This window comes from Streptosporangium sp. NPDC002607 (assembly GCF_053592655.1).
On sequence record NZ_JBSFWD010000001.1, the window covers coordinates 1 to 46165 of the forward strand.

The 46165-nt window shown below is 68.1% G+C and carries 43 protein-coding genes, 1 pseudogene and 1 riboswitch; of the genes and pseudogenes, 21 read left to right on the top strand and 23 right to left on the bottom strand.

The features are described from left to right. Positions 1–123: 123 nt before the first annotated feature. The 10 genes and pseudogenes from ACWD3H_RS00005 to ACWD3H_RS00050 all read right to left on the bottom strand — a co-directional run bounded on the left by ACWD3H_RS00005 (position 124) and on the right by ACWD3H_RS00050 (position 13240). Entirely contained in the window at positions 124–1080 is a 957-nt protein-coding gene (locus ACWD3H_RS00005) for an SAM-dependent methyltransferase (protein ID WP_451953450.1), read from the bottom strand. Continuing rightward, a complete protein-coding gene (locus ACWD3H_RS00010; protein WP_355567118.1) occupies positions 1077–2615 on the bottom strand; it encodes an aromatic amino acid ammonia-lyase in 1539 nt (512 codons plus the stop codon). Before ACWD3H_RS00010 ends, ACWD3H_RS00005 begins: the two co-directional genes overlap by 4 nt. Beyond that, a complete protein-coding gene (locus ACWD3H_RS00015; protein WP_451953451.1) occupies positions 2612–3811 on the bottom strand; it encodes an AMP-binding protein in 1200 nt (399 codons plus the stop codon). The genes ACWD3H_RS00010 and ACWD3H_RS00015 overlap by 4 nt, the downstream gene beginning before the upstream one ends. 79 nt (positions 3812–3890) lie before the next feature. Beyond that, the gene (gene rfbA, locus ACWD3H_RS00020; RefSeq protein ID WP_355567112.1) at positions 3891–4763 is read right to left on the bottom strand and encodes a glucose-1-phosphate thymidylyltransferase RfbA; all 873 of its coding nucleotides are present in this window, start codon (positions 4761–4763) and stop codon (positions 3891–3893) included. 355 nt (positions 4764–5118) lie between these two features. Then, positions 5119–5661: pseudogene (locus ACWD3H_RS00025) on the bottom strand (helix-turn-helix domain-containing protein); the annotation flags it as partial. Between the two features lie 367 nt (positions 5662–6028). Then, the gene (locus ACWD3H_RS00030) at positions 6029–6607 is read right to left on the bottom strand and encodes a hypothetical protein (protein ID WP_451953452.1); all 579 of its coding nucleotides are present in this window, start codon (positions 6605–6607) and stop codon (positions 6029–6031) included. 13 nt (positions 6608–6620) lie between these two features. Further along, positions 6621–9803 (bottom strand): DNRLRE domain-containing protein, encoded by a 3183-nt coding sequence (locus ACWD3H_RS00035; protein ID WP_451953453.1) that lies wholly within the window; start codon positions 9801–9803, stop codon positions 6621–6623. Positions 9804–10690: 887 nt separating this feature from the next. Continuing rightward, positions 10691–11194, bottom strand: coding sequence for a transposase (locus ACWD3H_RS00040; RefSeq protein WP_451953454.1), 504 nt, complete (start codon positions 11192–11194; stop codon positions 10691–10693). Between the two features lie 219 nt (positions 11195–11413). Then, positions 11414–11701: a hypothetical protein gene (locus tag ACWD3H_RS00045; RefSeq protein ID WP_451953455.1), complete on the bottom strand. Its 288-nt coding sequence runs from the start codon at positions 11699–11701 to the stop codon at positions 11414–11416. Positions 11702–12553: 852 nt separating this feature from the next. Continuing rightward, positions 12554–13240 (bottom strand): SDR family oxidoreductase, encoded by a 687-nt coding sequence (locus tag ACWD3H_RS00050; RefSeq protein ID WP_451953456.1) that lies wholly within the window; start codon positions 13238–13240, stop codon positions 12554–12556. A gap of 85 nt (positions 13241–13325) precedes the next feature. On the opposite strand from ACWD3H_RS00050, the gene ACWD3H_RS00055 reads away from it, so the two are divergent. From ACWD3H_RS00055 to ACWD3H_RS00065, 3 genes are all read left to right on the top strand, one after another. Next, positions 13326–13892 carry a TetR/AcrR family transcriptional regulator gene (locus tag ACWD3H_RS00055; RefSeq protein ID WP_451953457.1) on the top strand — a complete coding sequence of 189 codons (567 nt, stop codon included), beginning with the start codon at positions 13326–13328 and terminating at the stop codon, positions 13890–13892. 82 nt (positions 13893–13974) lie between these two features. Continuing rightward, complete coding sequence (locus ACWD3H_RS00060) at positions 13975–14247, top strand: CGNR zinc finger domain-containing protein (RefSeq protein ID WP_364157631.1); 273 nt, start codon at positions 13975–13977, stop codon at positions 14245–14247. Further along, entirely contained in the window at positions 14217–15971 is a 1755-nt protein-coding gene (locus ACWD3H_RS00065) for a hypothetical protein (protein WP_451953458.1), read from the top strand. The genes ACWD3H_RS00060 and ACWD3H_RS00065 overlap by 31 nt, the downstream gene beginning before the upstream one ends. Positions 15972–16236: 265 nt before the next feature. Here the strand turns inward: ACWD3H_RS00065 and ACWD3H_RS00070 are convergent, their stop codons facing one another. Then, positions 16237–16557 carry a hypothetical protein gene (locus ACWD3H_RS00070; RefSeq protein ID WP_451953459.1) on the bottom strand — a complete coding sequence of 107 codons (321 nt, stop codon included), beginning with the start codon at positions 16555–16557 and terminating at the stop codon, positions 16237–16239. Continuing rightward, on the bottom strand, positions 16554–16940 hold the full coding sequence (locus ACWD3H_RS00075; protein WP_451953460.1) for a hypothetical protein: 387 nt from the start codon (positions 16938–16940) through the stop codon (positions 16554–16556). The genes ACWD3H_RS00070 and ACWD3H_RS00075 overlap by 4 nt, the downstream gene beginning before the upstream one ends. 841 nt (positions 16941–17781) lie before the next feature. Between ACWD3H_RS00075 and ACWD3H_RS00080 the strand changes: the two genes are divergently transcribed. The 3 genes from ACWD3H_RS00080 (at position 17782) to ACWD3H_RS00090 (ending at position 19277) form a co-directional block, all read left to right on the top strand. Beyond that, positions 17782–18036 (top strand): winged helix-turn-helix domain-containing protein, encoded by a 255-nt coding sequence (locus ACWD3H_RS00080; RefSeq protein WP_355567099.1) that lies wholly within the window; start codon positions 17782–17784, stop codon positions 18034–18036. Positions 18037–18222: 186 nt separating this feature from the next. Then, complete coding sequence (locus ACWD3H_RS00085; protein WP_451953461.1) at positions 18223–19065, top strand: helix-turn-helix domain-containing protein; 843 nt, start codon at positions 18223–18225, stop codon at positions 19063–19065. An 11-nt stretch (positions 19066–19076) separates the two neighbouring features. After that, on the top strand, positions 19077–19277 hold the full coding sequence (locus tag ACWD3H_RS00090; RefSeq protein ID WP_451953462.1) for a DUF397 domain-containing protein: 201 nt from the start codon (positions 19077–19079) through the stop codon (positions 19275–19277). A 160-nt stretch (positions 19278–19437) separates the two neighbouring features. On the opposite strand, the gene ACWD3H_RS00095 is transcribed toward ACWD3H_RS00090, so the two are convergent. Continuing rightward, entirely contained in the window at positions 19438–19980 is a 543-nt protein-coding gene (locus tag ACWD3H_RS00095; RefSeq protein ID WP_451953463.1) for a hypothetical protein, read from the bottom strand. 7 nt (positions 19981–19987) lie between these two features. On the opposite strand from ACWD3H_RS00095, the gene ACWD3H_RS00100 reads away from it, so the two are divergent. After that, complete coding sequence (locus ACWD3H_RS00100; protein ID WP_451953758.1) at positions 19988–20557, top strand: AAA family ATPase; 570 nt, start codon at positions 19988–19990, stop codon at positions 20555–20557. Then, positions 20517–21149, top strand: coding sequence for an RloB family protein (locus tag ACWD3H_RS00105; RefSeq protein WP_451953464.1), 633 nt, complete (start codon positions 20517–20519; stop codon positions 21147–21149). Before ACWD3H_RS00100 ends, ACWD3H_RS00105 begins: the two co-directional genes overlap by 41 nt. Positions 21150–21258: 109 nt before the next feature. Here the strand turns inward: ACWD3H_RS00105 and ACWD3H_RS00110 are convergent, their stop codons facing one another. Next, positions 21259–25047: an nSTAND1 domain-containing NTPase gene (locus ACWD3H_RS00110; RefSeq protein WP_451953465.1), complete on the bottom strand. Its 3789-nt coding sequence runs from the start codon at positions 25045–25047 to the stop codon at positions 21259–21261. Between the two features lie 423 nt (positions 25048–25470). On the opposite strand from ACWD3H_RS00110, the gene ACWD3H_RS00115 reads away from it, so the two are divergent. Both ACWD3H_RS00115 and ACWD3H_RS00120 read left to right on the top strand, forming a co-directional pair. Next, a complete protein-coding gene (locus ACWD3H_RS00115; protein ID WP_451953466.1) occupies positions 25471–25878 on the top strand; it encodes a hypothetical protein in 408 nt (135 codons plus the stop codon). 161 nt (positions 25879–26039) lie between these two features. Then, on the top strand, positions 26040–26384 hold the full coding sequence (locus ACWD3H_RS00120; protein WP_350929202.1) for a hypothetical protein: 345 nt from the start codon (positions 26040–26042) through the stop codon (positions 26382–26384). A gap of 164 nt (positions 26385–26548) precedes the next feature. Here ACWD3H_RS00120 and ACWD3H_RS00125 read toward each other — a convergent pair whose 3' ends face one another. Then, positions 26549–26710 (bottom strand): hypothetical protein, encoded by a 162-nt coding sequence (locus ACWD3H_RS00125; RefSeq protein ID WP_451953467.1) that lies wholly within the window; start codon positions 26708–26710, stop codon positions 26549–26551. A 223-nt stretch (positions 26711–26933) separates the two neighbouring features. Here ACWD3H_RS00125 and ACWD3H_RS00130 point away from each other — a divergent pair, with 223 nt between their 5' ends. Then, complete coding sequence (locus ACWD3H_RS00130; RefSeq protein ID WP_451953468.1) at positions 26934–27947, top strand: trypsin-like serine peptidase; 1014 nt, start codon at positions 26934–26936, stop codon at positions 27945–27947. A 204-nt stretch (positions 27948–28151) separates the two neighbouring features. Here the strand turns inward: ACWD3H_RS00130 and ACWD3H_RS00135 are convergent, their stop codons facing one another. The 4 genes from ACWD3H_RS00135 to ACWD3H_RS00150 form a co-directional block, all read right to left on the bottom strand. Next, positions 28152–28622, bottom strand: a complete 471-nt coding sequence (locus tag ACWD3H_RS00135) for a GNAT family N-acetyltransferase (RefSeq protein ID WP_451953469.1) — start codon at positions 28620–28622, stop codon at positions 28152–28154. Between the two features lie 153 nt (positions 28623–28775). Further along, positions 28776–30239, bottom strand: a complete 1464-nt coding sequence (locus ACWD3H_RS00140) for an MFS transporter (RefSeq protein ID WP_451953470.1) — start codon at positions 30237–30239, stop codon at positions 28776–28778. Between the two features lie 223 nt (positions 30240–30462). Continuing rightward, positions 30463–30930, bottom strand: coding sequence for a Zn-ribbon domain-containing OB-fold protein (locus tag ACWD3H_RS00145; RefSeq protein ID WP_451953471.1), 468 nt, complete (start codon positions 30928–30930; stop codon positions 30463–30465). Beyond that, the gene (locus ACWD3H_RS00150) at positions 30927–32087 is read right to left on the bottom strand and encodes a thiolase family protein (RefSeq protein WP_451953472.1); all 1161 of its coding nucleotides are present in this window, start codon (positions 32085–32087) and stop codon (positions 30927–30929) included. Before ACWD3H_RS00150 ends, ACWD3H_RS00145 begins: the two co-directional genes overlap by 4 nt. A 330-nt stretch (positions 32088–32417) precedes the next feature. Between ACWD3H_RS00150 and ACWD3H_RS00155 the strand changes: the two genes are divergently transcribed. The 7 genes from ACWD3H_RS00155 to ACWD3H_RS00185 all read left to right on the top strand — a co-directional run bounded on the left by ACWD3H_RS00155 (position 32418) and on the right by ACWD3H_RS00185 (position 39912). Beyond that, on the top strand, positions 32418–33917 hold the full coding sequence (locus ACWD3H_RS00155; RefSeq protein ID WP_451953473.1) for an AMP-binding protein: 1500 nt from the start codon (positions 32418–32420) through the stop codon (positions 33915–33917). 31 nt (positions 33918–33948) lie between these two features. Then, on the top strand, positions 33949–34275 hold the full coding sequence (locus ACWD3H_RS00160; RefSeq protein ID WP_350929215.1) for a hypothetical protein: 327 nt from the start codon (positions 33949–33951) through the stop codon (positions 34273–34275). Then, positions 34275–34781, top strand: a complete 507-nt coding sequence (locus ACWD3H_RS00165) for a DoxX family protein (RefSeq protein WP_451953474.1) — start codon at positions 34275–34277, stop codon at positions 34779–34781. The genes ACWD3H_RS00160 and ACWD3H_RS00165 overlap by 1 nt, the downstream gene beginning before the upstream one ends. A gap of 105 nt (positions 34782–34886) precedes the next feature. Beyond that, positions 34887–36185 (top strand): amidohydrolase family protein, encoded by a 1299-nt coding sequence (locus ACWD3H_RS00170; protein ID WP_350929219.1) that lies wholly within the window; start codon positions 34887–34889, stop codon positions 36183–36185. Positions 36186–36260: 75 nt separating this feature from the next. Continuing rightward, on the top strand, positions 36261–38636 hold the full coding sequence (locus ACWD3H_RS00175) for a CoA transferase (RefSeq protein WP_451953475.1): 2376 nt from the start codon (positions 36261–36263) through the stop codon (positions 38634–38636). A gap of 26 nt (positions 38637–38662) precedes the next feature. Continuing rightward, positions 38663–39586, top strand: coding sequence for an alpha/beta fold hydrolase (locus tag ACWD3H_RS00180; protein WP_451953476.1), 924 nt, complete (start codon positions 38663–38665; stop codon positions 39584–39586). Continuing rightward, the gene (locus tag ACWD3H_RS00185; protein WP_451953477.1) at positions 39586–39912 is read left to right on the top strand and encodes a hypothetical protein; all 327 of its coding nucleotides are present in this window, start codon (positions 39586–39588) and stop codon (positions 39910–39912) included. Before ACWD3H_RS00180 ends, ACWD3H_RS00185 begins: the two co-directional genes overlap by 1 nt. Positions 39913–40001: 89 nt before the next feature. Here ACWD3H_RS00185 and ACWD3H_RS00190 read toward each other — a convergent pair whose 3' ends face one another. Then, complete coding sequence (locus ACWD3H_RS00190; protein ID WP_355550312.1) at positions 40002–40691, bottom strand: hypothetical protein; 690 nt, start codon at positions 40689–40691, stop codon at positions 40002–40004. A gap of 339 nt (positions 40692–41030) precedes the next feature. Here ACWD3H_RS00190 and ACWD3H_RS00195 point away from each other — a divergent pair, with 339 nt between their 5' ends. Next, complete coding sequence (locus ACWD3H_RS00195) at positions 41031–41567, top strand: NUDIX hydrolase family protein (RefSeq protein WP_355550304.1); 537 nt, start codon at positions 41031–41033, stop codon at positions 41565–41567. Positions 41568–41801: 234 nt separating this feature from the next. Further along, positions 41802–42044, top strand: coding sequence for a hypothetical protein (locus tag ACWD3H_RS00200; protein ID WP_451953478.1), 243 nt, complete (start codon positions 41802–41804; stop codon positions 42042–42044). Between the two features lie 148 nt (positions 42045–42192). On the opposite strand, the gene ACWD3H_RS00205 is transcribed toward ACWD3H_RS00200, so the two are convergent. After that, positions 42193–43131, bottom strand: coding sequence for a leucine-rich repeat domain-containing protein (locus ACWD3H_RS00205; protein WP_451953479.1), 939 nt, complete (start codon positions 43129–43131; stop codon positions 42193–42195). A gap of 238 nt (positions 43132–43369) precedes the next feature. Continuing rightward, a riboswitch (cobalamin riboswitch) is annotated at positions 43370–43547 on the top strand. Between the two features lie 38 nt (positions 43548–43585). On the opposite strand from ACWD3H_RS00205, the gene ACWD3H_RS00210 reads away from it, so the two are divergent. After that, entirely contained in the window at positions 43586–44365 is a 780-nt protein-coding gene (locus ACWD3H_RS00210) for a (2Fe-2S)-binding protein (protein WP_451953480.1), read from the top strand. 45 nt (positions 44366–44410) lie between these two features. On the opposite strand, the gene ACWD3H_RS00215 is transcribed toward ACWD3H_RS00210, so the two are convergent. Further along, complete coding sequence (locus ACWD3H_RS00215; RefSeq protein ID WP_451953481.1) at positions 44411–45229, bottom strand: SAM-dependent methyltransferase; 819 nt, start codon at positions 45227–45229, stop codon at positions 44411–44413. Between the two features lie 128 nt (positions 45230–45357). Beyond that, positions 45358–45597, bottom strand: coding sequence for a hypothetical protein (locus ACWD3H_RS00220; RefSeq protein ID WP_451953482.1), 240 nt, complete (start codon positions 45595–45597; stop codon positions 45358–45360). Between the last annotated feature and the right edge of the window lie 568 nt (positions 45598–46165).

A 46165-nucleotide genomic window follows, 5' to 3' on the forward strand; every position in this document is an offset into this window, starting at 1 on the left:
CCCCGGCGGACGGCCCGTCCGTCCGCGCCGGGGGCGGCGTGTCGACCGATACGGAGCCGGATTCGACGAACGTCGGTAATGGGGCGGGTGAGGAACCCGCCTCGGGACATCCGTGCTTCAGGGTTACCGGGACGTGTCGGACCGGTGTGCCGCGATGATGACGATGCCGTCGCGCTGCGGCTCCTTCTCCTGCTCCGCCCAGTCCACGCCGTCGCCCAGATCGAAGATCCGGGCCAGGTCGGGCGGCAGGTCGCCGTGCTTCCGGACGTATTCGTCCATCGCCGCGTACAGCTTCCCGTACGTGTACTTCACGTTCTCTGCGATGTCAGTGATCTCATCCGCGACCAGACCGGCCTCGCGGAGGAATCTCGGATAGTTCCCGGCCCGCACCTGCGGTGCATGGCGCCACGCGTCCAGCACCTCGGCCATGGCCAGCTCCGCCTCCTCGTCCCCCTCCGCCCCCCTCCCCGTGATGGAGTCCGTGAGGGCCAGCCGCCCTCCGGGCCGCAGGACGCGGGCGATCTGCTTCAACACGTTGATCCGGTCGGGAATGTGCACTACCGATTCGAGGGCGAGCACGGCATCGAAGGAGCCGGGCGCGAACGGCAGGTCCGTCGCGTCGGCGAACTCGAACCGCACCAGGTCCGCCACCCCCTCGCTCCGGGCCAGCGCGCTCGCCAGCTCGACCTCCTCGGCACTGACCGAGACGCCGACCACCCGCGCACCCGTCGCGCGGGCCAGCTGCACCGCGGGCTTCCCCGTACCGCAGCCGAGATCCAGCACCGTGTCATCCGGCCCGACCCGGAGCTTCTCGATCATGATGGCCGTCAGCCGCTCACTGGCCTCTGCGAAACCGGCCTCGTCGTCCGGGCCCGTCCAGTAGCCGTAGTGCATGCTGCCGGCGAAGACCTCGGTGAGCACGCGGCTGTTCCGGTCATAGAACTCCCCGATCTCCTTCGGGGAGCGCACCGGGGTCCTCGCCGCCTGTCCGGCGTTCGAGTTGAAGCCACGCGTGCTCAGCGGCCGACGGGCGCCTTCGGTGAAATCACGCGCGTTCGTTCGCAGCCGTTCGATGCTCACCTGCTCGCCTCCTGACAGGTCTCGGCGGCAAGCGCCGCGGCGGCGTGCCGGTCGAGCAGGTCGCGGGCGTCCCGCACCTCCTTCGCCATCGGCCGGTCGGCGTCCAGCGGCGGGGAGATCTCGGCCAGCTCCGCCCAGATCCCGTCGGCCTGGGGCTCCTCGCCGACCATCACGGCGAGCTGGGCCACGCCCAGGGCCAGCGAGCCGATGGCCAGCCAGCCCAGCTCCAGGCCGTCGGCGACCGCGTTCGCCCCGTTGAGCGCCATCGGGACGTGGTCCTGGTTCCAGCCGTTGGTCGGCAGCGTGGTCAGCGAGGCCGGGTAGACGACCTGCCTGATCCGGGAGACGAACGACGTCGCGCTGATGTGCACGCCCGCCAGCCCGCAGCCCCGGCCGGCCCTCGGCGTGAGCATGGGCGGCAGGTCTCCGTTGGTGGCCGGGCTGAGCAGCAGGCCGAGCTGCCGCTCGGCCAGGTAGGCGGCCATGTGCAGGGAGAGCCCGATCTGGTCGGAGGCGAGGCCGACCGGCATGGCGTGGAAGTTGCCGCCGTGCAGGATCTGGCCCTCGTAGGCGATCGGGTTGTCCTGGCAACCGCTCGCCTCCCTGGCCAGCACGTCACCCGCCGAGGTGAGCTGGTCGAGCACCGCGCCGAGCACCTGCGGCGCGCACCGCAGGCTGTACGGCTCCTGCAGCGGCCGCCGCTCGTCCCTGACCAGGCCCTGGGGCAGTTCCCGCCTGATCCACCTGGCCGCCGTGAGCTGCCCGAGCTGGCCGCGGGCGAACGCGTGGCCGTCGTCGTAGTGCTCGCTGTTGGCCCGCAGCAGGGTGGCCAGCCGGCCGGTCAGCATCGCCGCCGCCCGGACCAGCCGCACCGCCGACTGGTGGTTGAGGATGGACACCGCCAGGCTCGCGCCGGTGCCGTTGACGAAGGCGAGCGCCTCCCTGACCGGCCACTCGAACGGCTCGGCGCCCAGCGCCGCGAGCGCCTCCCCGGCGGGCCGCGTCTCCCAGCCGCCGTCGGCGCCGCGCATCCACGCCTCGCCGAATCCGGTGAACGTCAGTGCCGCGTGTGCCAGCGGCTGCAGGTCCCCGCTCGCGCTGACCGTGCCGTCCCGCGGGATCACCGGTGTGAAGCCGGCGTTCCACAGGTCGGCCAGGGTCTGCCAGAACTCCGGTGAGACCGCCGAGAACCCCCGGCGCATGCTGTTGAGGCGCAGCCAGAAGATGAGCCTGGACACCTCCGGGCTCAGCGGCCTGCCCTGGCCGGTGCCCAGGTGCGAGATCAGCGAGCTGCCCTGCTCCATCTCCGACTCCGCGGCGTACGTGACGAGCGGGCCGAATCCCTGGGTAAGGCCGTAGATGGGCTGGTCGGCGGCCAGGTGTTTGGCGACGGTCGCCGCACTGGCCTCCATCCTGGCGATGTCGGCGTCGTCGCACGGATCGACCCGGCCCTCCCAGGACGCGCTCCTGGCGATCTCCGCCAGGTACGCCGCACCGGTCGTCTCGCTGCTCGTCATCTCGGCGGTCAGTGTCACGTTGCTACCTCTGCTTCAGTTGCCTCAGTGGTGGGTGATGTCTGGAGGTGCCGCACCTTGCCCAGCGCGGACCGCTCGATCCTGGGCACCTCGTGCACGCGTTTCGGGCGGACCCCGATCCGGTCGAACGCGGTGGACAGGTCGAGGCCGGCCAGTTCCGTGCCCGGCTTCAGCACGACCAGCAGGTCGACGTGCTCGCCGATCATCCGGTCGGCGACGGGGACGACCGCGAGGTCCTCGCAGTCCAGCACGGCGCGCAGCGCGTGCTCGACCTCGTCGAGGTTGATCCGGCGGCCGTTCACCTTGACCAGCCGGGTGCGGCGACCGGCGAACCGGAACGTCCGCTCGTCCAGCGGCTGGACGTGGTCGTCCGCCTCCCAGAGCGGCGGTGGCCGCTCGTCCGGCCGGAACGCCAGCCGGGGACTGCGGATCACGAGCGGTATCTCCCCGTCGTCCGGTGACCCGTCGCCGTTCTGCCCTTCGCCGTTCGTCCCGGCGGGTTCGGGATCGGACGCGAGCTCGGGCTTGGATCCGGGCTCGGCGAAGGACACGTCGCGGAAGAGGGTCCAGGGGGGAGGTTCGCCCTCCCGCCAGCGCCGGGTCGCGATGCCGCCCGCCTCGGTGGAACCCAGCACCTCCACGATGAGCGCCCGGTCCGGGCCCGCCTCGGCGAGGAACTCCCCGGCCGTCGCGGGGAGCATCGCGCCGCCGTACAGCACGGTGATGTGCTCCATCTCGCGGACCCACTTCATGTGCTGCAACAGCAACGTGAAGATCCACGGTGTCGCCACCACCACGACCCGCCGCTGCTCGATCGGCGGCATGACACCGTAGAACGTCGGTTTGTACCAGACCGGCAGCCGGAGATGAGCGGGTATCAGCACGCTCGCCAGCGCCCCGTACAGGTGGGTCGGGGGAACGCAGGAGACGACCGCCTCCGGCTTCTCCGGTTCGATCAGCTCGGCGAGCATGCCCGCCTCCAGCCAGACGTTCTCCCGCAGCCGCCGCCAGCACCGGCTCGGACCCGTGCTCCCCGAGGTGTGAAAATCGATGGTCGGCGGCAGGGTGCCGAGCACCAGTTCCCCCGGCTCGCGGTCGGCGAGGTCCCAGCGCACCTGCCAGGCCCTGTCGGTCATCGCCGGCGCGGTGAATTCAAGGGAAAGCAATTCGGCCGGGCTCAGCTCGGCATAATCCATGGCCACTCCTTTACCCCGGGCGTGCGGAAAGAGAGACGAAAGAATCGGATTTGCTGTCCCGCTGGCGGGACAGCACTGCTCAGCCGAGCGACTGGGCGATTTCCATGAGGTACTGGCCGTATTCCGAATTCTTCATCCCGGCGCCGAGCCGATGGCAGGCGTCCGCGTCGATGTATCCCATGCGCACCGCGATCTCCTCCAGGCAGGCCACCCGGACACCCTGGCGTTTCTCGATGACCTGCACGTACTGGCTCGCGGCCAGAATCGAGTCGTGCGTGCCGGCGTCGAGCCAGGTGAAACCCCGCCCGAGCCGGACCAGGTGGGCCCGCCCCTGCTTCAGGTACGTCTGGTTGACGTCCGTGATCTCCAACTCGCCGCGCGGCGAGGGCGCCAGATCCCGGGCGATCTCCACGACGTCGTTGTCGTAGAAGTAGAGCCCGGTGATCGCGTCGTTCGAGCGCGGGCGGAGCGGCTTCTCCTCGATCGACACCAGCGCACCGCTGCCGTCGACCTCGCCGATGCCGTACCGCTCCGGGTCCGACACCGGGTATCCGAACATCGTGCAACCGTTCAACCTGGTACGACAGGCCCGCAGGATCCGCGGGAAGCCCGCGCCGTGGAAGACGTTGTCCCCCAGGATGAGCGCCGTCTGGTCGTTGCCGATGTAGTCCGCGCCGATGATGAACGCCTCGGCGATTCCTCGCGGTTCCGCCTGCTCGGCGTAGGAGATGTCGAGCCCCAGATGCGATCCGTCGCCCAGCAGGTTGCGCAGCGCTGGGAGACTCTCAGGCGTTGAGATCATCAGAATGTCCCGCATGCCGGCCAGCATGAGCACGGAAAGCGGGTAATAAACCATTGGCTTGTCATAGATGGCCAGCAGCTGCTTGGACGTAGCCAATGTCAGGGGGTACATACGCGTACCGCTACCGCCGGCGAGAACGATTCCCTTCATCACCCGTCCTCTCCTCGATTTCGGGATGAATGCAGCGCAAGAGTAATCAGAGTTTCGCCCGCCGGCCAAGCGCCCGGCCCAGTCGTATCCCTTCCCAGAAAACAGCGATGCCGTTTATCGTGTTGACGGGTTCGCTGTCAACCACATCGTTCCGGAAAGCCGTGGACCGGCGGCGACAACCGCATCCGATCCACACAAGGGATTTCCCGCAAGAGATGAGAAGACGTCACGAACCCGCTCCGCGCGCTCGCCCGAACGGATCACCGGGCCCACCGCCGTCCTCATTTCACGGCGCCACGCCATCTAGCTGGGGAAACTCATACACCACCTCCGTGGACGCAACCGGCGGTCTTTAGGCTCTGGCCGGACTCGTCGGCGAAGACGAGCCACGAGCCCCAGGCCGCCCGGGTGCTTTTATCGCCGACCACACCCGCTTCACCCAGGTGGCGACCCGCGCCTCATCGCGTTGGCCGGCCCGGTGCGCGGGCACCTGGAACGACCAGCCCAGCCGCCGCAGCAGGTAGGCCACCGCACGCGGGGTATAGGAGACGTGGAATTTCCGCGTGATCAGCAGGGCGATACGCGGGCTGGTCCAGCGCTGGTCGTCCCAGCCGTGCGCGGCGGCGCCCTGGCCCAATAGCGGCTCCAGCAGTCTCAACTGCTCGGCGGTGAGTTTGCAGCCGTTCCCGGCGGCGCCCTTGGAGACCAGCGCGGCCTTGCCGCCACGTTTCCACCGGGCGTGCCATTCATAGGCGGACTTGGGCGTGATGCCCAGCAGTTGCGCGGTCCGGGTCGGGGTGATTTCCCCGGCGAACATGTCCGCGGCCCGGAACCGCAGCCTCTGCCGCCGGTCCCGCTCTGGCGCGGACAGTCCTCCGCTTCTATCGGAGTACCTCATCCTTCAAGGCTGCCACCTGGACAAACATCACCCGACAGGCGCCTGGCAGTTACCTCACGCCCGCACTTCTCGATCAGTACGGTCACCCACGACCAGCCGAACGCCCAGTTCAGCCGCCCCGCCTGCCGTACTCGATGCACTTCCCAGGCTGACAGCGCGGGTTCGTTCCCGGGATCGGACCTCTGCTCGTCCGTCCGTCACAACACCGCTCGATCGCATGGGCAGATACAACCGCACGAAAAAGGCAGGCGCCGCACAGGCGAACACAAGACGGGCGAGCAGCCCCGATCGGGTCGACGAGCTCGCTGGGGTGCTGCGCTGAACCGTACCGGTGTGAGCCAAGCCGCCGGTTGGATGGTCATGAGTGTCACCAAAGGAGGGTAGGTTCGCCCCCCTCGTCGACGAGGCGGCTTATTCGATCTACGATGGAATAGTTCAGGGCGATATGTGAAGATGCTTGACCGTGGCTGACGTTAATGGTGACCAGAGGTAGTACGCCGTCTATCCGGAAGATCGCCTCTGTTGATTGGTGTGCCAACCGGACCTCCAGCAGGTCGCCGGTCCATGAACGTGGGTAAACAGTCCAGGGATCCACCCCGTAGGCGATCATTTTCATGATCCAGGCATGTTGGAGCAGGAGCGGGTCGTCGTCCTCGGGCATGCCGAGGGTCCCATCGTCCGAAGGGGCCGCGCGGAGCGGGACGCCTTGCGCGGCGAGTGCGTCGCATAAGGCGTCCCGCGATGAGATCGAGTAGTCCACACGACAGTTCAGGGCGGTGTGTCCGGCAGGTATGACGGTGCACCGTCCGCTGTCGCCGTCGAGCCGGATCGACGCGAAGGCCAGCCCCTCGGAGGCGTTGGCCCGCTGCGTCGCCGCCATGTTGTACAACAGGCGCAAACGTGCGATCAGCTCGGGCTGGTCCTCGTTCCAGGCGTCGATCCGCACGTAGCATCCTTGGTTATTCGGGAACTGGCAGGAGAACCGCCCCGAAAGATCGCTTCATCCAGGGGGGACACAACGGGTTGTTGTTGCGCTGCTCACAGAACGCAGTAATAACCCCGAGGGTACCCTGATATTTGGCTGATTGGACATTGAAGTCCACGACTGTCCTGGTGTCCCGACTCTCTGCCACCTTACAGCTCTTCCACCAAAGAAAGCCGCTACATGTATGCCTGTAGGCCGTCGCCAGGTAGTGATAGCGCGTCATGATTAAGTTATCGGGGACGATGCCCCGATGTGGGTGTTTTGTCATTTGGTGGGCGGACATGGCGGTCAGGTCGTGCTTTTGCGCGATTTTGATGCTGCCGAAGCCCTCGTCTCTGGACCTGTCCCAGTAGCCCTTGCGATAGTTGATTCTCTTGCCGTCCTTACTCTGCCAATGGGTCAGAAGGTCGAACGAACCGGGGGGCTCCACAGCAGCGGCGACCGCTCTGGTCGTGACGTTGTCTTTGGCGACGGCGACCGACTGCCACTTGGACCATGCGCCGGCGACACCGCCCGTTGTGGCGCGAGCTCGCCAGTGCACCTGCCCGCCGGTGACCTTGCCGGGCGGGATCCGCAGGTGCGCGACCTTGCCCGCTGCCACATCGTTCACGACACCGGACCACAGGAGCTTGGAGCCGTTCCTGCCCTCAGCCCTGACCTCGACGGTCACATTGGATGTCCGGCGCAGCTTGTCATTCACCTGGACCATCAGGGTGCGTCCATCGGGACGGGCCCAGGCACGTTCGACGGTTGGGGCATCGGCCTTCACGGCGGCCCTGCTCCCCCTCCGGGCGCTTGCCCAGAACTCGCCGAAGGCCCATTCGTAAGGGCTCATCGTGTTGCCGGCCGTGTCCTTCGCCCCGGACACCGTGACGACCATGAAGGAGTCCATCCACGGCTCGGACGGGGTGAACGTCAGTACGGTGCCCTGCGCGTTCATGCTCACCGCCCCCGGCACCTCCTCGTCGAACTGTGCGTCGAAGACGGTGATCTGCGCTCCGGTCACCGGCTCACTGAATGTCACGGTGACGGGCGAGTTCGCCGGTACTCCGGTCGCCCCTTCGGGCGGGCTGACCGCCACGACGGTGGGCGGAGTCGTGTCGCCAGAGGTGGGCGTCGGTGACGGGGACGGGGAGGTGCCCGGCCCCTCGGCGAGGGTCACCTTAAGAACAGGAGGGTGGGTTCCCTCCGACGCGTCGAACCCGCGGTCGTACTCCGCGGCCGTACCCGACTCGTCCGCAGCCCGCAGGAGCACGCCGTGATTGGGCTGTCCCGACGCCCACGCCTGGGCGATGTCGGTCAGTTGCCATGACCAAAGCGCCGGTTCGGCGGGACATGCGCCGATTTCGGTGGCACTGCTTTCTCCGCTGGCTGTCGCGGCCGGCTGATTGCCCCATTCGAGCGTCGCGGCGTCCCAGGCGCTGGTGACGCGCTGCGCCCTGATTGCCCCGCCGCACCCGTATGAGTCGTTGTTCCACAGTTCGAGCCGCGCGTCTGTGACGGTCTTGCCCGCGAGCGCGGCCGTGTCGAACTTCAGGTACGTTCGCTCGGTGATCGAGAAATCTTCGGCGTCGTATTTACCTGCCCACAATGTCGAGTCGCCGGGCCCGGTCGAGCCGAAATCGTCGATCCAGGTGTCTGTCTGGATCGGCAACGTGACGGTCTGCCCGCCCGATGTGGGAGAGGGGGACGGCGAAGGCGATGACGGCGGTGAGGGTGATGGGGACGGTGAGGCTATTGGCTCCGCCGGCTCGCCGTACTGGAGTTCGTAGTACTTCGGTGACGCCTCCCAGTCACCTGTCAGAGGCCACTCGGTCGCCGCCTCCGCCAGCACCGGTTCCCTTGTCACCTGACCGGTCTGTACGAACTCGGAGAGATCTTCCTCGCGCATGCCCGGTATGTTCAGCAAGGAATGGAATTCGTATGGCGTGCCGTCGAGAGGGACCGATGCCGCGCCCTGGTAGGTCGTGAACTCGATGTGCTGCGGCCCGGGGTGGGTGAACTGGATGAAGAGCACCGGTCCGGTGCCGCCGCTCTCGGAGGATCGGTACATGCGCCAGTTCGTCGTGTCCGACTCATTGGCCGCGCGCAGCTGGAAACCATAGTCGGCAGCGCCGTCGGCCCATGCCTGGACGATGTTTTCGACCGAGTAGTAGAGCTCGGCCTCGGCACAGTTCGGGTCGCCCGCGGCAGCCCCCAGCACGATCGCCCCGGTCGTGGTGGTCGAGGGTTGATTGGACATGCTCAAGGTGCTCGACGCCCAGTCACTCGTGATGCGGCGCACCTGAATGCCCGACCCCACCGAGGAGCCGCACGCGCTGGACTTGTAGTTCCACAGACGCAGGTCCGCGTTCGAGATTGTCGCGCCGCGCAGCGGTAGTCCCGCGTTGAAGCGGATATAGCTCCTGGCGGTCTTCGAGCCGCTGCCGAATCTCCCCGCGTGGAGCCACGTGGCCCCCGTCTGCGAGTTCGGATAGTCCGAACTGATCATGGTGTCCACCTTGAGACCGGCACCCACCCAGTCGGACACGCTGAGCGTCACGGGGTAGCCGACCTTGTCGTCGGTGAGGAACCGCTGGTCCGGACGCAAGACCAGCGTACTTCCCGCGCCGGTCTGCTGAATCTCTACGGGAACCTCTGAGGTGGAACCGGTATCCGGCGATTCGAGGGACTTGGCGTCGCCCAGCCGCAGTGGCGCGGACGTGGCCAGGACTTTGCCGTCGGAGCCGACCAGGTCAAGCCTGCCGCCATCGGCTTTCCGGTACTTCTGCCCCTGGGAAAGAGCGACCGGAATGGAGATCTCAAGGGCCTTGCTCGGCCTCTCACGCAACACCACCGCCTGGTTGAAGCCAGTGGCGGTAGCGGTCAGAACAATGTCTCCACCGGGAACGGCGTTCCTGTAGATGGCCTGGCTGCCGTTGATCTCCGGACGCGGGAGGGCCTGCGACCATCCAATTGTGCGCGAGGCCGTTCCATCGCTGAAGGTGACGAGAGGTCCGGGACCGCCGGCTGAAAGGGTTGTCTCATACTTGGCCGCCTTCGGCTTCAGGCGCCCTTTCTCAGAGACGAGAGTGGTGTCGACCGGCACATAGTCCTGCCCCTTCTTGATGCGGATAGGGCCGGCATGCATTTCTACCGAGAAGGAACCGTCCGGCATCGCGTAGAGCGTGGAGTCCTCACGTCTCGCGGATACCACCTCTACTGGCGAGCCCTTTTCCTTGGCGGCTGCGAATGTAGCGGTCAAGTCACTTTTTGCTTCACTCGGCGGCGCTTCGGCGATAACCGGACTCCCGTTGACCAGTAACGCTGTGGCCGCGAGGGCGAGTCCTGCTACCAGGGAGGGCGCACAATACCTTCTCGATAAGAAGGTAGAGCTCATGCCTTTGAACCTCCATTAGGGGTAAATGGCATGGGCACAATATCTGCAAAGCAGACTTAATGTCTACTCCTATTTTGAAGCTAGAGGAGTGGATATTTTTTCGCTGACGCGGACCTCGCAATAGAGTCAGGTTCGAGCTGGGCGGGGTACATGAAGTAGCCCGCAGGGCGTTTCTCCGGAGGGCACTTCCGATATCAGTCAGCAGACTTGGAGGTCACCAAGATGATCTCCCGAGATGGCGCGACAGTCAATACCGACCATACATTAGAGACCCGCTTGCGACGTTCCGGCATTACAGACAGTCAAGCCACCAATACTGGGCGATCACTCCACTGGAAACCGATGACGTTCTTCCAGCAAAGAAATCTCAGATTAGGCGGACCGGAACCTCTATAGATACGACCAGGGGTGAAGCAGGATTTAATTCTGCGTTCTACCTACGGACTTGTGGGTCGTGGATGATGCGGTGGATGGTGGAGCATCCGGCTGTACTCAGTGGCGAAGTTGGTAAGGGACGCCGCGCCCTCGGTGCAACGGTGGCGGATGGAGCGGCGCGCGGGAGTCTTTCAACTGCCGAAAGACGCAACTGGCCTCTAGCCTCGATCTTTCACGATCTTCGTGTGGTTGGCTGAGGTATCCGGCTGAGGGGTGATTTCGGTTCCTGGTCAGCGTGGTGGCCCGGCTGTCGCGCCGGGTGGGCGGGGTTCCACGGGCCCCGGGCTCCTTAGGATCAGGGCCAGTGGCTCACCGGATCCGTGGGCGCCGTGGTCGGCGAAGGCGGTCATGGGGTGGAAGCCGAAGGTTTTCTTCCAGGTCGGGGTGGCGTTTTCCTTGTCGGAGTGGGCCAGGACGATGGTGGCGTCCAGGTCGATGGGGATCAGTTGGTCGTCGCCTCCGGGTGCGGCCGGCCCGGCCAGGGCCCAGGCGTGTTCACGGGCGATGGCGCGGGCGGTGCGGATCGCGGTGAGGGCTTTGGGGGTGTCGGTGGCGAGCCGGTCGATCAGCCGGGAGACGGTCGGATCGGAGGCGACGGGGCCGAACAGTTGTGGCTGGGAGCGCAGTGTTGCGATGTCGGCCAGGCAGTCACCTCCCAGGGCGAGGCTGACTGCGAGATCAGCGACGATCTTGCCGGGGTCATGGATCGCGCGAGCCGGTCGCCAACGCTGCAATTACTTCGAGAGGGCGCGGTCCAGGCCGGTGACGCGCAGCGTCTCCAGCAACAGCAGCGCGCCTGAGTGGGAGATGAGCCCGGAGGTATCGGCGGACATGACGATCTTGGGTCGCGAAGCGGTAGTCTGCACGTGAAAAGTGCCTCTTGAGCTGGTGTGGGCGGGTCCTTAGACAAGTCCGATCATCCCAGTTCAAAGGCACTTTTCTCATGTAAACGATCAAGAGTGGCGATATTCACCGTGAAAGCCGCAGGTTAAAGCGACCTCCGCACGAGCTGCGAGATCCAGGGGAGTGAGTTGCTCCGCCTGGTCCGCGTGCACGATCCGGTCCAAGCCGGCACCGATCAAGGGAGCAGCGGTACGCAGAGAAGCGTGCAGAGCCACTCCCTGCATCGCACCGCCGTGCAGCACGATGTTACGGGTGCGATACAGGCGGCGCAGTGTGATGCGGTATGTGCCCATGACCTCACCCAGTACGCGGCGGGGATCCGCAAGCAGTGCGACCATCCGCTCTGCGGCTGGGCGGTCACTGTGTTTGGTCCGGGCACCCGTAAAGTCCAATGCTGCGGTACCGGACATGTGCAAGGCCTCGGCAATGCACCGATAAATGTGCGGCGATGCTACGGGAGAACCGCTCCGGCCCAGGTCGATCCGACAAGGCGACGGCAGTGGCCCAACGCTCCAAATACCCTGAGCGGGCATGATCTATGATCTCGCGCAGCCGTCGACGCGCCGGACTCGGGTCGGGCAGCGGACCACTGAGCAGGGCGGTGATTTCCTTACGTAGCTCGCGCTCGCCCAACCCTCGGTCCGGGCCGACGAGTACCCGCAGCTCAGCACGTTGCCAGTCACAAGCAGCAGAGGAAAGAACTCCCTGCGCCTGCCAGATCCCTGCCTCCCACAGTTCTTCCAATGCCAGCAGGGACCCGATGTCCCATAGCCTGCGTGCCCACGGAGTGCCCTCATCCGTAAAATAATCGATCATACGTGCGAGAACATGGCGCGCGTACGACTCGCCGGACACCTCCAGTGACGACTGATGTACACAGAGCGCCGTAGCGGATCGCTACGGAGCGTGTTAGTGTCGCTAGCAGACTTGGAGGGGCACTCGCCATTCGTGGCCACTGCCCCTTTCTTTTTTGCCTCAGCCCTCCTGCAAGTAGCGGTACGGCCTCCCCTGACGAGGCCCGGAGAGCTCCGGGAACGGTTCCGTGACCGAGGCGCGGCCCGCTGACTCACCACCGCAGGACCGTATGGGGTGCGCGGGCTCGACGTGGGCCTTGACCGCGCCTGGTGAGAAGTCCCTACCCGGGTCGCCGCCACCGGGGGCGACGTACAACGGACGCCGCGGGGTGCGCCTCACACCGGGTTCGGCGTCGCGGCCAGGTTCTGCTTGACGTGCCGGGTGATGTCGTCGGCGAGGATTTCGGGGAGGCCCTTCTCGATGCCGTCCAGGGCCTGGGCCGCGACCTCGGCGGGATCGATCTTCCGCTCGGCGGGAACGCCGGCGGCCATGTCGGTGTCCATGTACCCGACGTGCAGCGCCGAGACGGTGATGCCGCGGGGTGCCAGTTCCTCGCGGATCGCGTTGGTCTGTGCCCACGCGGCGGCCTTGGCCGCCGAATAGGACCCGGAACCGGCCGGGTGCAGCCAGGACAGCACGGACAGGACGTTGAGCACGGCGCCGCCGCCGTTGCCCTCGATGACCGGGGCGAAGGCCCGCGTCACGGCGAGCGGCCCGAAGAAGTTCGTGTCCACCTCCAGCCGCACCGAGTCCAGATCACCGGCGACCAGAGGGGTGCCGGTGAAGATCCCGGCATTGTTCACCAGCAGCGTCGCGTCGGAGGCGATGCCGGCCGCGGCCCGGATCGACTTCTCGTCGGTCACATCCAGGTGGAGCGGGACGACACCGGCCACGTCCACGCTCTCAGGGCGGCGGGCCGCCGCGTACACCTTCGCTCCGCGCTCCAGAAGCTGGACGGCCAGCCGGCGACCCAATCCCCGGTTGGCGCCGGTGACCACTGCGACCGCGTCCTTCAGTTCCATGCTTGCTCCCAGCGTCGCGGGCGGTTCCGATGACCGAGCCCGACAATTAGATTACGTTGATAATCTAAACCGGAGGGTAGGATAGATGTCAACCGACATCCAACTTGAGAGGTGGCCGATGGGCCGCGTGTCGCAGGCGCAAGCACAGGAGAACCGCAAGCGGGTCGTGGCAGCCGCCTCCCGGCTGTTCCGCGAGCGGGGCACACAGGTCAGCGTCGCCGACCTCATGAAGGAGTGCGGGCTGACCCACGGCGGCTTCTACAAGCAGTTCGCCTCCAAGGAGGCGCTCGTCGACGAGGCCACCGCCCACGCCTTCGACGAGTTCGCCCGGCGCCGCGCGGCAGGACTGGAGCAGCGGGCGGCGATCGACACCTACCTCTCCGTCGAGCACCGCGACAACCCGGCGGACGGTTGCCCCGTCGCCGGGCTCGCCACCGACATGGCACGGGAACTCGGTGATCACGAGGCCCACCGCGTCTACGCCGAGGGCGTGAGCGACTTCGCCGAGTGGCTCGCCACCGAGGACCAGGACGGCATCACCCGGCTGTGCACGATGCTCGGCGCACTCGTCCTGTCCCGGGCCACCAAGGGTTCCCCCCTCTCCGAGGAGATCCTCACCACCGCACGCGCCGCCTTGACGGCGAACAGCTGACCCGGGACACAAGGCCCGCCGGTCCGGCGCCGACATCACGTTCACGCCGGACGGCGTCGCCTTCGTCGACCACGGCGACGGCATGGACGCCGTGGTCGGCCGGGTTGTCGGCGCGACGGCGGCGGCACTGGCCGACGAGACGTGGGCCCGCCTGAAAGCCTGCGCCAATGACGGTTGCCGGTGGGCCTTCCACGACCACTCCCGATCCCGGACGGGCCGCTGGTGCTCGATGCGACTGCGCGGGAACCGTGTCGATATGCCGCTAAGATCACCCGCATCGTCACTCGAATCTGGGCCGCCATCGGACGATACCGCTTCGGGCGCGTGGCCGCCGTCGTCGTCGCGCTCTACCTGACCGTCGTGGCGGTAGCCGCGGTGCTCGCCGCCGTGTCCGGGGACCTGTCGGCGCTGTCGGTGGCCGCGGCGGCCTCGACGTGGGGCATCTCCGCGGAGGAAGACTGGCTGGGTCTGCTGCTCGCCGGGATCTGCGGGCTCAACGCGTGGATGCTGTGGCAGGTGCTGCGCGGTCCCGCGCTGCCGCGCACCGAGGGGCTGCCACGCGGCGTGGTCTGGCTACGGCGCCTGCTCTATGCGAACGTCGCCGGCGACCTGGTGCTCTGGGAACTCGTCGACGAGCTGTCCGACACCGTGGAGTACGTCGCGAGCCTGGTCGCGTGGGCCGCCACGGTGATCCTGCTGGTGCGGGTCGTCTCCGGAGTCTCGGCCCTGTTCCGGGTGATCGCCCTGGCGCTCGGCCTGATCGGCGTGCTGACCCCGGCGTTGCTGCGCTTCCTCGACGGCCCCGGCCTCCAGGTGATCAGCCTGCTGGGACTGGCGAGCTTCGGCTGGATGGTGATGATCCTCGTCGGGCAGCGCCGCGACGGGCGGTGGAGCAGCGCCACGATCGACATCGGGCGGATCGCGCTCGTCGTCCTGCTGGCCTTCCCCGTGCTCAACCTCGCCTTCCAGTGGCTGCTGTTCGACGGCCCGGGGCTCGTGGTGAACGCGCTCGGCGTGTTCCACACGGTGTGGCTGGCACGCACCGCGCACGAGCTCGCCGGACCCGCCGGCATGCCCGCCGCTGAAACCGCCACGCGGCCCGCCACCGGCCGCGGGCCGCGGCCGATCGTCGCCGTGGCGCTCGTGCTGCCGCTCGTCGCGGTCGGCGCCGAGGAAGGCGCCCGGTTCAGCTTCACCGGCGCGGACGAAGGGTGCCGCGAGCGGATCCGGTCCTACGCCGACACTCCGCCGCAGGACCGGCGGCGGGCGTTTCTGTGCCTGGCCAGGAACGACACCTACGCGGGGAGCCCGATGTTCCCCGAGGACCTGCCGGACCAGCGCATCCTGGCCTACGGCGAGAAACTGTGCGCGGTGCCCGGCGTCGAGGAACGGCAGGAGTTGCTCCGGCGGACGGGCGGATCGGCGGGCGCGGGCGAGCTTGGCAACGCCCTGGAGTTCCTGTGCCCCGACGTCGTCGCCCGGCAGCGGGCGGACGAGGCGCGCGAACAGGCCAAGCGGGAGCGAGAGCTGGCCGCCTGGGAGAGCGAGATGAACGCCCGATGCGCCGACCCCTGGCCGAAGCTGCGGGCCAGGCGGCAGGGCACGGCCGCGTACCTGCTCTTCGAAGGGGGCGGCTATGCCGTCTTCGACGACCGGGACAGCACCGAGGGCGCGGGCGGTGACATCTTCAAGGCCATCGACGACGGGTTCATCGACGCCGCCGGCAGCAGCGCCGCCATCACGACCGACGGCGAGAACGCGCCGATGTGTCTGACGGTCAAGGCGTTCGGCGCCGCCCCGCCGCTCCGGCTCAAGGGCTGGGAGCGGGTGGTCGAGGTGGGCGTCATCAGTCGCAGCGGCCGCCTGGTCGTACCGCCGTACCCCGAGGGCGGTGACAGCGGGGCGATCAAGCCGCTGCCCAACCTGGCCGTCGACGGCCCCGGCCGCTACCGGATGCGCGTCTACGCCCGCGCGTTCGAGTGGAACGAGGACGACCCCGACGCGCCCGTCGAGGAGCACCTGATCGTCGTTTACCCCGGCCGTTCCGCGACGAAGGTCGTCCACCGCCCGTGGCGGTGACCGGTCGGCCGCCCTGCGTGCGGACCGTGCGCGAACACGCGCACCTGCGTGTCAGGCGCGTGGCGGCGATCTCATCGGGGACGCGAGATGGGCCGGGCGTCCCCGAACGAACCTGACGGTGGGATGGCGCGGCGGATACGTCACGGGGGCGGGCCGGGTGGGCGGCCCGCCCACGTCACGCACCGCGTTTCACCCTCACGCGGTACGTCGTTGACGGCACGGCGGCCCCGGACCGGGGAAGGGATGGGGCCGTCGTGCCCGCTCATCAGAAGTGGCCGATGCTGGCCGAGGTGGAGGTGAGTGCCCAGCGGTGCAGGAGCGCGGTCGTCTCGGCCTCGCGCATCTGGGTCTTCAGGCCCTCGACGGTCCGGTCACAGATGATCAGCGGTTCCGGGGTGGGCCAGGTGGCGATGGCGTGGAAGAGTCGGCTGCCGGTGCCGTACAGCACGGCCCAGCCTGGCCAGGTGATCTCCAGCATCGCGGCCTCGGCGCGGGCCTCGTGGTCCCAGGTGTAATGCGGGACCGGGGCGGCGGCCTGGCCGTCGCGGTGACGGCCCCGGGCGGCGGCCAGGCAGCGGCGGATCACGAGACCACCCGCCCGGCCTGCTCCCGCTCCGGCATCTCCCGCTCTCGCGTCTCCTGTTCCCGAGTTTCCTGCTCTCGCGTCTCCTGCTCCGGCTCCTCCGAGGCAGGAGTCTCCCGCGTCTCCTGTTCGCGTGCCGCCTGCTCCTCCGCCTCGCGGGCGAAGGTCTCCTGCCGGTCGGTCTCGGCCCGCAGCGCCTCCAGGCTGTCGCCGTCGACGGTTCGTTCGGCCCCGGCGTGGGTGGCCACCTTGGAGAAGGGCCGCTCCCGGCTGGCCCACAGTCGCCCGGCGTCGCTGAGGATCAACCTCCAGCCGGGAATCGTCGTCTTGGGAATCGTCGTCTCGGGGCTGGTGGGCTCTGGGTGGGCGGAACTACCATCTCTCACTGGTTGGACCTCGATCCGATCAAGGGCCCGTCCGGTCGTTGTCAGCGTGGGGCGGGCCTGCTTCATGAAGCGGGGAAGGATCTGGAGGGGTTCGCCGTACCGGCCGGGTGGCCGATACGAAGACGGGGTGACCGCCGAGCGGTTCGGTGCGCAGGTGGTTCTTCGCCCGGAGCGGGGCACGAGACGGCGTCCACATCCGAGCCGGGACGGCCTGGTGGGAGCGGACGCCGGACGCGGACGACAGGACATCCGCCGAGGCGGCGACACCGGTACGGGCGATTCGACGGCCGGTCTCCGCTCGGGACGACGCTGAGCGGGGATCGGCGGAATCCTCTCGGCCGGGGCCGACCCGGCACGCTGCCGAACGGATATCGGCGCGACCACCTCGGCGGACCGCTGAGCGGGGATCGTCCTGGCCGGGGCCGCGTGGGCGGGCGGCTCGAAGCACGGCAGGGAACGGTCTCCGGTACGACGGACCCGCAGCCGAATGTCCAACAGGTCACCGGAGGGCTGGGCGTACTCGTGATCGGCGGGCCGATCGGGACAACCGTGCGCGTAGGGAGCGTGCCCGCAGACGGCACACCCCATCGGCATCGGCGGCACCTCGGCGAAACAGCCGCAGTCACCGACCGCCTGTCTGTCGAGAACTGGAGCACTAGGGTTGCTCACGGGTCAGGACCTACTTCCTGATCAAGGGCCCGTCACGGTGTTCCAGCACCGGGCGGGTCCGCTTTATGAGCCTTGAGGCGGATTTCGAGCCTCTACAGCTCTTCTCTGCGTGTGCTCGTCCATGCTCGTACTCACATGAGTGCCTATGAGCATGGCCGTCTATCTTCTTCGCATGATCGAGTTCGAGCGTGATCGGCCGATATGGATCCAGGTCGCCGAGACCCTCACCGAGAGAATCGAACGCGGCCAGTACCTGCCGCGCCACCTGATCCCCTCTGAGGTGCAGATGGTGCAGGAGTTCGGTATCGCCCGGGGCACGGCCAGGAAGGTGGTCGCCTACCTCCGCGAACAGGGGGTGGTCTACACCGTCCCGCAGATCGGATCGTTCGTCAGCCCGGCGAAGACACCCGCTGACGAGAAGGACTGAGCCCACCACGACCACATCGAACAGGCGGAGCCGTTGCAAGGATCGACCTCCGACTGTCATGGTGTCCTCACTCTGAGTTATGGGGTGGTGGGTCCATAGTGAACCTTGACCCGACCAACTTGCAAGCCTCAAAGTTTATTGCCTCAAACTATTTTTCTCTCTGAGTCTTGATTGAGGGGGTTCGGCGTGAAGGGCAGTCCTACGGTGCGCCGACGGCAACTCAGTGCCGAGCTCATCAGATTGCGCAAAGCGGCTGGTCTCACCGCCGAAGAGGTCGTTCGGCAGCTGGCGTGGTCGCCAGGCAAATTGACCTATATGGAGGGAAATAGATGGGTACGGCCTGATCTGGCGAACATTCGGGCCTTGCTCGATCTTTATGGCGTTACCGACAAAGCCATGCACGATGCTGTGCTCACCCTTGCCCGCCAGGCCCGCGAAAAGGGCTGGTGGTCGAAGTACAGCGATGTGTTCAGAGGTTCACTCGCGGGGTTCGAGGCAGCGGCCATCGACATCCGCGCCTACCACGCACTGTCCATCCCTGGACTGTTGCAGGTGCCGGACTACATGACCGCCATCTTTCGAGGAGGCCGGGTCATGGACGAAACCCTCATTGCCCGGCGCGTTGAGGCACGCCTGGCCCGGCAAGAGATCCTCCGACAGGACAATCCGCCCAACCTGTGGGTCATCCTCGATGAGGCGGCGTTGCGCAAGGTGGTCGGCAGCCCAGAGATCATGGTGCGGCAATTGGAGCATGTGATCGAGCTATCAGCGCGAGATCACATCACCGTCCAAGTTCTCCCTGATACCGCTGGCGCACATGCCGCCATTGAGGGCTCGTTCATGATCCTCGACTTCAAACAGGGAGACGGCTCGATCGTCTACGTGGAGACGGCCATGAGCGACCTGTACTTGGAGACCAAAGAAGAGTTACGTGGTTATACGCTCATATTCGACCATGCGCGTGCGTCTGCACTCAGCGCGGAGGTTTCCGCCGCGTACCTGACCAAACTCATTGATCATCTTAAGTAGAGGCGAGCATCATGGAATCCATCCATCCCGACCTCATCTGGATCAAAAGTAGCTACAGCGGCCCAAACGGAGACGACTGCGTGGAAGTAGCCACGAACCTTCCGGGCCTCATCGCCGTACGCGACAGCAAGGACCCAGCCGGCCCAATGCTGACCTTCTCCCCGACGGCCTGGCACAACTTCCTCACGGGCATCCGCGACGGAGAAATCTAACCGAACGCAAGTGCCGTACTGAACCTGAAAGCTCGACGTTACCTGTGATCATGCCTCTGACCTGGGAGGGCAGATGTGTTACGGGTAATGCCAACCTCTGATCACCAGTAGCCTCGGAACGGCGGATGGAAGCTCATCCTCATCGCGAGCCGGTAGCCGGTCAGAGGAAGAAGATCACCAGAATGGTGAGGCCGAGGCTCAATGCCACGAAGCGGAGCGTTCTCGGGCTTCGGCCGGCCTCGCGGCGAGAGGAGAGCACCAGTACGGTGACCACGGCCAGCGCCGTCAGGAGATGCAAGCCGTACCACCAGGGAGTGGGCAGCTTTTCCAGGACGGTTCCGGTGAGCAGGTCGTCGGCGGAGCCGTAGCCGGCCAGACCGCTGAGCAGGACCAGCCCCAGGGCCGCGAGGGCGTAACGGGATCGGCCGAGCAGGATCCAGACGACGGTTCCCAGGACGAGCAGGACCGAGGAGCTGTGGTGCAGGTGCCGGATGAGCAGGCCGCCACGCACCTCGGAGCTGATCTTCAGGATCGAGTCGTAGGCCGCGCTCACGGGGACACCCCGCAGCGGCTCGTAGAAGCCGTTGTAGGGGACCATCTGGTTGCTCGGTGTGTAGAAGAAGGCCAGGAAGCCGCCGGTGAGCAGGATGACGACGAAACAGTAGATCAGCATCTCGCCCACCAGCTGCCGCACTCGCTCCATTCGGCGCATTTCACCACAACGGCTCGGCGCCGTCTGGGTTTCTGGTCAATTCCAGGAGTACGACGCCCCTGGCCTTCATCCTCGACGCGCTCCGCTCGGTGCCCCTGAACCGGCAGGTACTGGTGATCAAAGGTGGGCGTTACCCATAGGAATACCGGTCTTCAGGTCGCTCGACCGAGGAAGTCTTCTCATCGTGGACGAACTCGACTCAAGCCTGCATCCATATCTGTCGGCCCAGCTGGTCAAGCTGTTTCGGGAACCGGAGACCAACCCGCTGGGAGCCCAGCTCATCTTCACCAGCCACGATGCCACACTGCTCGGCCGGATCCAGGGCGAGGAAGTGCTCCATCGAGACCATGTCTGGTTCACCGAGAAAGACGAATGTGGCGCGACGGAGCTGTTCCCGCTGTCTGATTTCAAACCACGTAAGGACGAGAACCGGGAGCGGAGATACCTGACCGGCCGCTACGGTGCTGTCCCGATTGTCAATGACGAGCTTTTCGCTGCTGCGCTTTCAAGGCGCGGAGAGGTAGGCGATGTCCCCCCGGACGGCCAAACCGGCGAAGATCAGCGCTGAAACCCGAATGGGGCGGAACAGACGCAACCCGAGGGAAGAGCGCTCCAGTTTCCTGATTTTGTGTGAAGGACCCACCGAGAAAGGCTACTTCACTGGTATGCGGTCGCGTCGCGGTCCTCAGCTCGATGTGGACATCCCCAAAGGGGATCACATCTCCGCGGTACGCGAAGCGGTCAGCCGGGTGTCGGACGAATACGATGCCGTCTGGCGTGTCCTGGACACAGAGCTGGACGAAACGCTCACAGCTTCGATGCTGCGTGCAGCACAGGGAAGTTCGGTCGAACTCGGACTCTCCACTCCGTCCTTTGAATTCTGGCTGATCCTTCATCATGCCAAATACACCAAGCCGTTTCAGTCGGCCGACGACGCCAAGAAAACACTGAAGAAGATCATCCCTTTCTGGAGCGAGGGCAACACTAGATTTTCTGACTTCGCAGACAAGGTTGATTCCGCGTATGCCAGAGCACAGCAGATCAGCCCTGATGGGAAGAATCCGATGCTGAATCCTTCGACCAGCGTCTGGCGATTGGTCGCGGGGATTCAAGGCCGACCCGAAGCAACCGGGCGGTCCACCGGCGCGGGTGGGTCCTGAAAGAGCGCTGGATGCCGTCAGGCAGGTTCGGGTCCCGGCTCATGCGGTTGATGTGGTGGCGTGTGACTGCAGTCGCCGGAGTGTGAGGGAGAATCGGGCGTCTGAAGTGCTATTGGCGGCCCCCTCGACATGTATCCGCGTAAGGCAGCTCAGGGATGTGGACGTCCCACTCGGGGCGGGACAGCGCCCCATCCTCAGCGCAGATCGCCGCAGCGGCGGCATTCGGGGCGACGGTGATCTCCAGCAGCCTTCCATCCCGGTGGGAGATGAGCAGCGCCGTCCGGTTGAATGCCACGGTGGCGACGAGGTCGGAGGTGAGCTCGATCCTGGAACCGATCTGCCGGTGCCCGCGCCACTCCCACAGCATGACGTCTTTGTCGGAGATGGACGCGAACATGCCACCCGGCGGGTAGGGCACGAGAGCGGAGACGGCCGTCGTGTGCGCGACCTGCGGCGGGGCGAGTTGCTCGCGCAGTTCCCCGGTCCAGAACGTCACACGACCGGACGTGTCACCGGTTGCGGCCGCGTTCCGCGACAAGATCACCTCTCCCCGAGCGCGGGCGTCGGCCTGGTACGGCGACACCTTCCCGGTGACGAGGTCCAGCAGTGCTCCCTCGGTTCCGGGCAACCGGCGCGTATCGGTGAGGAAGGATCCCTCGCGGGCCAGCAATCGCCGTCCGTCAGGTAGGAAGGTCACGCCCGCGGCGTACATCCCGATGCTCCTGAGCCACGTCCGGCTCCTGACGTCCCACAGTTCGAGTTCGTCGACGTCGTCCTGGCTGTCGGAGAAGGAGCTCACCGCCACGGTCCTTCCGTCGGGGGAGAAGACCAGATCGCGTACTCCGTCCGCCGACTGACGCCTCACGGTGAAGTCGCCTATGCGGGCCCTCGTCGCAACGTCCCAAAACGTCACCACGGTCGACTGGGCGTGGATGAGCGCCAGCGTGCGTCCATCGGGGCTGAACACCGGCGAGTACGGCTCCGCCTCGGGCAGAGATGGATCGTTGAGCTCTGCCTCCGGAGGAGGCGGGTCGTCCGGCCGGATCGCGGCGCCGAGAGGTTTCCGGGTGGCGACGTCCCAGATCTTGATCTTCCAGCCCTCCTGCTTGCCGGTCGCCACGGCCAGGAAGCGGCCGTCGGGGCTGAAGCGCCGCTCGTCGTTTCCCGGGGCGAACATGCCGAGCGTGGTGGTGTGCGCTGAGAGATCGTACGTTTGCACCGTCCCGAACGGGTCCGCCACTCGGAGGAGGTGCCCGTCGTGGGAGATCCGATGAAGCGGAGCCAGTGTTCCCGGAGGGAGCGAGAGGCTCGCCAGCAGCATGCCATCGGACATGCCCTTGCGTATGCTCCACAGGTTCACCCGATTCTCGATGTCCGTCCCGGTGAGGAAACGGCCATCGCCGCTGAACTCCAGCCGTTCGGCGGGCGCGTACATGGGCGCCTCTGTCACCTCCTTGCCGGTCGAGATGCCGAACAGCAGGACGCCGTCCTCGCGGGCGGAGACGGCGAGCAGCCGGCCATCCGGGCTGAACGCGCCGGTGGTGGCATTGGACGGCAACCAGGGTGCGTCGACGCGTTTGCCACGTACAAGGTCCCACAGCTCAAGGCGACGGGCAGACCGCGAACCACCGGTGGCCGCGGCGTCCGAGTCGGGTGTCTCCTCCGCGATCAGGTCCCGAGCCCGGGAAGGGATCACCAACGCGAGCCGGTCGTCCGGACTGATGTGAACGACTTCTTCGGACAGTACCCGGGTGTGCCTCTCGACGTCCCATGTCTCCGTGGCCTCCACTCCCGAGATGGTCAGGAAACGGCCACTGGGGCTGAACCACATGTCGGGCTGGTCCGAACCCTGCCAGGAGATGAGGGGTGAGCCGCTCGGCGCCGGGCCGTGGACCGACCACAGCCACACCCCGGAGAGGTCCGCCACCGCCACGGTGCGCGTTCCGGGTCTGAACGCGAGAGCCAGAACCTCCCGCTCCCAGAGCACGTCGGCGACCTGCTTCTTCCGGGCAAGGTCGTGGACGCGAAGGGTGCCCGGCTCGCCCGGCCGGCCGGGAGTGTAGGACGCCAGTTCGGCTCCGTCGGAGCTCAGCGTGTACAGCGACCCCGCGGTGCCGTATGGGTCGGTGAAGGCGTCGACCATCGGGCTCGCCATCGAGTCGACCAGCTCTCCCCTGGCCTCGGAGACCGGGGAGAGCCGCCACGCCGCGGCGCTCAGCCGGCGGGCCAACCTCGGATCGGTCAGGCGCAGGGTCGCGGCGCGTTGCGCCACCAGCCGGGCCGTCGTCTCCTCCAGCCGCCCCCGGGCGAGGTCGGTCTGCCGTACGGCGCCCACCGACGCGGCCACGGAGATGATCAGCAGCACGGCCAGGGCGGCCACGATGCCGGACCGCAGGCGCGAGGCACGCCGGGCACGGGCCGCGCTCGCCTGGAGGAAGTCGTTCTCCAGGGGCGTGAGATCGTCGCGGTGTTCCGACTCGGCGAGCAGTTTCTCGGCGACGGTCAGGCGCGCGCCCCGATACAGGGCGCCGGCGTCGTGGCCGTGCTCGGCCCAGGACGCGGCCGCCTGGGACAGCTGCCGGTGCGCGCGCAGACGATCGCGACCCTCGTCGACCCAGCCCCGCAGCCGTGGCCACGCCCCGATGAGGGCCTCGTGGGCCACCTCCACGGTGTCCTGATGAAGCGTCAGCAGCCGGGCGCCGGCCAGGAGCTCGATGACGAGTCCCGTGTCGACGTCTCCCAGAGGATCCAGTTCCGCGCGGGAGACCGGACGGCGGGTGTCCTCGGCCTGCTCTCCAGGGTTGATCAGCCGGAGCAGGACGCGCCTGGCGATCCTGGCCTGGGCCGGGGAGAGGCGCCCGTACAGCTCCTCGGCGGTGTGACTGGTCGCCCCCTGTACCCTGCCCACGCTCTCGTAGGCATCGAGCGTCAGCATCTTGCCCCGGCGGCGCCGCCAGGTCTCACGCAGCGCGTGCGACATCAGCGGCAGCGCGCCGGGCTCGTCGGCGACGTCAGCGATGATCGCCGCGGTCAGCGCGCGTTCGACCGTGAGGCCGTCGGCCATGGCCGGCCGTACGATCGCCTCCCGCAACTCGTCTCTGGTCATGGCCCCGACCAGCAGGCTGGCGTCGCGCAGGGATTCGGCGAGTTCTCGGTGCTCGCTGCAGCGCCCGTAGAAATCGGCCCGGACGGCTACGATCACCCGCAGTGCGCTCGCCGGTCGTCGTGCACCGACGAGCATGTCCACGAACTCCGCACGCTCGCGCCGGTCGCGGCAGAGCGCGAACACCTCCTCGAACTGGTCCACCACCACTACCGGTGATCCGTCGGCGGACTCATCGGCGCGCAGCCGGTCGGCGTGCCGCATCGGGTGGTCGCCCGGGGTGATGACCACCACCTTCGGCGGTGAGAACGACGACGCCCGCAGGGCCGGCACGACCCCGGCCCGCAGCAAGGAGGACTTGCCGCTGCCGGACGGTCCGAAAACCGCCACGAAACGGCGCAGTTCCAGCAGGTCCACTACTTCCCGAACCAGCCGTTCGCGCCCGAAGAAACGGGCCGCGTCCTCGGCATCGTAGGAGGCCAGGCCCAGGTAGGACGGCACAGCCCCATCGTCGTCTCGCATTTCACGCGCCAGTTCCGCGGTCACGTCGCGCCAGCGGGTTTCCCATTCCGCCAGGTCGCCACCGCACGCTTCCACGTAGGCGAGAACGATCTGCAGCGAGGCCAGGCGTTCGCCGGCGGCCGCTTGGGACAGGGTGGTGACCGAATAACCCACGCGCCGCGCCATGTCCCGGTAGGTGATGCCACCGGCCTCCTGGCGAAGTTTCCGCAGCGCGTAGGCGAAGCCCGGGACAGGTCCCTCCGCGGGATCCAGCGGTCTTTCGCGACGACCCACTGTTCAGGCGCTCCACCCACTGGACGGCAAAGGTCGCTAGAGAAATTGAAACTACATAATCGTCCGCGCTGGCGCGACTTTCTCGACCGATTTCCCGCGGGGGCGACATCTGGCCGGCCTGCCCGGGACGCGACGTCCGACGGGCAAGCCGATGGGCACACGCACGGGTACGCGGGCGCCGGGTCTTGACGCAGGCGGTACCCACCGGGTCCACCTGCCGCCGGTCGGCGAGGTCGTCGATCGCCCCCTCGATCTGTTTGTTTGGGGCTCTGAACAGGGCTGCCAAACAAATAGGCGCCGCATAACTTCGGGCCTCGAAGGCCGTCGGACGACAGCGAGTGCGATACAGGCCCGCGTTTCGCCCGATGGCGCATCGGCCGGCAGCAGAGTGCCGCCGGCGAGACCAGAGGAAGGACGGCAAGCATGAACATGCGCCAAAAAGCAGGACTGGCCCTGGCCGCGAGTACCGCGGTCATGACCTTGGCCACTACGGCGCCGGCCCATGCGGCCCCCGTGACGCGCTCCGCGCACGTCATGGTCGTGCAGACGGCATCGGAGAACCTCGCTCCCACGCTAGGAGCGGTCACTCCGGCAACCGTGGCAGCGGCGAAGAAGTTCTCATGCAGCCGGGTGAAGGGCTGGAAGCAGCGGCTGGCCTGCCACGCCGTGATGAAGGCAGGCGGCGCGTGGGTGTGGGCGAAGCTGGAGAAGGCGGCGAAGAAGGGATGGACCAGCTACTCCGCGGCGTTCAACTCGCTCCCCAGGATCTTCAGGTCCTTACTCTGGAACCACAAGAGGTACTTCTACTGCCTCCTCTCGCCCTGGTGCTGACAAGGTTCCCCAGGCTTAACGGTCCCCGGATCCGCACAGCAAGCCGTTTCCCGTGCCGTCCGCCGAGACGGCACGGGCCCCGGTGACCGCGCCCGCGGATCGCTGTCCCAAGTCTCGAACACCGTTCTCGTAGAGAGAGCCGACACCGGGAGACAGTCCCCATGCTCAGCACACTGAAAATTTCCACTGCCGTCGTCGTCGCTTCGGCGGCCCTCGCCCTGGCGCCTGCGGGCGCGGCCAACGCGGCACCGGCGACGACCGCCGGTGCGGGGTCGGCGTCCGCGTCCGCGTCGGCCGGCACCGCTCCGTCCTGCGTCAAGCGCCAATTGGTCATTCGTCAGGGAGTCATGCTGACGAACAAGTGCGGCAGGACGATGAGGGTGAAGGTGCTCGTCAAGCGGGGCAAGGACAGCTGGTGCTTCACCATGAAGAACAATCAGAGGAGATTCTGGGCGTTCGTCCCCCAAGCCGCGTTCGCAAAGTACGAAAGGACCGTCACCTGCTGAAAGCGGCTCCTGCCGGGCGCGTGCCCGGCAGGAGCGCTACCCGTCGGTAGACGAGCGGCTCCAGCCCATCACCTACCCTCGCTGCGCTTTTCGCCGCACCCTTCGAACATGACCGGCCCCCAGGCCCGGATGCCCATACACCACATGCGCGGACGCACCTGGAATCAGACGGGTGAGGAGAACGCCGGCACGAGCATGAGGTGCTCGTGCTCGCCGTACTGGACCGTCTCGACGCGCCGGAAGCCGCATTTCTCCAGCACTCGCACCGAGCCGATGTTCCCGCTGAAGGGGTCGGCGTAGAGCGGGCGGAGCGCCCACCCGGGCACCGATGCCTCAACCCTCGAACTTCTGGTCGAACAAATACCTGATACATCGAACGCGTGATCCAAAACTTCTGGACCAGAGCTCCGATCGAGGTTACGATCTTGCTGTTCGCCGGCCGTGTCGATCGGCCGGCTCTCCACGCTGACGGGTCGCGAAGGCGCCCCATGACTGGACGGGAGATCGCCCTTGAGGCGTGCACTGATCGCGTTGGGGATCGGCTTGAGCGTGTTGGGTTCCACTGTCGTCACCGGGCCGGCACAGGCCGCGAGTGTGCTGGTGGTCCCGTTGGCTCCCACGGTGACGACGGCTCAGCAGGTCGCGAGGTTCTGGCTCGCCGACGGGGCCGCCAACCTGAAGAACGCCACGCCGTACGCCGTGCGGACCACGGTCGCCGGGGAACGTCTGTCCACGGACATCGTCCCGGACGGCCCCCCGGTTTCCATCCCGCCACTGGAGGAGCCGACCATGCCGACATGGGGGATGCCCGCGACCTCGGGCAAGGTGTTCTTCATCGGCAGCGACCTCCAGCCGCACTGGTGCACCGGCACGTCCGTGCACTCGAAATACCGGAACCTCGTCGCGACGGCGGGTCACTGCCTGTTGGACGTCGAGGCCCCGGCCGGCGCGCTCGCCAAGTGGGTCTTCGTCCCCGGCTACTCCGAGGGCACGACCCCTTTCGGCCTGTACGTCGGAAAGCAGGGCCTCGTTCACTATGACTTCGACGACATCCGGGACTACGACCGCGACCTCGCCTTCGTCAACGTGTACAACGGCGTCGTCCTCTCTTCTCCGGACGTGCTGACCGATACCGGGAAGCTGGCCGAGAGCGTCGGCGGCCAGGGGGTCGCGTTCAACCAGCCGCTCGCGCCCACGGTCGACGTCTTCGGCTACCCCGCCGGCCCCAACCCCGACGGCAGCCGGCCCTACCCGGGCGAGAGCCTCGAACGGTCGACCGGATCGACGTTCGCGATGAAGGTCACGGGCCTCCCCGCGGACCGGCCCGTCGGGGTGGACTCCCCGTTCACCGGTGAGGGCTCTCTCGGTTCCTCGTGGCTGACCCAGTACACGGACGACAGCCGCGTCGGCTATCTCAACGGCATCACGGTCAGCGTTTCCGACACCGATGGCGACAACCGGTACGACACCGGCGTCTCACCGTACTTCGACCGTGAGTTGCTCATGGTCTACCAGAAGGCCGCCAACCTCTGGACCGGCACCATCCGCTCCTCCATCACTTAGCCGGCTCCCGTTCCCGCCGCGTCCGCCCAGAGGGCGGGCGCGGTGCCATGCCAACTGGTGGTGACGACCACTGACTCCGCCACTTCACCCAGGAGGCCACAGTTACGCGACAGACACTCGCACAGCGCGACAGGGGTGAGCGGGCCTCGTGCTTTTCGAACAGGACCTGACGCTCATACACCGCGTACGCTGACGCGCCCGGAATCAGACGGGTGAGGAGGACGCGTCCAGCACCAGCATGATGTGCTCGTGTTCGCCGTACCGGACCGTCTCGGTGTGCCGGAAGCCGCATTTCTCCAGTAGTCGTACCGAACCGATGTTCCCGCCGAAGGGGTCGGCGTAGAGCGGGCGGGTCCGCTCCTGCCGCAGGTAGAGCGTCAGCGCCCGGGTGCCGATGCCCCGGCCCCAGTACCGCCGGCCGAACACGTATCCGATGAAGCGCATGTCCCCCTCCCACCAGGACACGACATTGCCGGCCACCTCGCCGTCCACGGTGACCGTCCGCACCAGGTTCGTGGGGTCTCCCAGGACCCTGGTGGTCCAGTGGGTCATGAAGCGTTCCCGCTCCCGGGGAACGAACTTCGACCGCCGGACCGTCTCGGGGTCGTGCTCGTGCTCGAAGAACAGCTCCAGATCGGCCTCTTCGACATCCCTCAGCCGCACATCGTCGCTCATGCCGAGCGAGTCTGGCACCGGGGAGTGACAATTCCGGCGCACCGGGGGCCGTACCGCCGAAAGCCCCCCGCGACCGCCCCCGAGGTGGGGAGATCGGTCAGGGGGCAGGGCCCCGGGACGTCGTCGTCCCGGGGCCCTGAACCGGTGCGGCCGTCAGTCGGCCTGCGCCGCCACGGGGGTCGCGACCCCGGGCGTCGCGGATCGTGCCGTTTCCCGTCCGGGCTTGATGACCATGCCGATCACGAACGTGATCACGCAGCAGACCCCCATCAGGGCGAACACCTTGAAGTAGGCCGCCTCGGTTCCGAACGTCGTCCCCGGCACGGTGGCGGAGGCGAGCAGCACGGCCCCGACCGAGGTGGCGACGCCCTGGAAGGCGGTGCGGGTGACGACGTTGACGCCGGTCGCCTCGCTGGTGTTCTCCGCAGGGACCGCCTCGACCACCAGGTTGGGCAGCGCGGTGTAGACGAACGCCGTCGAGATGCCGAGGACGAGGGTGCTCGCGACCAGGCCGACGACGCTCTTGTGCAGCACCGCGAGCATCACGACGCCCGCCACACCGACGGCCGCGCCGATCATCAGTGAGAGCCGGGCCCCCGCGGCCGCCGAGACGCGCCCGCTGACCGGGGTGAGCACGAAGCCGATGATGGAGGTGGAGAAGGCCAACATCCCCGCGACGCTCGGGCTCAGCCCGAGACCCACCGGTGCCGCCTCCGGCGTCTGCATCATCAGGGGGAAGAGGAATCCGCTGATACCGAGCGGACCGAGCGCGAGGACCGCGGTGGCGAGCATCGTCAGGGCGAGCTTGTGCTGGAAGAACAGCCGGATATTGATCATCGGGTCGTCGACCCTGAGCTCCCACCACGCCCAGACCGCGAGTATCGCCAGCCCGACCAGGATGAAACCAAGCGTCCTGGCGTCTCCCCAGCTCCAGCTACGGGACTGGGTGACCCCGAACAGCACCAGCGCGATGGCGGGGGCGAAGAGGACACCACCCACATAGTCGATCTTCTGTACTCGTGCGATGACGGTCGAGGGTCGCAGGACCAGACAGGCCGCGGCGGCTATGAGCGCCAGGGCGGCGGCGAAGACGAAGATGAGGTGCCAGTCCGCCAGGTCGAGCAGCAGGCCGGAGACGAGGTTGCCCGACGCTCCGGCGATGAGCGCCGCACCCGCGATGACCGCGACCGCGACCGGTACCCGTTTGGCCGGCAGCATCTCGCGGGCGAGGCCGAAGCAGAGCGGCAGGATCGCCCCGGCGGCTCCCTGGATCGCCCGGCCGACGATCACGCCGGTCAGCGTGCCGGTGGAGAGGCTGATCAGCGAACCCACCGCCGAGAGCAGCAGCACGATGATCAGGAGCTTCCGCCGCCCGTAGACGTCACCGAGACGGCCGCACAGCGCGGCGGACGCGGCCGCGACGAGGAGGAACGCCGTCACGCTCCAGCTGACGTCCGCGGCGTTGCTCTGGAACGCCGCGATGAACCGGGGCAGGGCGTTGTAGACCATGGTCGTCTCGAAGGCGCTGACGATCTCGGCGATGAGCAGCACCGTGATGACGACCGGAATCGACCGAGGTGGCAGGTTGGCGGCTGACGTACCGGAGGGTGATGACATTCTTGTTTCTCCTCGCATCCGGGAGCACTGCGGCGGGGGGTGGGGAGTGCGGAGACGAAGGTGAACGGACACGCCGACGCTCGGCGGAGCGGGGCGTGCCGGCTCACGTCGCGTACGGCCGTTTCATGCACGCCGGTACGCGATGCCATAGGGAGGAACACAGGCACGAATGCCTGTGGCTGGTGAAGGGCTGTCCCGCTGGTTTCTTACCTTTCGCGGCCGGTCAGGTTTCCTCTTCCGTCTCGCGAGGCTCGCGGGACAGGGGCCGGCTGGGGCGCGGCCGGAAGTAGGGCAGGTGCAGTCCGGGGCTCACCTCGTGGAAGTCGACCTCGACCGGCATCCCGGCGATGATCTCCTCGGGTGCGATTCCGATCAGGTCCGTGACCATCTGGTAGCCCTCGTCCAGGTCGACGATGGCGGGCGCGTAGGGCGGGGTGAAGGCGGCGGTGACCGGCCGGTGCACGACCGTCCAGCTGTAGAGGGTGCCGCGGCCCGAGCTCTCCTCCCAGCCGAGGTCGGTTCCCAGGCACTCGCGGCAGACCTCGACCGGCGGGAAGTTGATCGACCGGCAGGCCGCGCAGCGCTGGAAGGTCAGCGTTCCCTCCGCGCAGCGGTTCCAGAACGGGGCGCTCAGCTCGGTGGGCTCGGCGTGCGGCAACTCACCGTGCTGGGGAGCCAGGGGTGTGCTCATGACGACGCCTCCGTGCCGAGCAGAACGACCGAGTTGAACAGGGCTCCGGCTCCGGCGCCGCTGCACAGTGCCACCTCGGCTCCGGGTACCTGCAGCGGTCCCGCCTCGCCGCGGAGCTGCTGGACGCCGCGGATGACGCGCTGGAACATCTGCGGTGACCCGCCCGCGTGGCTGAACGACATCGTTCCTCCGTCCGTGGTGACCGGGTGGCTGCCGGTGATGGCGATGTGCCCGTCCTCGACGAACGGACCGCCCTCGCCCGGCTCGCAGAAGCCGAACGCCTCCAGCTGGCGGATGATCTCGAATGAGAACGGGTCGTACAGTTCGAGGACGTCGACGTCGGAACGTTCCAGGCCGGCGTGCCGGAACGCCCGGTCCGCCGCCCGCCCGCCGATCCGGCCGTTGACCGGGCCGCCGCGACGGCCGGCCAGGTCCCAGCTGGGCGGGAACTGGTAGGCGGGGCCGTAGTAGTCCGCGCCGCCGCCCAGCACGTGGACGGGCTTGGCAGGGAGGTCGGCCAGCCGGTCGGCGGCGACCAGGACCAGCGCGCACCCGCCCTCGGAGGTCATCGAGCAGTCCAGCAGGTGGAACGGGTCGGCGATCATCCGGGAGGCGAGGATGTCCTCGGGCTTGAACGGGCCGCGCCCGGAGTACACCGCCTCGGGATTGTGGTGACCGTTGTTGCGGATGGTCGCGGCGACCATGGCCAGTTGCTCGGGGGTCGTCCCGTAGGTCGTCATGTGCCGCCGGGCGATCAGGGCGAACTCCGCGGCGGTGAAGAGGCCCCAGGGCGCCACGAACTCGTTCTCCGGCCGGGTCCACGGCGCGGTCGCGTCCCGGTCGACGTACACCCCTGCCGCGGCCGCGACGATGAGGACGACGTCGGCCTGACCTCCCTCGATCGCGTTGGCCGCCTCGACGACGGCGTCGAGGCCGAATCCCCGCCCCTGCCAGGCGGGCCCGAGTCGCAGGTCGTAGATGAGCGCGGAGGAATCTCCCTCCGTGATCACCCCGTCGACGTCGGCGAGCGTGAGCCCGGCGTCGCGCAGGGCGCCCAGGGCGGCCGACGCGATCAGCTTCCGGGTCGTCCAGTTCTCCAGGCGTCGCGCCTGCGGGGTGTTGAACACCCCGGCGATCGCCGCGCGGCCGGCGGTCACCGGCTCATCCTCCGCGCCAGGGTTCCGACTCGTTGTCTCACATGCATGTACAACCACCCCAGGAAGTGATTCCCATCACAGAACTATGGACCTATTAGATTCAGTGTTCCTCACTACGTCAAGAGGTGCGACTGTGCGAACTCCAAGTGATGTTGCACCGATAGTCCGATACCTCCATCCAAAAAACCCGACAGAACCGGGCATATTGCAAAGAAGATCAAGTTAGGCAGCCCTAACTCCTTCCCGACAAACGGTTCCAATCTTGAGGGTTGACAGGACTAAAGGTCCGAGTTCTACTGGTCGCAATTCGCCACGGACCACGGAGGCCCTGTGAGCATCTCCATGCTTCTCTCCATGGCGGCGGCCGCGTTCGCGGACCGCGTCGCCCTCGGGCGCAGAGCGGACGGCATCACCTTCGCCGGCCTTGAGCGGGACGCGAACGCCGGGGCCACCCTGCTTCGGGAGGGCGCCGCGGGTTCGGTCGCGTTCATCGGCCAGAACTCACCGCTGCTGCCCACCCTGCTGTTCGCCGGCGCCGCCGCCGGACTCCCGCTGGCCCCGCTGAACTATCGGCTGCCTCGCGATGTGCTGCGCGGCCTGCTCGATCGGCTGGACGCACCGGTGGTCATCGCGGACTCCAGGTACGTCGAGATCGCCAGGAGCACCGGTCATCGCGTCATCGCGGCCGAGGAGTGGCTGTCAGCCGCCAGAGCGACCGAGCCGGTGCCCGGCCCCGAGGCCGATCCCGGCTCCGCCGCGGTCCTGCTGTTCACCAGCGGTACCACCGCCGACCCCAAGTGCGTCGTGCTGCGCCACTCCCACCTGCTCTCCTACGTCCTGGGCACGGTGGAGTTCGCCACGGCGGACGAGCGCGACTGCGCCCTGGTCAGTGTCCCGCCGTACCACGTGGCCGGGATCGGCTCAGCCCTGACCAACGTGTACGCGGGCCGCAGGATGGTCTACCTGCCGGACTTCGACCCCGCCTGCTGGCTGGAGCTCGTGCGCTCGGAGGAGGTGACCGGCGCGATGGTCGTGCCCACCATGCTGGCGCGCGTCGTCGAGCATCTCGGCGGAGCGGACGCGGACTGCCCGGCGCTCGCCTCGCTCGCCTACGGTGGCGCGCGCATGCCGCTGCCGGTGCTCGAACAGGCCCTGCGCGCCTTTCCGGAGACCGGATTCGCCAACGCCTACGGCCTGACCGAGACCAGCTCCACCATCGCCGTGCTCGGGCCCGAGGATCACCGCAAGGCGGTCGAGTCCGACGATCCGCTCCTGCGGGCCCGGCTCGGTTCGGCCGGTCAGGTCGTGCCCGGCATCGAGGCACAGATCCGGGCGGACGACGGATCGGTCCTCGGCCCGGGACTGACCGGCGAGCTGTGGGTCCGCGGCGAGCAGGTGTCCGGGGAGTACCGGGGAACGGGCTCGGTGCTGGACGCCGACGGCTGGTTCCCCACCCGCGACCTCGCCCGTCTCGACGAGGACGGCTACCTGTTCCTGGGCGGCCGCAACGACGACACCATCATCCGCGGCGGGGAGAACATCGCGCCCGCGGAGGTGGAGGACGCGCTGCTGACCCACCCCGCGGTGGCGGAGGTCGCGGTCGTCGGGGTGCCCGACGACGAGTGGGGCCAGCGACTCGTCGCGGTCGTCGTCCGGCGCGAGAACGCACAGGCCGATGTCGCGGAGCTGCGCGCGCACGTCCGCGGCCTGCTGCGCGGTTCCCGGACACCCGACGAGGTCGTCTTCCGCACCGAGCTTCCCTACACGCCGACCGGAAAGATCATCCGCCGCCATCTCGTCGCCCAGCTCGGCCCGCCCGCGGAGAGCTGAGCGGGTGCCCCATGCAACGAAGGAGTCGATCATGAGTACCGAGGCCGTCGGCCTCCGCGCCGGGCTGCGCCTGAAGAGTCAGGTGTGCGCCACCGAGGTCATCGTCGTCCGGCCGGGGACGCGCCCGCTGTCGCTCTGCTGCGGTGGCGCTCCGATGCTCGGACGTGACGCGTCCGGCTCGGCGGAGGTGACACCCGCCGCGGAGCGGATGCGCGGGTCACTGCTCGGCAAGCGCTACACCCACCCCGACGACGACGCCGTCGAGGTGCTCGTGACCGTGGGCGGCGAGGGCTCGCTGTCGGACGGCGAGACCGACCTCGTCCTCAAAGAGGCCAAGCCGCTCCCGGCCAGCGACTGATGGGGCCGACGGACGGCGCCGTCCTCCTCGTCCGTGCCGCGGTCGGAGTGATCTTCATCGTGCACGGTCTCAACCACGCCTTCGGCGGCGGAAAGCTCGCCGGAACGGCCCGCTGGTTCGCGGGCCTGGGCATGCGCCATCCCAGGCTGCAGGCCGTCATGTCGGTCGTGGTGGAGGTGGCGGCGGGCACGGCACTCGCGCTGGGACTGCTGACACCGGTGGCGGCGGGCGCGCTGGTCGGTGTCTCGGTCGTCGCCGGACTCACCGCCCACGCCCGCAACGGCTTCTTCGTGTTCAAGGACGGCTACGAGTACGTACTGCTGCTCGCGGTGACCTGCCTCGCGGTCGCCCTCGCCGGTCCGGGCGGAGCCTCGCTCGACGCGGTGCTGGGAATCGACGCCCTCGCCGACGGGTGGATCCGGCTGGCGGTCGCCCTGCTCGTCGGCGTGGGTGGCTCGGCCGTCCTGCTCCTCGCGACCTGGCGACCGGTACGGGAGCGGGCCTGAGCCCCGCTCGCGTTCCCCGATCGGCTCCGGCTCGTATCCGAAACAGGGGTCTGGGCCGCACCCCCCATCCGTCCTGCCCGGCAGGACCGACCAACGGAGGTTGAAATGAACAAGGACGATCTGATCCTGATCAGTGTCGACGACCACATCGCCGAACCCGCGGACATGTTCCACGCCCATGTCCCCGAGAGGTACAAGGACCAGGCCCCTCGGGTGATTCTTGAGGACGACGGGGTCCAGCAGTGGTACTACGGCGACCTGCGCGGCCGGAACATGGGCCTCAACGCGGTGGCCGGCAAGCCGCGCGAGATGTACAACATCGACGCCAGCAGCTACGACGAGATGCGGCCCGGCTGCTTCAACGTCGACGAGCGGGTCCGGGACATGAACGCGGGCGGCCAGCTCGCGGGCCTGAACTTCCCGAACTGGACCGGGTTCTCCGGGCAGGTGCTCAACCAGGGGCCGGACCGCGACCTCAACCTGATCATGATCAAGGCGTACAACGACTGGCACGTCGACGAGTGGTGCGGCGCCCACCCCGGCCGGTTCATCCCGTGCGGCATCCTGCCGCTGTTCGACGTGGAGGAGGCCGCCAAGGAGATCAGGCGGCTGGCCGACAAGGGCTGCCACGCCGTCACGTTCTCGGAGAACCCCGAGGCGCTGAACATGCCCAGCATCCACACCGACTACTGGTACCCGCTGTTCAAGGCGGCCTCGGACAACAACACGGTGCTCTGCTGCCACGTCGGTTCGTCCTCGCGGATGCCGATGATCTCCTCCGACGCGCCGCCGAGCGTGGCGATGTCCATCTCCTCGATGATGAGCACGTACACCCTGCTTGAGCTGATCTGGGCAGAGTTCTGGGGCAAGTTCCCCAACCTGAAGTTCTCCCTCACCGAGGGTGACATCGGCTGGATCCCCTACTTCCTCTGGCGCTCCGAGCACGTGCTCAACCGCCACTCCGGCTGGACCAACGCCACCTTCCCCGAGGGCTACACCGGACCGACCGACGTGTTCAAGAAGCACCTCTACACCTGCTTCATCACCGACAAGGTCGGCCCCCAGCTGATCGACCACTTCAACGAGAACCACGTGTTCTGGGAGTCGGACTACCCGCACTCGGACAGCAACTGGCCCTTCGCGCCCGAGGACGTCATCGAGACGATGGGCCACCTGCCCGACTCGGTGATCAACAAGATCACCCATGAGAACGCGATGAAGGCCTACTCCTTCGACCCCTTCAAGCACATCCCCAGGGAGCAGGCGACCGCCGGATACCTCCGGTCGCTGGCCACCGACGTCGACGTGGTCACCCATGTCGGCCGCGAGGCCAGCCAGCGCGACCGCGACGCCTGGGCCCGGATGACCCGGTTCGGCCAGGCCCGCACCCGCCAGGACGCCTGACCCCCAGTGATCGGCCGCCCGCCCGTCCCCCCTCGGGCGGGCGCCGTATCCCCCACATCACCACGCGAGGTAGAGATGACGCAGCGCACCCCCTACGCCGGACTCAGAGTCCTGGAGATCTCGGCGGGCATCGCCGCCTCCTACTGCGGCAAGATGTTCGCCGACGCCGGCGCCGAAGTGGTCAAGATCGAGCCACCGGAAGGTGATCCGATGCGCCGGTGGAGCGCGTCGGGCTTCCAGCCCGCCGCCGACCGGAGCGGCGCGCTGTTCGGCTATCTCAACGCGGGCAAGAAGTCCGTGGTGTCCGGCACCGCGGAACTGTTCTCCGACGTCGATCTCGTCGTCACCGACGGATCGGCGGGCTGGGACGTCGACGCCGTACGCCGGCTGCTGCCACCCGGCTCCGCGACGGTGGTCGTCTCGATCACCCCCTTCGGCCTCGACGGGCCCTACACCGAGACCGACCTGCCGGTCAACGAGTTCGTACTGCAGGCGATGTGCGGGTCCATCGGCGGCCGCGGCTGGCCCGGCGAGATGCCGCTGCAGGCCGGAGGGCGGATCGGCGAGTGGGTGGCCGGCTCCTACGGCGCCGTCGCCGCCGCCGCCGCGCTGCGCCGAAGCAGGCGTACCGGGCAAGGTGATGTCGTCGACGTGTCGACGTTCGAAGCCATGGTCATCACGATGGGCGGCCTGTCCGCGGTCGCGGCCGGCCTCCCCGACGGGGGGCAGGGCCTGCCGCCGAGGAACCTCGAACTGCCCTCGATCGTCCCCACCGCCGACGGCCTGGTCGGGTTCTGCACCATCACCGCCCAGCAGTTCGCCGACTTCCTGGTGCTGATCGACCGTCCCGACCTGGTCGAGGACGCCGACCTGGCCTCCTTCGCCGGCCGCCTGCGGCGGCGGGAGGAGTTCGCCGAGATGGTGGAGAACTGGGCGGCCACCCGTACCACGGCCGAGATCGTGGAGTTCGCCGCCGCGCTGCGCATCCCCGTCGCGCCCATCGGCACCCCGACCACGGTCACCGAGATCGACCACTTCCGCGAGCGCGGTGTCTTCGTCAAGAACGCGAGCGGCCACCCGCAGCCACGGGTTCCCTACCGCAGCGAGGCGTTCGGCACCGTCGACCCCGGCGAGGTGCCGGACCTCGGTACGCACGACGGCCTGGTGAGCTGGCCGGTACGAGACCGGGTCCCGGCGGCCGAGGGCGCGGCCGACCCGGCGGCCCGTCCGCTCGCGGGGCTGCGGATCGTGGACTTCACCGCCTTCTGGGCCGGTCCTTCGGCCACCCAGACCCTCGCCGCGCTGGGCGCCGAGGTCATCAAGGTGGAGGGGCTGCGCCGCCCCGACGGGATGCGTTTCTCCGGCGGCCGGCCCCCGACCGTCGACCAGTGGTGGGAGTGGGGCCTGTTCTTCCTCTGCAACAACAGCGACAAGCTCGACCTCACCCTGGAGCTGAGCCTGCCCCGGGCCCGCGAGGTGGCGCTGCGCCTGATCGCCACCGCCGACATGGTCATCGAGAACTTCTCCCCCCGGGTGATGAGCAATCTCGGCCTGGAGTGGGACGCGATCAGGGCGGCCAACCCGCGCGTCACGATGATCCGGATGCCGGCGTTCGGCCTCGACGGACCGTGGCGCGACCGGGTGGGCTTCGCCCAGACGATGGAGCAGGCCGGCGGCATGGCATGGATGACCGGTGCGGCCGATGGTCCGCCACTGATCCCCCGCGGCGTGTGCGACCCCCTCGCCGGGCTGCACGCCGCGTTCGCCTCGATCGCCGCCTTCGAGGTCCGCGATGCCACGGGGGCAGGCATGCAGGTCGAGTCGACGATGGTCGAGGCCGCGCTCAACGTCGCGGCCGAGGCACTCCTGGAGGCGAGCGTCAACGGCCGGGAGCTGCGGCGCGACGGCAACCGCGGTCCGGGCGCCGGCCCGCAGGGGGTCTACCGCTGTGCCGGGGACGACGAGTGGGTGGCCCTGGCCCTGCTCGACGACGACGCCTGGCCCGCGCTCGCGCGGCTTCTGGGCCGGGACGATCTGGCCGGCCGCGCCGACCTCGCCCACGAGCCGGGCCGGCGGGCGTCGGCCGACGAACTGGACGAGGCGATCGGCTCGTGGAGCGCGCGCGTCGACGTGGGCGACGCGGTGGACCGGCTCCGGGCGGCCGGTGTCGCCGCCGCGCGGGTGAGCCCCGCCGCCGACCTGCTGACCGACGCGCAACTCACCGCCCGCGGGTTCTGGGAGCCGGTGACACATCCGACCGCCGGAGAGTTCCTGACCGCCGGGCTGCCGTTCCGCCTCGCCAGTGTCGGCGAGCCGTGGTTCCACACTCCGGCGCCCCTGCTGGGCCAGCACAACGAGGAGATCCTCACCGGCATCCTCGGGATGGACTCCGACGAGATCCGGGTCCTGGCCGAGGAGAAGGTGATCGGTACCCGGCCGGCGGGCCTGTGAGGCGGCCCTCGGTACGCACGTTGCGGATGCACTCCTTCGCGAGCGAGTTCGAGCGGCTCACCGCGCTCACCTCGGCCGCCGGAGTCGCCCCCGCCGACGTGGTGCTCCCCGCCGAGGGTCTGGTGCGGGCCGACGACGGGGTGCGGCTGCACTACCTGGAGTGGCCAGGCCCGGCCACCGAGCCGCTGCTGCTCTTCCTGCACGGCGGCGGGTTGCACGCGCACTCCTTCGACAGTGTCGGACCGCTGCTTCGGCGACTCGGGCGCTGTGTCGCACTCGACCTGCGCGGGCACGGGGAGAGCGACTGGGCGGGGCCCGGCGGTTACGGCACCGACGCCATCGCCGCGGACCTCGACACGGTGACCGCGAGCTTCGGCGCCCGGCGGGTCGTCCTGATCGGGCACTCGATGGGCGGCATGGCGGCCCTGATCTGGGCCGCCCGGCGCCCGGCGATGCTGGCCGGGCTGGTCGTGGTCGACGTCGGCCCCGACATCGATGCCGCCTCGGGCCGGTCCGTCAACGAGCTGATCTCCCGGCGCCCGTTCTTCGCCGACCTCGACGAGGCCGACGCCTTCCTCTCCGGCGTGCTGCCGCGTACCCGGGAGGCGGCCACCTCAGGGGTGGCCCAGAACCTGACCTGGACCGACGACGGCCTGCTCACCTGGAAGCACGACACGGCACAGTTCCAACCGGAGATGGGCAGGATCGCCTCTCCGGACGAACTGCGACAGGCCGCCGCGCGGATCACCTGCCCCACCCTGGTGCTGCGCGGCGAACGCAGCCGGGTGTTCAGCGACGAAGGGGCGGCGGAACTCGCCGCGCTCATCCCCGGAGCCCGCTGGGAACGGATTCCCGACGCCGGGCACACCATCCAGACCAGCAACCCCCGCGGCCTCGCCGACGCGGTGACCCGTTTCCTACGCGATCAAGATGATGAAGGAGCCGAGTGATGGCGATCAGTCTCTGCATTCCGCCGCGGCAGGGGGAGCTGTGCGCGCCCGTCCGGTTCGACCTGACCGGCGAGCACACCTTCCTCGAACTGACCTCGCGGCACCGCGTGACGAAGGTCGAGCAGGACGAGGTGAAGGGCAGCGTCGCGGTCTGGGTCGACATCACCGACCCCGAGACCTCCCGGCCCGTCCACGTCCGGTTCAGCGTGCTCCCGCTGGGCGGCGAGGTCTCCCCGCGCAGCCGGCTGCTCGGGGAGATCGAGCGTGACGGCGAGCGGCTCGGTGTCTACGGGACGTACCTGGGGGTGGTCTCGGAGGAGAACTGACCGTCCGCCGCTCGCGGGAACGCACCGCCGCCACCGACCGCCTCGGCGAGATCGGTGGCTCCGGCATGCCCGCAGGCGTCTCCGCCGCGTCACTCGTCGGGCAGGTCCTCCGGTGGCGCGTCGTGCTGGCGCAGGCGGCGCCGGAGCAGGCCCTTCGGGCGGGTGACCTTCAGCTCCGGATGGTCGGGGTCGTAGTCGGCGATGCGATCGCGCAGCTGGCGCACGTTGCCGTACTCGAAGTGGGCGGCGCGCAGCAGGTAGTCGCCGATCGCGGTCCCGTACTGGACACGCTCCTCCTCGTCGAGGCCGAGCTCGTGGCTGCGCCTCTTGCCCCAGACGAGGTCCTTGATCTGCTCCTCCAGCTGCTCCAGCCGGTCATCGAGGATCTTGACGAGCTCGTAGGGCTCGGTGAACCTGCCGAGGTAGACCCGGAGCAGCGCGGGGTTCTTCAGCATCACCGGCTCGTCGACCGGCGGGCTTGAGACCCACTGCCGGAGCACTTCCTCACCGCGCTCCGTGGTCTGGTACAGGGTGCTCCGCCTGACCCTGCCGATCGTCACCTCGCGCTCGGTCACCAGCCCCAGGTCCCCCAGTCTCCGCAGCTCCCGGCGGATGTGGCTGATGGCGGGGGACCAGTAGAACCAGCGCAGCGTGTAGTCGCACCGGACCTTGATCTCGGCGGCGGACAGCTCCTCGTCGAGGACCGACAGGACGCCCAGAACCGTGTAGGCGGTGGCGGGGAGCGGTGCACCGATCTCTACCTCGGGCTCGTCGTCCACGGGCTCAAGTCTAGTGGCGGGCGCGGCGCCGACGGCACGTCCCCGGACTCTGTGCGGTGCGGCTCCCCGGAGGTGTTCACCTCAGATGCCCGCCCTGCCGACGACTCCACGACCGGCCTGCCACGGGCGGGACCGAACGGTTCCCGACCGGCCGGGAGCGTGATCGGACCCCGTCGGCCCTGAGCACACCGTCCGTCCTGAGCGCGCTCGCGTACGGCGGCAGGCCGTGCACGGGCTCCCGAGCGCGCACCCGCCGATCGACGTACACCGGCCGTGACTTTCGGCAGGTCGCCCGGGGCGAAACGCGTTTCCGAGCCGACCGCGAAGTACGATCGATCAATGACCGAAATGACCGAAACCACGCCCGGCTGGCTCTCTCCCGAAGAGCTGGAGTCGACCCGCGCGCGAATGCCGATCCTCTACGTCGACGCCGTGCCGGTGCGAGTCGACGAGGCCGGAGTGGTCACGCATGTCGGCCTGCTGCTGCGCATCGGAGCGGACGGGACGGTCAGCCGCGCCCTCGTCTCCGGCCGGGTGCTGCACCACGAGCGGGTCCGCGACGCGCTCATCCGCCATCTGGAGAAGGACCTCGGCCCGACGGCACTGCCCAACATCCCCGCCTCTCCGCAGCCGTTCACCATCGCCGAGTACTTCCCGACGCAGGGCGTCACGCCCTACCACGACCCCCGGCAGCACGCGGTCTCCCTCGCCTACGTCGTCCCGGTCGCGGGTGACTGCCGCCCCCGGCAGGACGCCCTCGACCTTGTCTGGTTCACTCCCGAGGAGGCCTCGTCACCGCTGGTGCAGCAGGAGATGCTCGGCGGGCAGGGCACCCTCCTGAAGCAGGCCCTCGCCTACGTCGGCCGCCTTTCCTGACCTTCCGACGCTGGAAATCCCCGCCGGCGCGAGGAGAGCGGGCTGCTGTGCCCTCGTGGGACCAGGTCCGCCGACGCCCGCCCCGGCGGTGTTGTCGCGGTGCGGACCGCGCCGCCCGGACGGCGTTCTGGTACAGCATGCGCTGGTCCCAAGCCGATTGCAGCCGCCTCCAAGACGTCTCCAAGGCGATCGAGAGATCGTCGATCACTCTCAACGACGGAAGGAGGACCTCTCATGAACAGAAAGCACAAGGCCATCGCGGTCATCGCGATGTTCTTCGCACTCGGCGGTGCGCAGGCGCTCACCGCCGGTTCCGCCTTCGCCATGCCCCCCGTGTGCAACCCCATACATGACTGTGGCGAACCTGGACAGCACACCGGAGGCGGAGGTGGCACCCCAGTGCCGCCTCCCCCGCCGCCCCCGCCCCCGCCGCCGCCGCCGCCGCCGCCGCCGAGCACACCGGGTACTCCCCGCTGAGGTCCGCCGCCCGTCTCGGGCCCATCTTCAGATCCGCTGTACCCGTGAGTTGACGCGCCTTCGACCTTTGGCAATGGGTTCTCATTGCGAAGATCGATAGGAGGTTCATGGGATGCCGCCCCGACCCGGGCGGCATCCTCCTCGAAGCTCAGCGGGTGCGGCTGGCCAGGAAGCGGCGCCATTCCGGACGGGTTCGCGCGAGTGCTCGCAGCGAGGCCGGAACCTGGGGCCTGGGGTCGTTGCGGTCCAGGCGCAGTTCGGTGAGCGCGGTCAGCTCACCCAGCCACTCCGGCAGCTCGGCCAGCCGGTTTCCCTGCAGACCGAGCTTGGTCAGGGAGGTGAGAGCCCGCATCGACTCGGGAAGAGCGGTCAGCTTGTTACTGCTCAGGCTGAGGGACCTGAGGGCGGTGAGCCTGCCGATCGACTCCGGCAGCTCGGTCAGCCCGGTGTTCCACAGGCCGAGAGAGGTGAGGGCGGTGAGGTTCCCGATCGACTCCGGCAGGCCGGTCAGCGGGACGCTTCCCATATCGAGACGCTCCAGAGCGGTCAGCTCGCCCAGCCACGGAGAGAGGTCGGCGGGCCGGCTGTATGCCAGGTCCAACCAGGTGAGGGTGGTGAGGCGGGCCATCGACGCCGGGAAGCAGGCCGGCCCGGCGTACCACATGTGGAGCCTGGCGAGCCGGGTGAGGTCGCCGATCCACTCGGGCACCTCCTCCAGGTCATGGAGGTTGCTCAGGTGGAGTTCCGTGAGGCCGGTGAGCTCGCGCATCGAGTCGGGGAGGCGGCACAGTCCGGTCACCGAGACATCGAGGCGGACCAGTCCGGTCAGCTCGCCGATCCACTCGGGCAGGGCGGTCAGCGTACGGTTGCCCCCGAGGTAGAGCTCGGTCAGCGCGGGCAGGTCGGTCAGGAACCGGGGAAGCTCGGTCAACCAGTTGGACCTCAGGCGCAGCACCCGCAGGCCGGGAAGCTCGGCCACCTCCTCGGGCACCTGGGCCAACCCGAGACCCGACAGGTCCAACGTGTCAGATCCCTCGCGCAGGTACGTGTTCATCCGCCGCCGAGCGGTCCGAAGCACGGAATCCACTGCTGCCACCCTGATTCTCTCCTTGCCGTCAACAAGATGTGATCGGCGATCACGGTAGCGATGAGGACTTGCGACCCGGTTGTGGATCATTGAACTTGTCTCGTCCTCGGGGCGCGGGGCCGCTGGTCACAGCATGATCGCGAGTTGGGCAAGGTATCGCCGGTACGCGGTGAAAAGCGCGTCGCCGGAAGCGGTGGCTTCCTTGGGCAAGCCCTCCCACCGCGAATCACGCGGGCCGTGCGACCATGACAGCGAAGGTGACGGCGGAACGAGGAAGCCGGTGTGAACCCGGCGCGGTCCCGCCACTGTGATCGGCGAGCGGACCCCGATATCGCCACTGCCCGGGTACGGGTGGGAAGGCCGGGCGAGCTTGGACCCGAGAGCCAGGAGACTCACGCCGTCGCCTCCTCAGCGAAATTGGGGCGGAACTCCCCAAGAGAGGAAGGCGGTTGCCATGCCGTGCGACTCACGCGCCGGTGCTCCGCCCGGACTGCTGCCCGCCGCCCCGGCCGTGGTCGCCGGCGCGGTCGCCGACGTCCGCTCCATCGGCGGCTACTTCGGGATCGAGACAGGCGAGGCCGAGGCCGGATGGCGGCCGTTCACCGATCTGTGGACGGATCCGGGCGTCCTGGAGGCGAGAATCCACGACATGGCCGGACGGCTGGACACCACCGAGCACCGGGTGGCCGCCTCGATCCTGTTCCAGGGCCTGGCCGCCCGCCTGTGGTCACCGTCCATCGGCGCCGTGGTCGCGCACGACCTGCTCATCGACCTGGCCCCCGATCACCTGTACTGGCGGCCGGCCCCCGACCCGCTGCCGCTGCGAGCCACCCGGCTGTCCGGCTGGGGCGTCCGCGACCCCGCGCGGATCGCCGAACCGGTCTACCGCGGCATCATGGCCGAGATGCTGGAACCGCTCGCGGAGGCGGTCCGGCGGATCGTGAAGATCGCGCCGGGGCTGTTGTGGGGCAATGCGGCCTCCGCACTGGCCGGAACCATCGGCGCCTTCATCCACCGACGGCCCGACCTCAGCACGAAGGCCGTGCGGCTGGGCCGCGAACTGCTGGACCGGGATCTCCTGCGCGGCACCGGCGAACTGACCGAGCCCGTACCCGGCCGTCCCTTCTTCGTCCGTCGCAGTTGCTGCCTGTACTACCGCCTGCCCGGCGGCGGCATGTGCGGTGACTGCGTCCTGTTGCCGGCCCGCCGGCCACAAACCCGCCGCCCTGGCTGACGCTCTTCACTTCGCGCCTTCCCAGTCCAGTTCGCCTGGAGACGGTCAGCTACGTCCGACGACGCCGAGAATGCCCGGCTTGGTGAAGTCGACGGTGATCTTCTCTCCGTACTCGTCGTACTCGGAGCGCCACGCCTCGACCGGGACGATCCCCGGCTCCAGCAGCTCCATTCCACTCAGCAGCTCGGCCAGCTGTTCCGGGCCGCGCGAGGTGAGCGCCCCCGCGCTGGTCGAGCGGTAGACCTGCTGCCCGGCCTCGTGCACCTCGGCGCTGACGTTGGCCTCGAAGGCGTGCGTGACGATCAGATGGCTACCCGGGGCCAGCCGTTCGCGGATCGTGGTGATGATGTGGGCGACCAGGGCGTCGTCGGGAATGAAGTGCAGCATCGAGATCAGCAGCACCGCGACGGGCTGGGTGAAGTCGATGGCGCTCTCGATCTGCGGGTCCCTCAGGAGCTTCTCGGGTTCCCGCATGTCGCCCTGGATGACAGAGGTGAGGTGGTTGTCCTCCAGGAGCGCACGGCCGTGCACCAGGACGATGGGGTCGTTGTCGACATAGACCACCCGGGTGTCGGGCGTGATGCGATGGGCGACCTGGTGCACGTTGTCCTGCGTCGGCAGTCCCGACCCGATGTCGAGGAACTGCCGCACGCCCTGGCGCACGAGCAGCTCGACGACTCGCGAGAGGAACGCCCGGTTCGCCCGGGTCATCTCGCGGATACCGGGCACCACCCGCATGAACTGTTCCGCGGCCGCCCGGTCGGAGGCGAAGTTGTCCTTGCCTCCGAGGTAGTAGTCGTACATTCGAGCGACACTTGGGGTGTTCGGGTCGATACCCGCTGGAACAGCCTCTTGCTCGGACATGCCCTCACCCTTCTTCGCCTCCGGAGAGGATATGGGGAATCCGCAAGATAATGGATCTTTGCCGACAAACCATGTGCGACCACCTGCCAGGGCGAGCACGACCCCCGCACGCTCCGGAGTCCTGGGGCCTACCTGTGCAGCGAACTGGAGCTGTTCTCGGTGCTCCGGTAGCTCTGGTGACCGGGCACCCAGGTCCAGGTCTCCGTGCGGTCACCGTTCCTGACCGTCAGCGTGCCCGAGGGCTCGTAGTCCTCCGACAAGGGTGACCAGGGCGGCAGGGGTTCAGGATCGGCGTACGCGACCGGCGCGGTGAGCGCCACCGCCGAGGCGGCGAGAACGGCGGTGATGAGATAACGGACAATGAACATTTTCTCCCCCAGAAGGTACAAACGGTACGGCGGGGATATTTCCTCATAAAAGGCAAAGAGAACCACGCCGATGATCAAGACTCTGACCGATTCGCATTCGGCACGGCCGCCCGCTCCGGGACCGCTTATCCCGGCGAGAACCGGCGGGTGTCCGCCGAGAGCCTGATCGTCGACGGCGGGCATCCGGTCATCCAGGTATCCCACCGGATTCCACTCAGGGCCCGGCTGCACTGGACCGATCCCACTTGGTGGGAGCTTGGCGCCCGGTATGAGCGAGCGAGGCCTCGGCCGCTCGGTCGCCCTCGGAAGCTGTGAGCCAAGGCGGCGGCGCACGAGGCGCCAAGCCTCCACCAAGGAGCGTCGGCCAGCCTGGCGGTATTCACCCGTTTGCCCCGCTCACCAGGGCGGGGCCTCCCTGAGGAGAGTTCTCATGGCACGTGGTCTGTCCACCAACCACAGCGACACCGTTCTTACCCCGGGCCTGTCCACCAACCACAGCGACACCGTCCTCACCCCGGGCCTGTCCACCAACCACAGCGACACCGTCCTCACCCCGGGCCTGTCCACC

Bases quoted from the DNA above. Each gene is read 5' to 3' on its own strand.
- ACWD3H_RS00015 (WP_451953451.1), bottom strand. From the start codon at position 3,811: ATGGATTATGCCGAGCTGAGCCCGGCCGAATTGCTTTCCCTTGAATTC.
- rfbA (WP_355567112.1), bottom strand. From the start codon at position 4,763: ATGAAGGGAATCGTTCTCGCCGGCGGTAGCGGTACGCGTATGTACCCC.
- ACWD3H_RS00035 (WP_451953453.1), bottom strand. From the start codon at position 9,803: ATGCCGGACGGTTCCTTCTCGGTAGAAATGCATGCCGGCCCTATCCGC.
- ACWD3H_RS00045 (WP_451953455.1), bottom strand. From the start codon at position 11,701: ATGGTCGCACTGCTTGCGGATCCCCGCCGCGTACTGGGTGAGGTCATG.
- ACWD3H_RS00050 (WP_451953456.1), bottom strand. From the start codon at position 13,240: ATGGAACTGAAGGACGCGGTCGCAGTGGTCACCGGCGCCAACCGGGGA.
- ACWD3H_RS00055 (WP_451953457.1), top strand. From the start codon at position 13,326: ATGTCAACCGACATCCAACTTGAGAGGTGGCCGATGGGCCGCGTGTCG.
- ACWD3H_RS00060 (WP_364157631.1), top strand. From the start codon at position 13,975: ATGGACGCCGTGGTCGGCCGGGTTGTCGGCGCGACGGCGGCGGCACTG.
- ACWD3H_RS00080 (WP_355567099.1), top strand. From the start codon at position 17,782: ATGATCGAGTTCGAGCGTGATCGGCCGATATGGATCCAGGTCGCCGAG.
- ACWD3H_RS00090 (WP_451953462.1), top strand. From the start codon at position 19,077: ATGGAATCCATCCATCCCGACCTCATCTGGATCAAAAGTAGCTACAGC.
- ACWD3H_RS00095 (WP_451953463.1), bottom strand. From the start codon at position 19,980: ATGGAGCGAGTGCGGCAGCTGGTGGGCGAGATGCTGATCTACTGTTTC.
- ACWD3H_RS00105 (WP_451953464.1), top strand. From the start codon at position 20,517: ATGTCCCCCCGGACGGCCAAACCGGCGAAGATCAGCGCTGAAACCCGA.
- ACWD3H_RS00115 (WP_451953466.1), top strand. From the start codon at position 25,471: ATGAACATGCGCCAAAAAGCAGGACTGGCCCTGGCCGCGAGTACCGCG.
- ACWD3H_RS00120 (WP_350929202.1), top strand. From the start codon at position 26,040: ATGCTCAGCACACTGAAAATTTCCACTGCCGTCGTCGTCGCTTCGGCG.
- ACWD3H_RS00135 (WP_451953469.1), bottom strand. From the start codon at position 28,622: ATGAGCGACGATGTGCGGCTGAGGGATGTCGAAGAGGCCGATCTGGAG.
- ACWD3H_RS00140 (WP_451953470.1), bottom strand. From the start codon at position 30,239: ATGTCATCACCCTCCGGTACGTCAGCCGCCAACCTGCCACCTCGGTCG.
- ACWD3H_RS00145 (WP_451953471.1), bottom strand. From the start codon at position 30,930: ATGAGCACACCCCTGGCTCCCCAGCACGGTGAGTTGCCGCACGCCGAG.
- ACWD3H_RS00160 (WP_350929215.1), top strand. From the start codon at position 33,949: ATGAGTACCGAGGCCGTCGGCCTCCGCGCCGGGCTGCGCCTGAAGAGT.
- ACWD3H_RS00165 (WP_451953474.1), top strand. From the start codon at position 34,275: ATGGGGCCGACGGACGGCGCCGTCCTCCTCGTCCGTGCCGCGGTCGGA.
- ACWD3H_RS00170 (WP_350929219.1), top strand. From the start codon at position 34,887: ATGAACAAGGACGATCTGATCCTGATCAGTGTCGACGACCACATCGCC.
- ACWD3H_RS00175 (WP_451953475.1), top strand. From the start codon at position 36,261: ATGACGCAGCGCACCCCCTACGCCGGACTCAGAGTCCTGGAGATCTCG.
- ACWD3H_RS00180 (WP_451953476.1), top strand. From the start codon at position 38,663: ATGCACTCCTTCGCGAGCGAGTTCGAGCGGCTCACCGCGCTCACCTCG.
- ACWD3H_RS00185 (WP_451953477.1), top strand. From the start codon at position 39,586: ATGGCGATCAGTCTCTGCATTCCGCCGCGGCAGGGGGAGCTGTGCGCG.
- ACWD3H_RS00195 (WP_355550304.1), top strand. From the start codon at position 41,031: ATGACCGAAATGACCGAAACCACGCCCGGCTGGCTCTCTCCCGAAGAG.
- ACWD3H_RS00200 (WP_451953478.1), top strand. From the start codon at position 41,802: ATGAACAGAAAGCACAAGGCCATCGCGGTCATCGCGATGTTCTTCGCA.
- ACWD3H_RS00210 (WP_451953480.1), top strand. From the start codon at position 43,586: ATGCCGTGCGACTCACGCGCCGGTGCTCCGCCCGGACTGCTGCCCGCC.
- ACWD3H_RS00215 (WP_451953481.1), bottom strand. From the start codon at position 45,229: ATGTCCGAGCAAGAGGCTGTTCCAGCGGGTATCGACCCGAACACCCCA.
- ACWD3H_RS00220 (WP_451953482.1), bottom strand. From the start codon at position 45,597: ATGTTCATTGTCCGTTATCTCATCACCGCCGTTCTCGCCGCCTCGGCG.